This window comes from Cupriavidus sp. 96C5-1 (assembly GCF_057798855.1).
Map to the genome: position 1 here is coordinate 1 of NZ_JBYOJU010000025.1, position 57671 is coordinate 57671.

Consider the following 57671-nt stretch of genomic DNA (forward strand, 5'->3'; position numbering starts at 1 on the left):
GAGCAGTACTTCGCCGACTACGCGGAACACTGGCAGCGCTTCATGAACAGCCTGCAGTGGGAAGCCGCCCCCACCTTGCCGGCGGCGATCGGGCAGCTCAAGCTGCTGGCCGATGCGCGCCAGTCGCCGGTGATCGCGCTGATGCGGTCGCTCGAGTACCAGGGCGGCGCCGGCGCGCGCAAGGACACGCTGTCCGACACGCTGGTGGCCAAGGCGCAGGACCTGCTCGGCAAGCAGGCGCCCGGACCCGAGGCGCCCAAGGCCGACCCGGCCGGGCCGCTTGGGGCCGCGTTCGGTCCGGTGCTGCGGCTGGTGGGACAGGGCCAGGGTGGCCAGGGCGGGCAGGGCGCCGGCGGCGACCTGAGCCTGCAACGGTTCCTCGACCGCGCCACGGCCTTGCGCCTGCGCCTGCAGCAGATCAGCAACAGCGCCGATGCCGATGCGCAGGCCCGGCAGATGGCGCAGGCGCTGTTCCAGGGCAAGGGCTCGGAGCTGGCCGATACGCAGGCCTATGCGCAGTTGATGGCCGCCAGCCTGGGCACCCAATGGGCCGGCATGGGCGAGACGCTGTTCGTGCGGCCGATCGCGCAGGCCACCCAGACCGTGCTGCAACCGGCGCAGGCGAGCCTGAACGACGCCTGGCGGCACGGCATCGCGATGGCGTGGGGCCGGTCGTTCGCCGGCCGCTACCCGTTCGCGGACACCGCCAATGACGCCTCGCTGGCGGAGCTGGCGCGCTTCCTGCGCCCGCAGGGCGGCCTGATCGCCAGCTTCCTCGGCACCCAGCTGGCCGGCGTGCTCGAGCTGCAGGGCGACCAATGGGTGCCCGCCGCCACCGGCGGGCAGGCGCAGGCCTTCGACCCGGCCTTCCTCAAGGCCATCAATACCCTGCAGCGGATTGCCGCCCACCTGCTGGCGCAAGGCGAGCCGCGGTACCGCTTTGAAATCATGCCGATTCCGACCCCGGGCCTGACCGACACGGTGCTGACCCTGGACGGCCAGAAGCTGCACTACTACAACCAGCGCGAGACGTGGCAGGCCATGGCCTGGCCGGCCAGCCACCCGCAGGATCCGGGCACCCGGCTGCAATGGCAGACGGAGAAGGCCGGCACCAACAAGAACTACGAGTTCGGCGGGCGCTGGGGGCTGGTGCGGATGCTGGAGCGGGCGCGCATCGTACCGATCGACAGCGCCACCTTCCAGCTGACCTGGCAGGGCGTGCCCGACGGCACGGGGCCGAAGCCCGGCACGGGCGAGCGCCAGCCGGAAGGGCAGGCGCCATCCCACCCCGCCGACCCGGACAGCCTGACCGAGCGCGACGCACGGCTGCCGGCGCCGGCGGGGATGGTCTACCCGATCCGCTACCAGTTGCGCACCGAGGTCGGCCATGGCCCGCTGGAGATGCTGGCGCTGCGCGGCTTTGTGCTGCCGTCGCGGATCTTTGTGGGCAGGGAGCCGCCGGTTGCGTCGCGTGCCAATCCCGGCCCGCTTCGCTAGGGCAAGAGGAGGAGAGACGATGTTCAGCAATCTGCTTAACGCGCTGTTCGGCGCGCGCGCGCCATCGGACCTGGCCCGCTCCACGCAGGCCCGCTGGGAGCCGTGGCTGCAGCCGATCCGTCAGGATGCGCCGGCCGGGGACGATCCCGGCTACGACGATGACTTCCTTGCCATCAAGGATGAGGTGGCCAAGCTGTCCGACGTCAACGATACGATGATCGTGGAATCCGCCGAGCGGCTGCTCAAGGCGAACGCGAAGGATGTGCGCCTGGCGGTCTACTACGTCTACGGACGCATGCGGCGCGATGGCGCCGAGGGTATCGCCGCCGGCCTCGAACTGTTGTCGGCGCTGATCGACCGCTTTGGCGCCCAGTTGCTGCCGGCCCGTGCGGAAAGCCGCAAGGCGGCGCTCGAATGGCTGGCCGGCGCGACCTTCACGAACCGGCTCGAGCGGGTACAAGGCCTCGCCGGCGCGCACCTGGAGCGAACCCTGTCCGCGCTGGCCTTGATCGTGGAGCGCACCGCGCAATGGCCGGAACCGGCGCGCCCGGCACTGGACGCCCTGTTTCGCAGATTCGAGGGCCGGGTCGAGTCCGCGCCAGCCACCGATCATGCCGGGCGGGACGACACATCCAGGCCACGTGCCATTGCGGGCCCGCCCGCGGCGGGCGAGGTGGCTTCCACGCGCGACCTGCTGGACCGGGCGCGCCAGATGGCGCTGTTCCTGCGCGAGCAGCCCGAGGGCTATCTCGCCGCCTACCGGCTGTTGCGCTGCGTGCGCTGGGATACGCTCACCGAGGTCCCGCCGCACGAGGCCAGCGGCAGGACGCGCCTGGTGGCGCCCCGCGCGGAACTGCGCGCCCAACTCAAGCGCCTGCTGCTGCAAAGGCAGTGGCCGGAACTGCTCGACCGCGTGGAGCAGGCCTTTGCCGAGGGGGCGAATCACTTCTGGCTGGACTTGCAGTGCTACGCCTTCGCCGCCCAGGACCAGGCCGGCGGCGAGTATCCCGCCGGGGCTGCCCGCGGTCGCGCGTGGGTGCGAGACCTGCTGGCCACCGACTGCGCATTGATGCTGGAGCGCCTGCCCGGCCTGGATCAACTGGCCTTTGCCGACGGCACGCCGTTCGCGGATGACACCACGCTGGAATGGATAGCGCGCCACGCCACCGTGCGTGACGTAGAGCGCGGAGAACCGGTGGCGCCCGTGGCGGTGGTGTGCGCCAGCACCGACTGGGCGGAAACGGAGGCCCAGGCGGCCGATCTCGCCGCGCAGCAGAGCCTCGATGCCGCCTTCGCCTGGCTGCAGGGCCTGCCGGCGCCGCACGGCGAGCGGGACCGCTTTGTGCGGCAACTGGTGATGGCACGCGTGGCCGAGCGTGCCGACCGGGCGGACACGGCCCTGCATTTGCTGAATGCCCTGGAACAGCATACCCAGCGCTTCCAGGTGGCCGCCTGGGAGCCAGCGCTGGCGTTCGAGGCCAAGCAGCAACTGCTGCGGCTGCTGAAGGTGCGCATGATGCGCAAGGATGCGGACAAGGTTGCCCTGGCCCATCGCATCGAAGCGCTGGTGGGAGACCTGACCGCCATCGACCCGGCCCGCGCCGTGGCCCTCGCCTAGATAGCCGGCACGCTCAGCGATCACCATCAGCGACCACCATCAGCGACCACTCTCCCTTATGAATCATCCCACCCAAGACAACGAGATCCTGCGCTACTACGAAGCGGAGATGCGCTACCTGCGCGAAGCCGGCAAGGAATTCGCGCAGGCGTTTCCCGACCGCGCGCGCATGCTCAACATCGACCGCATCGGCGAGCGCGATCCCCACGTCGAACGGCTGTTCGAGGGCTTCGCCTTCCTGATGGGGCGCCTGCGCCATAAGCTCGACGACGAGTTGCCGGAGCTGACCGAAGGGCTGGTCAGCATGCTGTGGCCGCACTACCTGCGCATGATTCCGTCGCTGTCGATCCTGGAGCTGACGCCGGCCGGCGGTGCGCTGCAGCGCCACGAGACCCTGCCAGCCGGACTCGAGGTCGTGTCCGATCCCGTGGCGCTCGACACCCAGGCGGGCAGTGGCCGCGATGGGGTCGAGTGCATCTACCGGACCACGCAGGCGGTCGAACTGTACCCGCTGCGCCTGACCGAGGCCAGCGCCCATGCACGCGAGGATGGCCGTTCCGTCATTCGCCTGCGGCTCGCCTTGCAGGCACAGGCACAGCGTGAGCAATTGGCGGTGCCCCGTCTTCGGCTCTACCTGCACGCTGACCGGCCGCTGGCGCTGGCGCTCTACGCGGCGCTCACCGCGGATCCCGTGTCCATGCATGTGCGGGTGCCCGGCTACCCGGCCGACCGTCCGGGCTTGCCGCAGCCCATGGCGGGCTTGCGTCTGGAGCCTGCCGGCTTTGGCACGCAGGAGCGCCTGTGGCCAAAGCCGGACAACGCCTTTGGCGGCTACCAGTTGCTGCTGGAATATTTCACGTTTCCAGAGAAGTTCATGTTCGTCGATCTGGTCGGGCTGGACATGGACGCCATCCCGCCGCAGGCCGGGCACTTCGATGTGGAGGTGGTGCTGGCCAAGCCGTTTCCGGAAGACATGCGTTTCTCGGCCGAGAACGTGCGGCTCTTCTGCGCTCCCATCATCAACCTGTTCGAACTGGAGGCCGATCCGATCACGGTCACGCAGTTCGAGACCGAGTACCGGGTGCGGGCGCTGGAGCATCACGGGCAACACGTCGAGGCGTACTCGGTCGACACCGTGCGCGGCTTCGAGGCCGCCTCCGGCGAGCGCTTCGAGTATGCCCCGTTCGCGGCCTTCCGCCACCGCGGCGGCATGCTGCGGCACGAAATGCCGGAGCGCTACTTCCACACCCGCATGCGCCGTGGCCCCTCGGGCCGCTTCGATACCTGGGTGGTGCTCGGCGGCCATGCCTGGGAGCAGCAACAGGTATTGCCGCAGGAGACCCTGTCGCTGTCGGTGACCGGCACCAACGGCATGTTGCCGCGCAAGGGGCTGCGCGAGGCGGGCATTGCCCGGATGCGTGGCGGCTTCAACCATGTCGGCGCGGTGCGCAACCTGACGGCGCCGACCTTGCCGGTCTATCCGCCGACCGCCGACCGTTTCCACTGGCGCGTGCTGTCTCACCTGGCGCCAAATTATCTGTCGCTGCTCGATGCCGAGGTCCTCCGGGGCAGCCTTGCCCTCTACGACTGGACCGACGGGGAACTGAACCGCCGCCGCATCGATGCCATTACCGATGTGCGTCACCGACCCCTGCAGAAGCTCGTCAAGGGCGGCCTGCTGCGCGGGGTGGAAATCGAGGTCACGCTCGATGGCACCCGCTTTGCCGGCGCGGGCGATGTGGAACTGTTCGGCGAGATGCTCGATCGATTCCTGGCGCTGTACGCCACCCTGAACCTCTACACCCGGCTGGTGATCGTCGCGCAGCCAGGCGGGGAGCGTATCGTGTGGCCGGACAGCAAGGGCGAGGGGGCACCGTTTTGAACCGGACAGATCGGGTTACGGCGGCACCTGCTGCGTTATTGCCGGCCCTGTTGGCCAACGCGCCGGCAATGAACTTCTTCCGGCTGTGCGAGCTGATCGAACTCTCGGCGCCGCAGCGGCCACCGCTGGGCACAACCGATTCACCGGCCGGCGAGCCAGTGCGTTTCCGCTCGCGCGGGCGGCTCGGGTTTCCTGGCCGGGAGATCGATGCGGTAGAGCACGACAGCGACCATCCCGATTTGCCGCCGGTGGTCCGCACGACCTTCCTCGGCCTCTATGGCGTCGACGCGCGCATGCCGTCCTATTTCGTGGACGAGATTGCGCAGCATCGCGATGGCGCGGAGCCACTGGCGGCGTTTCTCGACCTGTTTCATCACCGGATCGTTACGCAGTTCTACCGCGTCGCGCGTAAATACCGCTATCCCGTGGGCTTCCGGCAGGGCGGGCAGGATGCGGTGTCGCGCTATCTGCTGAGCCTGCTGGGGCTGGGCTTCGGCCAGTCGGAGCCGGGGCAGTGCGTTCCCACGCAGAAGCTGCTGTCGATGCTGGGGCTGGCCAGCCAGCGCACGCGCACCGCGGAAGGCCTGGCCGGCGTGCTGCAGCACGCCGTGCCGGATGCGCAGGTCACGGTAGCGGAATTCCACCCGGTGTGGGTTCGCCTCGATTCGGCCGAACGGATGCCGCTCGGGGAGAATTGCGTGCTGGGACGTGGCTTCCACGATCGCACGAATGCCGTGCGCGTCGTGATCCAGCCAACGGCGCGCGAATCGGTGCTCGGGTTGATGCCGGGGCGGGAGATGCACCGGGAGGTCATGGCGCTGCTGCGCTTCTACCTGGGCTACGCAGCGCACGCGCATCTGGAAATGCACGTGCGGCGCTCGCTGATGCCGGCGCCGGCGCTGAATTCGGATCAGGCCAGTCTCGGCTACACCACGCAGCTCAGGCGGTCCGCCGCCATGGAAGACGCGGATCCCGGCGACGCCATCACGCGCGTGCAACTGGGAATCTGGCAGGGGGGCGGCGCCGGGTCGCCCGCGCAGCAGGAAGACGGCCAGGCCAATGGCCGGCAGCAACATACTACAGAAAGAGGTTCAACACGATGAAGCAACAGCTTCGAAGCGGTGGCATAGCCCTGCTCACTACCCTTGCCGTCGCCGGTTGCGGGATCGGGCAAGCCATGAAAGACAGCACCGTGGAGGCGGCGAAATGGGCCTTCACGACGCAGGTCAAGACCATGAACCTCGATCTCGCCAGCCGGACGTCGCTGAATGCGACTAGCGCCGGACAATCGTTGTCGACGGTGGTGCGGATCTACCAGCTGAAGTCCCCCCAGGCCTTCGAGCAACTGAGCTATGCACAGATGCAGATGAATGACCTGGAATCGCTGAAACCGGATCTGCTCCGCACCATGGACGTGGTACTGCGCCCGGAAGCGAGCGTGAGTCTCTCCGAGCCGATGCATGCCGACGCCGAATACGTCGGCGTCGTGGCACTTTTCCGCGATGCGGACAAGGACGCGGTCTGGAAGCTGGTGGTGCCGAAGAAGCAATGGAAGAAGACCGATCCGGTCAGGATCGAGGTGCGGGGCAGCACGTTGCAGCTGGCGGGCGCCGGCATTGGCGGCGCGGCCGGGCTCGGTTACCCGCTAGCCCTGTCATCTCCGGCCGGCAACCCCCGTGCGTAGCGGGCCTTGCTTTCCATGCTTGCGGCTTGAGCGAGGACAAGCGGCATCTCTCCCTGGCGCGGATTGCCAAGGGCATACGGCTGCGCCAGCAGCTAAAAAGAGCCCGGATGGAATGATGCGATGGCGCACGCTGTCAGCATATGACGCGCCTTCGGCGCAACCTCGCAGCACGACGTTGCCTGGACGGCATAATCGACGAATCGCCAGTCACCGGGAGCCTTGATGTTCTGTCTGTCCAGCGCGATTCTGCGCCGCTATCCCATCCGTCTCCTGCATGGCTTCTGCCTGTCCGCCCTGTGCCTGGTTGGCGCGGTGCCCGGCACCGCCGCGCCGGTCGGGACCGATCCAGCGCAAAGCTGCAACTACTTCGACAGGAAAGGCGATTGGCGCATCTACCGCGACTGCGTACGCCCCGACGCCACAGGCCTGCACCTCGCAAAAGGGCATCTGCGCCGCCTGGATTTCGATAAACGGGGCGTCGCTTCGCTGCTGGCCAACGGCCAGTACTACTACGTCGACCGCAGCGGCGCATCATTGGCGGTGATCAGCCACGACAATTGGGCCGACGATTTTGCGGAGGGCCTGGTGCGTGCGCGGGTGGACGGAAAGATCGGCTACTTCGGCCCCGATTTTCGTCAGGCCATCGCCACCACTTACGACTGGGGATGGCCATTCCGCAACGGCATCGCCAGGGTCTGCAATGGCTGCTATCGCGGTGTAACGGATAGCCACGGGCATACCCCGATGACCGGCGGGCGCTGGTTCCACATCGACCGCAAGGGCAACGAAGTGGCTGAGCCCGAGTAAGCGGACTGCCGCGCGGCTGCGCAGGCTGCGTTCCACATGGACGCCCGGCATATCCGCCAGCCCGCCGCCCGGCCCACCCATGGCGCCGGGCGGGCCGGTCAGCGGGAACGGGTCCCTGCCGGGCCGGCTGTCGACGTGACAGCGCTGCCGTTACTCGTAAGAGAAGAAACTGCCGAGCTTGTCCATGCGTTCGAGCGCCATGCCGGCGCCCCGCACCACGCAGGTCAACGGGTCTTCGGCCACCAGCACCGGCAGGCCGGTTTCCTCGGCCAGCAGGCGATCCAGGTCGCGTAGCAGCGCGCCGCCGCCGGTGAGCATCATGCCGCGCTCGGCAATGTCGGCGCCGAGTTCCGGCGGGGTCTGTTCCAGCGCGATCTTGACCGCCGAGACGATCTGGTTGAGCGGATCGGTCAGGGCTTCCAGGATTTCATTGGACGACACCGTGAAGCCGCGCGGGATGCCTTCGGACAGGTTGCGGCCCTTGACTTCCATCTCGCGGATTTCCGCGCCCGGGAAGGCCGAGCCGATTTCCTTCTTGATGGCCTCGGCGGTCTGCTCGCCGATCAGCATGCCGTAATTGCGGCGGATGTAGTTGACGATGGCATCGTCGAACCGGTCGCCACCGACGCGTATCGAGCCCTTGTAGACCATGCCGCCCAGCGAGATGACGCCCACCTCGGTCGTACCGCCGCCGACATCCACCACCATCGAGCCGGACGGCTCCGCCACCGGCAGGCCGGAGCCGAGCGCGGCGGCCATCGGCTCTTCGATCAGGTAGACCTGGCTGGCGCCGGCGGCCAGCGCCGATTCGCGGATGGCGCGGCGCTCGACCTGGGTCGAGCCGCAGGGCACGCAGATGATGATGCGCGGCGAGGGGCGCAGCAGTTTGGTGTCGTGCACCATCTTGATGAACTGCTTGAGCATCTGCTCGGTGACGGTGAAGTCGGCGATCACGCCGTCTTTCATCGGGCGGATGGCCTCGATATTGCCCGGTACCTTGCCCAGCATCTGCTTGGCTTCCTTGCCGACCGCCAGGATGCTCTTCTTGGGATTGGCGCCGCCCTGCTGGCGAATCGCGACTACGGAGGGCTCATCCAGGACGATGCCCTTGTCGCGGATGTAGATCAGGGTGTTGGCGGTGCCGAGGTCGATCGCGAGATCGTTGGAGAAGTAGCTGCGGAGAAATCCGAACATCGGGAGTCTTTGGTCTGGTGGTTCGCAAGCATGCGAAACGGCTGACGCCACTTTTGGCGTCAGCCAGGATAGGAATAGCGACGCATGGCTTGGAGGCTTCACGCGCCGGGCAGAGCGGGCTTCGGCGTCGTGGCCGGCTCCCCCGAGTGCAGTGCACGAGGCTTGCGTCGCTCGGGGCGGCGGACCGGAATGGCCAGCGGCAGCGAATGATACCTTATGTCGGTGACGGCCAGGCTGGCACGAGGCCGCCCCGCCTGCGCGGGGCGAGGGCCTTCAGGTTCCCGGCCCGCCATCGGTACGGCATCGCAAGGCGTCCGGTGCGCCGCACGGTCCACGGCGAGCCGTATGCCTGCCGCAGCGCTCCCGATCACGCCAATGGCAGCCTCAGGCCGCCTCCGCCACCCGTATCTCCGCCAGCAGCTTCTTCAACTCCGGCACGCAGGATCCGCAGTTGCCGCCCGCCTTGACGCAGGCGGTGACTTCGGCCGGGGTCTTGAGGTCGTGCTTGCGCACGGCGTCGCAGATGGTGTTGCGGCCCACGCCGAAGCAGGAGCACACGGTGGGACCGGCGTCCACGCCTTTCTCCATCGGCTGCCCGAGCAGCAGGCCGATGCGGTCGGCGTCTTCCAGGCGCGCCTTGGCGAACAGCGTGGACAGCCAGGCGCGCGAGGGTAGCTCGGGCCGGGTGGAGAGATAGATGCAGGCCTGGAGGCGGTCGTCGACCACATGGCCGGCGTGGTAGATGCCGGCGGTGCGGTCTTCGTATTCGATCCAGTCGGCGTCGGGATCGTCGATGCCCAGCAGCTGGCGTGCCCAGGCGGCGCGGTCGCTGACGTTCTCGCGCCCGGCGAACTCGTAGCGCTGGAACTGGCGGCCCTGGACGCGCGTCCAGTAGGTGAGGGCGTCGGCCTGGAGTGCGTGGCGGCTCAGCACGAAGCCGTGCCAGGATACGCGGAACTCTTCCACGCGCACCGGCGTGTGCTTGAACTCGGGCTCGCCCGAGACCGGATCCACCACCGGGTTCACCAGCGCGCCCACGCGCGCATCGGAGCTGAACTGGCCGTTCCAGTGGATCGGCACGAACACGCTGCCGCGCGCAATGCCGCCGCTGTGCTGCACGCGCGCCACCATGGCGCCCCAGCGCGTACTGACGCGCGCCAGCTTGCCTTCGCCCACGCCGCAGAGCAGCGCGTCCTGCGGGTGCATGTCGACAAAGGGTTCGGCAATGTGGTCGGCCAGCTTCGGCGATTTGCCGGTGCGGGTCATGGTGTGCCACTGGTCGCGCACGCGGCCGGTGTTGAGCACCAGCGGGAATTCGTCATCGGTGGCGTGGACCGGCGCACGCGGGGCGGTGGCGACAAAACGGGCGCGGCCGTCCGGGTGGGCGAAGCGGCCGTCGGCGAACAGGCGGGCGGTGCCGCCGGACGCGCCGGCGAGGCTGCCTGCCGCGGGCCGCGTTGCCGCCACCGGCCATTGCACCGGTGCCAGCGTGTCGAATTGCTGCCGGCTCATGCCGCTCAGGCCGGCCAGGTTGAACATCCGGGGCGCATGGCCGGCCGCGCCGGCTGCCGCGTTGCGGTAGGCGCTGAGGCGCGCGTGTTCGTCGAAGATCTCATGCGGTCCGGTATAGCCGAAGCCGTCGAAGCCCATGCGCGTGGCGACGTCGCACAGGATCTTCCAGTCGGCGCGGGCCTCGCCGGGCGCGGACAGGAACGCCCGCTGGCGCGAGATGCGGCGCTCGGAACTGGTGACCGTGCCGTCTTTCTCGCCCCAGCCCAGCGCCGGCAGCAGGATATGCGCGGCGTCGTTGGTGTCGGTGCGCAGCATGACATCGGAGCTGACCACCAGTGCGCATCTGGCCAGCGCGCGGCGGGCCTGGTCGGCGTCGGGCAGGCTCACCACCGGGTTGGTGGCGATCACCCACACGGCCTTGACGCGGCCTTGCTCGATGGCTTCGAACAGTTCCACCGCCTTCAGGCCCGGCTTGTCCGCGATGACGGGCGAGCCCCAGAACGATTGCACGATCTCCCGGTGCAGCGGGTCGGCCAGTTCCATGTGGGCGGCCAGCATATTGGCCAGGCCGCCAACCTCGCGCCCGCCCATGGCATTGGGCTGGCCGGTCAGCGAGAACGGCCCCATGCCGGGCCGGCCCACGCGGCCGGTGATCAGGTGGCAGTTGATGATGCTGTTGACCTTGTCGGTGCCCGCCGAGGACTGGTTCACGCCTTGCGAGAAGGCGGTGACCACCTTGGGCGTGGCTGCGAACAGCGCGTAGAAGCCGCGCAGGGCATCGGCATCGAGCTTGCAGGCCTTGGCGACCTTGGCGACATCGGTGCAGTCCGGGCCAGCCGCCGCCAGCGCGGCGTCCAGGCCGCTGGTATGGGCGTCGATGAAAGCCTGGTCGGCGGCACCGTGTTGCGCCAGGTAGTGCAGCAGGCCGTTGAACAGCCACACGTCGGTGCCGGGCTTGACCGGCAGGTGCAGGTCGGCCAGTTCGCACGTTGCCGTGCGGCGCGGGTCGATCACCACCACCTTCATGCCGGGCCGGGCTTCCTTCGCCCGGGACAGGCGCTGGAACAAAATGGGGTGGCACCAGGCGGTATTGGACCCGACCAGCACCACCAGGTCGGCCTGCTCCAGGTCCTCATAGTTGCCGGGCACCAGGTCTTCGCCAAACGCGCGCTTGTGGCCGGCCACCGCCGACGACATGCACAGGCGCGAGTTGGTGTCGATATTGGCGCTGCCGATAAAGCCCTTCATCAGCTTGTTGGCAACGTAGTAATCCTCGGTCAGCAACTGGCCGGAGACATAGAGCGCCACGGCATCCGGGCCGTGCTCGGCGATGATGTCCTTGAAACCCTGGGCGACCGCATCCAGCGCGCGGTCCCACGACACCGGCTGCAAGGCGCCATCGGCGCCGCGCATTTGCGGGTGCAGCAGGCGGCCCTCCAGGCCGACCGTCTCGGCCAGCGCCGAGCCCTTCACGCACAGGCGGCCCTGGTTGGAGCCGTGGCTGGCGTCGCCCGCCACTTCCACGCTGCCGTCGGCATGGCGCGTGGCGCGCACGCCGCAGCCCACGCCGCAATAGGGGCAGGTGGTGTCGGTGACGGTGACCGCGGCGTCGGCGGACAGCACGGTGGGCGAACCGGTGGAGAGGATGACTGGGATATCGGACAGGTTCACGTTATCGCTCGTTGCTGGCGGTCAATCGGATACAAGGTCATTCAGCCATCAAGCAGCAGGCATCGCGTATCAGGCATCGCCCGTCAGGCCGCCATCGCCTCGCACTGCGCGCGGCCGAACAGCAGGCGCTGGCGCATGGCGCCAACCGGGGCGCCGCTCTGGATCAGGTCGAAGTACCAGGGGCCGTCCTGCACGTCGCCGTACAGCACCGCCCCGACCAGCCGCCCGTCCTGCAGCACCAGCCGCTTGTACATGCCGCGGCGCGGATCGCGCATGACGAGGTCCTCGCTGCCTTCGCTGCCGATGATGTCGCCGGCGGAATAGAGATCCACACCCGTCACCTTGAGCTTGGTCGCGGTGGCTTGCTGCACATAGCGGCGATGGCCGGCACCGGCGAGGTGCGCGGCGGCCACGCGCGCCTGATCCCAGATCGGCGCGACCAGCCCGAAGGTGGCCTGGCGGTGCTGCACGCATTCGCCCACGGCGTACACACGCGGGTCGTAGGTCTGCAAGGTGTCGTCCACCACGATGGCGCGCTCGCAGCGCAGGCCGGCCTGCTGGGCCAGTTCGATATTGGGGCGCACGCCGGCGGTCATCACCACGAGGTCGGCCGGAATCTGGCTACCGTCCTTGAAGCATACGCCGGTCACACGGTCCTCACCAAGGATGGCGCTGGTGTTGGCGCTGAGCAGGAAGCGCAGGCCCTTGCGCTCCAGCGCCTGCTTGAGCAGCGCGCCGGCGGGCTTGTCGAGCTGGCGCTCCATCAGGCTGTCGGCGACGTGCACCACGGTGACGTCCATGCCCTGGCGCATCAGGCCGTTGGCGGCCTCCAGGCCGAGCAGGCCGCCGCCGATCACCACCGCGTGGCGGTGGTTGCGGGCCGCCGCCAGCATGGTCTCCACGTCCTGGATGTCGCGAAAGGCGATCACGCCTTCAAGCTGGTGGCCGGGTACGGGAATGATGAACGGCTTGGAACCGGTGGCCAGCAGCAGGCGGTCGTAGCCCACCTCGCGGCCGGATTGCGAGCGCACCAGCCGGCGGCGGCGGTCGATCGATACCACCGGGTCGCCGGCCAGCAACTCGATGCCGTTCTGCTCGTACCAATCGCGGGTGTTGAGCATGATGTCGGCGACGGTCTTCTCGCCCGCCAGCACCGGCGACAGCAGGATGCGGTTGTAGTTGCCGTGCGGCTCGGCGCCGAACACGGTGATGTCATAGAGGTCGGGCGCGAGCTTCAGCAGTTCCTCGACCGTGCGCATGCCGGCCATGCCATTGCCGACCACCACCAGGCGGGGTTTGTGGGGGGAGGAGGTCATGCGGCCACCCAGACTTTGCCGTCATAGACCTGGGCCGGGTACGCCGCGACCGAATGCTCGGGGGCTTCCAGGCATTCGCCGGTCTGGAGATCGAAATGATGCTTGTAGATCGGCGACGCCACCACGATGCGCTCCCTCAGGTTGCCCACCAGGCCGCGCGACAGCACCGCTGCGTTGGCGTTGGGGTCGTAGTTGGCAATGGCGAACACCTGGTCGCCGTTGCCGCCCTGATCGTCGCTCTGGCCGGGGCCGACCCGGAACACCGCGATCTGCGCCATGTCCACCAGGGCGCACACGCCGGTATTGGGCACGATGTCGCGCAGGGTGCAAACGGCGGTCCAGGTTTCGGAATGGTGGACGTGGCTCATGATGTTTTCCTTGGCGTTGGTGCGTTGGTGCGATGCTTGCGGATCAGGTCGGGTCGTGGTGGTTCAGGCTGCCTTGACGATCACGGGGATCTGCTCGAGCCTGGAGCGACGCAAGTTCCGTTCCTCCGGCGTGGCCGGACGGATCTGGCCGCGCTCCTCCATAAAGACCAGGTTGTCGTCGCGCAGGTCGCTGTTGACGAAATGGCGGAAGCGCTTGCGGGTTTCCGGGTTGGTCACGGCGGCCTTCCATTCGTCTTCGTAGGTGTCCACCACATGCTGCATCTGCGCTTCCAGCTCGGCGCCGATGCCCAGGCTGTCTTCCAGGATGACCGCCTTGAGGTAGTCCAGCCCGCCTTCCATGTTGTCGCGCCAGACGCTGGTGCGCTGCAGGCGGTCGGCGGTGCGCACGTAGAACATCAGGAAGCGGTCCACATAGCGCAGCAGCGTTGCACGGTCCAGGTCGCTGACCAGCAGTTCGGCGTGGCGGGGCTTCATGCCGCCATTGCCGCACACGTACAGGTTCCAGCCCCGCTCGGTAGCGATGATGCCCACGTCCTTGCCCTGGGCCTCGGCGCATTCGCGGGTGCAGCCGGAGACGCCGAACTTGATCTTGTGCGGGGCGCGCAGGCCCTTGTAGCGGTTCTCGATCTCGACGGCCAGGCCGACCGAGTCGTCCACGCCGTAGCGGCACCACGTGGAGCCCACGCAGGACTTCACCGTGCGCAGCGACTTGCCGTAGGCATGGCCCGACTCGAAGCCGGCGGCGATCAGTTCTTCCCAGATCATCGGCAGCTCTTCCACGCGCGCGCCGAACATGTCGACCCGCGCGCCGCCGGTGATCTTGGTGTACAGGCCGTACTTCTTGGCCACCTGGCCCACCGCGATCAGGCCGTCGGGCGTGACTTCGCCGCCCGGCATGCGGGGCACCACGGAGTAGGTGCCGTCCTTCTGGATATTGCCCAGGAAGTAATCGTTCGAATCCTGCAGGCTGGCGTGCTCTTCCTTGAGCACGAACTCATTCCAGCACGAGGCCAGGATGCTCGCCACGGTGGGCTTGCAGACATCGCAGCCCAGGCCCTTGCCGTGCGCCGCCAGCAGCTCGCCGAAGGTCTTGAAGCCGCCCACGCGCACCAGGTGGTAAAGCTCCTGGCGTGAATAGGCGAAGTGCTCGCACAGGTGATTGTTGACCGCCAGGCCCTGCTTCTTCATCTCGGCTTTCATCACCTGCGTGACCAGCGGCACGCAGCCGCCGCAGGTGCTGCCGGCCTTGGTGCAGCTCTTCAGGGCGCCGATGCTGGTGGCGCCGTTGCACACGGCCGCGCAGATGTCGCCCTTGGAGACGTTGTTGCAGGAGCAGATCTGCGCGCTATCAGGCAGGGCATCGGCGCCCAGCCCCGGCTTGGCCTGGCCGTCGGAGGAGGGCAGGATCAGGAATTCCGGCGACTCGGGCAGCTCGATCTTGTTGAGCATCATCTGCAGCAGGGTGCCGTACTCCTCCGCGTCGCCCACCAGCACGCCGCCCAGCAGGTACTTGCCGCACTCCGACACCACCAGCTTCTTGTAGACCTGCTTGCGCTCGTCGGTGAACTGGTAGGCGCGGCTGCCGGGAGCGTTGCCGTGCGGGTCGCCCAGGCTGGCCACGTCCACGCCCATCAGCTTGAGCTTGGTGCTCATGTCGGCGCCGGCGAACTCGGCCTGGTGGCCGAGCAGGTGCTTCGCGGCCACGCGGGCCATTTCATAGCCGGGCGCGACCAGGCCGTAGATCTTGCCTTGCCACAGCGCGCATTCGCCGATGGCGTACACGTCGGGGTCGGAGGTCAGGCACTGGTTGTCCACCGTGACGCCGCCGCGCTCGCCGGTGGCCAGGCCGCTGGCGCGGGCCAGTTCGTCGCGCGGGCGGATGCCGGCCGAGAACACGATCATGTCGGTGTCGAGGTGGCTGCCATCGGCGAAGTTCATGCGATGGGTGCCTGCTTCGCCATCGACGATCTCAACCGTGTTCTTGCGGGTATGCGCGGTGACGCCGAGTTCCTCGATCTTCCTGCGCAGCATTGTGCCGCCGCCTTCGTCCACCTGCACCGCCATCAGGCGCGGGGCGAATTCCACCACATGGGTCTGCAGGCCCATGTCGCGCAGGGCCTTGGCGCATTCCAGCCCGAGCAGGCCGCCGCCGATCACCACACCCGTCTTCGACCGCGCGCCGCACTCCTGCATGGCTTCCAGGTCTTCGATGGTGCGGTAGACGAAGCAATCCTTGCGGTCCTTGCCCGGCAGCGGCGGCACGAAGGGGTAGGAGCCGGTGGCGATGATCAGCTTGTCGTAGGGTAGCGTCTCGCCGGTGGAAACCGATACCGTCCTGGCAGCACGGTCGATGCCGGTGGCGCGCGCATTCAGGCGCAGCAGCATATTGCTGCGCTCGAAGAAACCGGCCTCCACCAGCGACAGGTCCTCGGCGGACTTGCCGGCGAAGAATTCGGAGAGGTGCACGCGGTCGTAGGCCGGGCGCGGCTCCTCGCACAGCACGGTCACTTCGATATCTTGCGAGCCGGCCTCGGCCAGGCATTCCAGGAATTTGTGGCCGACCATGCCGTGGCCGATGATGATCAGTTTCATGATGGTTTCCTTGTTCTGTGGGGCCGCGGGTGCTGGTGCTGGTGTTTGTCTGGAAGGCTGGCTCAGGAGCCGGCCAGCGCGTTGTCGAACAACGCCTGCTCGCTGGCCTTGTGCTCGGCCGAGAAGCGCACGGCGATGGCGCACAGGGCCGACACCATGGCCACTGCGCCGAGCACCGTCAGGGTTTGCTGCAGGTTGCCCCCCAGGCCCTTCATCAGGAAGCCCGCCGCCACCGCGCCCACATTGCCGCCGGCGCCGATGATGCCGGCCACGCCGCCCAACGCCTTGCGGTCGATAAAGGGCACCAGCGCGTAAGTGGCGCCGCAGGCCATATGGGTGAACAGGCCGAAGCCCAGCATGGCGACGATGGCTGCTGCCACGCTATGCGCCTGGGCGAACCACAGCAGGCCCAGGCCCTCGCCCAGGATCAGCACGAACAGCAGGCCGGAGCGGGCATCCAGGCCGCGGCGCAGCGCAGCCTTGTCCGACAGCCAGCCGCCCAGTGCGCGGGCGAACAGGGCAAGCAGGCCGAAGCTGGCGGCGGCCAGGCCGGCGTGGCCGAGCGACAGGCCGAAGTGGTCCACGTAATACGTGGCAGCCACGTTGTGGATGAAGATCTCCACGCCGAAGCAGGCGCCGTAGGTGACGAACAGCATCCACACGCGATAGTTGGCGGCGGCGGCGGCGAAGCTGGCCCAGCCGCCTTTCTTGCCGCTATCCACGGCGATGCCGCGTGCGCGCAGTTCGGCGAAGTCGCCTTGCGGGCAATCCTGGGTAAAGCACCAGTAAAGGACGGCCATGATCAGCATCAGCACGCCCGGCACCAGCAGCGCCAGGCGCCAGCCCATCGTGTGGCTCACGCCCAGCATCAGGATCCCGCCCAGCAGCAGCGGCATCAGCGCCTGCGCGGCGCCGCCGCCGGCATTGCCCCAGCCGGCCGCCGCGGCGTTGGCGGTGCCCACCACATTGGGGGCGAACATCACCGAGGTGTGGTACTGCGTGATCACGAAGCTCGCGCCCACCGCGCCGATCAGCAGGCGGAAGAACAGGAAGGCCTCGTAGCTTTGCGCCATCGCCACGCCCAGCACGGGAATCGCGCCGAGCGCCAGCAGGCCGGTGTAGGCGCGGCGGGGGCCGAAGCGGTCGCACAGCGGGCCGATGGCCAGGCGCACCAGGATGGTCACGGCCACGGCGGCGATATTGATATTGGCGACCTGGTCGGCGCTCAGGCCGAACTCGCCCTTGAGCACCGGCATCAGCGGCGCGCAGGCAAACCACGCGAAGAAGCACACGAAGAAGGCCATCCACGTCAGGTGGAAGGCGCGCATCTGCGGGGTGCGCAGGCTTAGCAGTTCGATGCGGGTGGCTTTGCCGGTCATCATGGCTCCGTAAAACAAATGGCGTCCCGCAATCCGGTCGAAAGACCGGACCAGGGGACGCCGTTGTCCTGGTGGCAGCGGTAAAGACCGCTGCCACCCTGTGTGGGGTGAGCGGGCCGCCGTTGGTCCGCTCGGATGGGATTACGCAAGCGGCGTGCCAGGGCGTTTTGTGATGGATGGCCGGTTTTTTGCGCTGCGCAGGGGCGTCAGGCGGGGCGCGGATGCGCCGAGGTGGGGCGGCGGGGCACGGTCATGGTGCAGTGCAATGGGCGGGGGCGTGCCTGGGGCTGGTGCAGGGGTGGCCGGCATGAATATGGGCCGACCGGCGTCAAACGCTATCTCTGATGCGAAAGAAGATATTCTCCAGTCGTTCTAAAGCTATCAAAAAATAATCAAAGATAGAGAATTGCTACTGGCCCTCTTCAACTAGCCATCATGCCGCATGACAGCCTAGAATATGATCTCGGCTCCACTATCTTGTTGCTGGGGCCGATCGCCAAAAAATCGCGGCAGAGCCTTGACCATGACAGGGATCGCGTTCTCCTTGACGGGCATTGTTGTTTTCGTTGCTGTTTTCCGCCGGAGCGCTTTGCAACGCTCTTCATCCTCGCGGGGCTGGCGGCCTTGGCCATCGCGACGATTGGCGTGCCGACTACTGGCGTGGCGGGCAGCGGGAATTGAGGGATACCAAAGGAAAGGTACTCTCGCGGTGCGGCGCGGGACTCTGGTTGACGACTAGAAATTAGTGTCGCTTCTGAACGATAGGATTCGGTTCGATGCTCTCTCATGTTCTGCCCGAGCGGCATCGTCATGCCGCTCGGGAATGTGCCTTGGAGGGGACGATGGTAAGGCTGGTAATGCTTCTGTTGGGTGTCGACTACCTGCGCAAGCGTGCGCGCGCGATTTTCTGGATAGGCGTGTTCTGGATGGTCGCAGGCTTGGTGGTCTTCATCGACGCGCTGGACAATGCCGCATACTTTCCGATCATTTTCTTTGCCTGGCTGTTCCTGGCTGAAGGCCTTGTGACCCTCGCAGTTGCGTGGACGGGCGTCGGCGGCCAGCGCTTGCTGCGGTACGTGAAGGGTTTCGCCGTCGTGGGCGCATCGATCCTGATCTTCGCCGGGCATCATCACGGCAACTTGATCCTGTCGATGATCTTCGGCACGCTGTTCCTTGCCGACGGACTGCTGCAGTGCGTGTCCGCATGGATGGTGCGCTACCAGCGCTGGAAGGTTGCCTTTGCGTGGGGCGTCTCCGAGATTCTCATCGCCGTCTTCTTTTATCAGCCGTATCCGACCCACTACGCCGGCACGCTGCCGTACTGCCTCGGCCTGTTCCTGATCTTCAGCGGCATGAACATGCTCTCGCTTTCCGCGCGCGCGCGGCGCCTTGCGCGCAACCCGGCGCTGCGCAACTCGCCGAAATCAGCGCTGCTGCCGGACGAGGACGCGCCCGGCGACGCGCAGGTGTTCGAGCAGGCCGAGTGGGACGGCCCGCCTGCCGACGACGAACACGCGCTGACGGTGCACGTGTGGACGCCTACCGGATCGTCGAAAGCGCCCGCGCAGCCTCGTCCGATCGTCGACCGGTACATCGCGGCCGTGGACGTCAACGGCGTGATCTCCACCGGGCATGCGGCGCTCGAGTCGCCCGAGGGCATCTACATCAGCCTGTATCCGAGCGTCGAGATCGATCGCTCGCCGGACGATTTCGGCCGCATCCTGCGCGCCACGCGCGAGAACGACGTGCCGGGCGTGTTCCAGCCGGACTACGCTACCGAATCAAAGGCATGGTGCCCGTCGACCGTGCGCGTGCGGATCCGGAACTACGATCCCGCGAAACTGCAGCAGTTCTGGGATCGCTACCGCCAGAACACCACCTACAACCTGACGCACCGGAACTGCTCGAGCTCGGTATCGAACGCGCTCGAGGCGGCAATCGACGGCGCGGCCAGTCGCCTGCACGGTGATCGCGTAGGCTGGGGCAGCCTCCTGCGCGTCCTTGTCACGCCCGAGCTGTGGGTCGCGGCGCAAATCCGAAAGCGCGCTGTCACGATGGCGTGGACGCCGGGCTTGACGCTCGACTATGCGCGCGCGCTCAGCATGCTCGCCGATCCGCGGCCGTTCGCGTGGAGCAAAGTCGCGCGCACCGCCATCGATACACTCTTCCGGCAGCGCAAGGAATGGCGCGAACAGGATGCTCAGGCAACAGGTTCCCGGAGGTGATGTTTCAAATCATCGCAAACTGGTCGACGCGCGCGGGATGGGAAAAGTTATTGAAGTCACAGGCAATACACTGAGCGGGCATGCGTTGTGACGATCCAGTCTTCACCGGATTGAGGATGCCAGTGTTGAAGCCAGCATATGTGCCCAGGTAGATAAGCCCGGTCCCGATCTCTTTTAGCAGTTTCATCGATACCGCAAGCAGTAGCCCAAGCGGGACGAACGCCACGACCGGGTTCGTCACCACGCCGATTGCGCCGGGCAGCGAAAAGGTCGGGATGCCGCGCCGGCGCAAGCCAATGCCGCCTCCGCCCGCGACGGCATCAGTACCTCCAGAAGAGGAAGTGTCGTTGCCGTCGCGGATGGACCGTGCGAGCCGGCTGGGTCTCGGGGCCGAACTGGGCGCGCGGATCGATGGCGCGCGCGCGCAGCGCCATGTCGTAGAACGCGCCCACCATCGGCAGGGCGCTGTGCGCGCCTTCGCCCCAATAGTTGCCGAGCGTCACACGTCCATCGTCGAAGCCCACCCACGCGCCCGCGACCAGTTGCGGATGCATCAGGATGAACCAGCTATCCGTGTTGTCCTGCGACGTGCCCGTCTTGCCGGCCACGTCGGCGCGAATCCCAAAGCGCGTCCGGATGCCCGCGCCGGTGCCCCGGTTCACGACGTCGCGCATCGCGTCGGCGAGCGTTCGCGCGGCGCCGGCGGGCAGTGCCTGTTGCGGCGATGCGCTCGCGAATTCGGCGAGCGTCTTGCCGTCATGATCCTCGATGCGCGTGACCATGCGCGGTTCCAGGTAGGCGCCGCGGTTCGCGATCGTGCTGTACGCCGAGACCATTTCCTTGAGCGTGACCGGGCTCGTGCCGAGCGCGAGCGACGGCACGGCTTCGAGCGGACTCTCGCGCACGCCCATCGCGCGCGCGAGCCGTGCCACCTTCTCGGGACCTTCCTTTTGCATGAGCTGCGCGGTGACGCGGTTGCGCGAATACGCAAGCGCGTCGCGCAGCGTCATCGGCCGGCCGGTGGGCGGTTCCGCATCGGTCGGCCGCCAGATCGCATGCCCGCTCAGCGGAATGGCGACGTTCCGGTCGACGATCGTATCGCTCGGCCGCGCGCCGTCCGCAAAGGCCGCGCCGTAGACGAAGGGCTTGAACGTCGAACCCGGCTGACGCCGCGCCTGCTGCACGTGATCGAACGGCTCGTCGCTGAAATCGCGGCTGCCGACCCATGCCTTGATATCTCCGTTGCGCGGATCGATGGCGACAAAACCCGCCTGGATCTGCGTTTTGCTCCGGCAAAGCGCGCGGACGAACGTGGGGTTCGTGCCAAGCTTCCTGAGCGCGGCCTGGTCCGATTGGCCGGCATCGCGCGCGGCGCGGTAGTCGGGCGTCTGCCGGATGAACGTCTGGAACAGGTCGTTGCCCGGCCAGCAGCCCGTGCGTTCGTTCCATGCATCGTCCGCGATCCATTGCAACTGGTTCGTCTGCCAGTTCAGCGCCTGCGTTGCCATCGCCTGCAGACGGGAATCGATGGTGGTGCGCACCACCAGCCCGTCGGCATAGATGTTGTAGCCGTTGCGATCGGCCCATGCGATCAGCCACTTGCGCAACTGCGCGGCGAAATGCGGCGCGGCGCCCGGTGCCGTGGTCTGCAGCTCGAAATCCACGTTCAGCGGTTGCCGCGTCAACCAGTTGTACGCGGCGGGCTTGAGCTTCCCGTACTTGTTCATCTGCCCAAGCACCGTATTTCGCCGCTGCAGTGCGCGCTCGGGATTGAGCACCGGGTTGTAGGCGCTGTTGGCCTTCAGCATGCCGACGAGCGTCGCGCTTTCGAGGATGTCGAGCTGATCGGCCGATTTTCGGAAGTAGGTGCGTGCGGCCATTTCCACGCCGTAGGCGTTGTACAGGAACGGCACCGTGTTCAGGTAGGTCTCGAGGATTTGATCCTTGCTGTACACGGCTTCGATCTTGAACGCCGTGATCGCTTCCTTGAGCTTGCGCGTGAGCGTCGGCGCGCGGCCGATTTCGTCGGGATACAGGTTGCGCGCGAGCTGCTGCGTGATCGTCGAGCCGCCTTGCCGGTCGCCGGAGAACGTGTGCAGCGCGGCCGAAGCGGTGCGCTTCCAGTCGATGCCGTGATGCGCGTAGAAGCGGCGGTCTTCGGTCGCGATCAAGGCATCCACCATGTACGGCGAGATCTGCTTGAGCGACACCCACTCGCGATTGACCGGCTTGAATGCCGCGAGCAGTTTGCCGTCGGCCGACAGGATCAGCGCTGGCCGGTCGGCGCGGGCTCTGCGGATGTCGCCGATGCCCGGCGTAAACGGTACGAGCGCGAGCACGTACAGCAGGAACAGCACCGGCACTGCGGCGAGCGTCAGCGCGACGCCGCGTCGCGTCGGATGGCGAAGGCGGCGCAGCGCGCTGCGGAAAACGAGTCTGGCTTTCGTGCTGCCGGTGGCGGCCAGCGGCCGGACGCGGGTGAGCCACCGTGCGCAATGCTCACGAAGCAACGATACATAGCGACGATTCACTGTGGCGGGGCGCTGGCGGAAAAGGCGGGATCGTACCAAAACGGAAGGGCGCTTCTGCCGTCAAAACGGGGCCGCGGCACGTGGCACTTACAGACGATTACATTTGTTTCATGTGGACAACGTTCGCTGCCTGTGAACCCGGTTTGCGGTGGCCGTTTGCGCGAGATGCGCGAGACAGAATGCCCCTGCCGTATGGCGCCTGGCGACGGGCGGGTAAGATGCCATCCCGCCGCTTGCCAGCATAAGGCGGGCGCAACGGGTGGCACGCTGTTATCCGTCACGCTGGGTGATGCAAAGTACACTTTTCAACAACAACAAAACAAGGGAAATCTGTCAATGAGGTTCAGGGAATGGGGAAGTCGGGCTGTAGCGGCCGCCACGATGGCAGTAGCCTGCGCCGCCAGCGCCGGTGAAGTCGTGCAGGATAGATTTGCTTCGGCGGCACTTGGTCATGAGGTCAATATCGCGGTCTATCTGCCGGACGGCTATAACGCAGCCCAAGGGCACTTCCCGGTCACATACTTGCTGCACGGGGCCGATGAGGACGAAAACACATGGAACAACAGGGGCGGCGCGGCTGTCACCCTCGACGGGCTGATCAAACGCGGGCTGATGCGCCCGACAGTGGCCGTCATGCCCAGCTTCGGACCCGCGTCCTGGTGGACCGACGGGGCCAGCGAGAAGGCAGAGACCGCATTCATGCGTGAGCTGATTCCCTATGTGGAGAGCAAGTACAAGGTTGCGACCGAGCGAAGCGCGCGTTCGGTCGCCGGCCTGTCCATGGGCGGCTACGGCTCGCTGAATCTCGCGCTCAGGTATCCCGACCGATTCTGTGCTGCGGCGATCATCAGTCCGGCGATCTATGACCCGCTTCCGCCCGAGACTTCGGCTTCGCGCCGCGCCCCCCAGTTCGTTCGCGACGGAAGGTTCGACGCCGAGACATGGAAAGCGCACAACTATCCGGCAAACCTCGACGCCTATGCGCACGCCGGAACCAAGGTGCCGATGTGGATCGTCTCCGGCGACCACGACCGCCTCGGCATTGCATTGATGTCCGCGCAGCTATATTGGCGGCTCTTCCAGATGCAGCCAAAGCAAGTTGAGCTTCGCATAGTCGATGGCGACCACGAGTGGCTTACATTCCGCGAGACGCTGCCGAGGGCTCTGGAATACATTGACACACAGTGCCGGCGTAACAAGTAACAAGTAACAGGTAAAAAGCAAGGCGGGTACGCCAACCCGGTGGCCGGGCGCGAGATCTGTCGCGGCGGCAGCGGGGAGGTGTTTAACGCAACCCCAGCGTGAACGCCAGAAGCAGCGCATTCACGATGAGCAAGCCATAGATGAGCGCCATGGCCGCGGAGATGGCCCGGCGCCGTTCATGTCCTGGCGTGGCACGCCGGTCGCGCTTGCGTTTCCACAGGCAGGCCGTGCCAATGCCCAAGGCTGCGAAGCCTGTCAGCAGGCCTGGCAACACCACCGCGCCCGAGGCTGGTTTGGGCTGGGTTTGCCCGGTTGCGACCGAGGTCGGCGAGGTCTGCAAAGAAGCGGATGCCGGCGGTGTTGGCCCGGCCGGTTGCGGGCTCTCTTGCATGGCGATCGGCTGAGCCGGTGTCGCCTGATCCTGCGCGGAAGGTGTTGGCGCCTGCTTTGGCGAGACGGGCGCCGCGCCGGTTGTCACGGTTGTACCTGGCGGGAGAGTGGGCCGTGCCGGCTTGATGCGGGCTGCCTCCCGCCACCGCCACCATTGGTGGAACAGGCTATCAAGACAGCGCACCGAGCCGCAAGCATCCCGTTGGATGCGCCAGGCGCTGACCTCGGCATCGGTCGTGGCGCCGGTCCGCAGCAGCCGCTGCTGTTCGGCGTAGATGCGCTCGTAGCGCATCGAGAGTTGCGGATCATCGCAGACCAGGTGCTTGTTGCGCGGGCGGTGGTCGGTCACCAGCGCACATCTCATCCCGTCGCCATGTGGATCTTCGCAGCGAACAGAACCAGCACTCCGCGCTGACTTGCAGTCGATGTCGGATGCCTGCGCCACATTGAAGGCAGACAGAACCAGGACAACGAGCACGGCCAGGTGTCCTATGACCCTGTTCATCATCGCTCCTCACGGAAGCGGCCACGTCGGCCTTGAGGTTCAACATAGTCGATGATCGCATGGGGCTGCAAGCGCGCGGTTGGCAGCGCATGCGGTAGTGCACTTTCTTCGGTGAAGCCAAGCTGAAGTGCGCGCCTTCCTGCTCCTGCGGGGTTCGATATGCGCACCGCCGGATGTGCGCTTGCGGCCACGGATGATCTTGCCCGTGAATGGGGTCATGCCGGTCTCGCCGGCCCGTGGGGGAGGGAGTGGCGTTTTTTGCCGAGAAGCCGCCGTTGACCGCCACGGTAGCGCAGGGCTCTTCCCGACCTCTTGCGGTCGTTCGAAGCTGCGCCCCGTCAACGGCAGCTCACAAAGACAATCGGATATCCAGCCGCCCTCACCAGGCGCCGGCTAAGCGGAGCGCCAGGCCAGGCTCGACGCGCCCCGCGAAATCCATCAGTTGCCGGATGGCTCCCGGCGCCGGCTCTTCCTGCTCCTGACGGAGCCAAACGAGCAGCCCAGATCGACCCTGAGGGACACGCCGTCAGTGTCAGGCAGGTGCTGAGCAGTGCAAGCCAAAGTTAGCACGCTGACAGGGAATAAACGCGAAGCCAGGGCAGTTTTGCAGTTGCATGGCGCATCGATTTCCGGGTTCACGGCAAGCCGGCGCGGCGCGCATGCTTTGAGGCTCTACCCTTGCCGCAATGTGTTTTGGAGTCTCTCACTATTCAACATTGGAGAATGCCATGAAAATCCTGACCCCATTGGGTTTAGCTGCACTAGCCGCATTTGCAACCTTGGCCCAGGCATCCAACCGTGTCGCCGACATGGCTACTGTCGATGCCACGGCCCATGTTTCCGGGCCGCGCGATCCGTACACCGACGGCGCGAGAGCAGGCAGGTTTGATGTCTATTCGGAGGGCGCGAAAATCACGGACAAGCGCGATCCGTACACCGATGGTGCGCGCATCGGTTCATCTGAGCGCTTCACGGACGGCGCGTGAGCAACCCAAGGAGTGATGAAATGAAAACGAGATCGTTGAAATGGCTTGTGTTCGCCATTGCGTCACCCATGTCCTTTGCTGCCGGCTTTGCCCAAGCACAACCGGCGGCGTCGCGCGACATGCCTCAAGTCACACGCGCCGGCATCCTGAGAGAACTCCAGGAACTGGAGTCCGTTGGCTACAATCCTTCCACCCCCGGTGACACTCGGTATCCGGATGATCTGCAGCAGGCATTGCAAAAGCTGGATGCGAAACATCGGGCGGAAGCTGGCGCCGCAGCCGAGACCGCCAGGCCGGCACAGACCACCGCCACCCAATGAAAGATGCCTGCGGGCTTCGTGGCCGGCAACGGCCATTGCCCCGATCCGCCCGAGCGGTGCGATAGCGACGCAAACCGCTTCTATCAGCGTCACGGCTTCGTGACAACGGAAGACGCGGGATGGGACATCCATTGCTTTCGTGCACCCCAGGCAAGGTAGCCTGATATCCGGCCAGGGGTCGCCATCCGGCGCATCGGCATGAATGCCCGTTTCTCCGCCACCGGGTGCCGGCTGCGTGGCGCCCTTGGAAGGCGCCGGTTCTCGATGCGGTGCTGTCTGCTGCATATTCTGTGGTATCGACTCAACTACCGGAAATATTCGCCGATATCAAACGGGACGGGATGGCTGTGCTGCGCGCTGTTTTCGGTGGCGCAATCAGGCGGATATGGGCCATCCGGGCGAAGCGTAGCCTCTGGCCAGAGACTCTGGCCCTGTGCCGGAGTGCGCAGCACCAGGCGAGGGTGCTTGCGCGGCAGTGCGTTGCGCATGCGCGGAGGCCTCGCATTGGGGGAGCGCTTTCCGGCTCGCATTCAATATTGCTCCGTCGCAATTGCGCAATAGGGCGATTGTCAGCTTCCGGGAATGACCCGCAATAATCTCGCCAATGTCCACACGGCTAAAGTTCGGACCGGCTGCTGCCGTTATCAAAGCGGAACCGCTGCGTTTCAGGCAAGCAAGCAAGGATTGCGAGCTGAAGGCCGCCGGAAGAGGGGTGTCCTTGGGGCAGAACCTGAAGGAAGAGTACTTCGTGCGCTGGACTTTGAAAACTCGCGCGGCACTGGCGACGGCGCTGGTGGTGTCGCTCTTCAGTATTGCGCTGGCCGCAATCGCGCAGTACTACGCCTATATCAGCCTGAAAGAGCTCCTGCAAGCGCAGCAGGACACCCAGGTCAAGCTGGTCGCGAAGCAACTTGACGAAAAGTTCGAAGCGCGCGCCATCCTGCTGCGCACCCTCGCGCGGCAGCTGGCGCCAATGCTGGAGCGCTCGCCGGAGACATTGAAGGCATTCGCCAGCCAGGCCGTCGCCGTACCCGAGGCATTCAACTCGGTTTCGCTGATCTGGCCGGATGGCCGCCTCGCCTTCAATACGGCCATGCCGATCAGTCAGCAGTTTCAGTTGGCGGACAGGGACTACGTGCAACGCATCGTGCAAGGTGCATCCACGGCGATCTCCGAGCCATTGTTCGGCCGCAACAATGGCGCGCCGGGATTCGTGCTTGCCGTTGCGCTTCGCTCGCCCGAGGGGCGCTTGCGCGCCATCGTGGTTGGCAGCCTGAACCTGCTGCGCAACAATTTCCTGCTGGATCTTGCGCACAACCGGGTGGGCGCCACCGGTATGTACTGCCTCACGTCGTCCGGGCAGAATCCCCGCTACGTGATGCATGCCGACGGGGCGAAGTTGATGAAAGCGGCCAAGGCCGTCGGCGAGTCCTGCGGTACGGAGAAAACGTCTTCCGCCTTCGAGATCCTCGAGCCGACCCAGCCAGTCGTTGCAAGGTACCTGCTCGAATCCAATGGCTGGGAGCTCGTTGCCACGCTTCCCGCCATGGAGGCGTATGGGCCCCTGGCGCAAGTCCGTCGCAAGGTCGTGCTGGCGGGAGGTATCGGCTTGCTGGTCGCGGTTGGTCTGATGTGGATCGTGGTCCAGCACCTGCTGGTGCCGCTGGAGCGGCTGCATCGCGCCATCCAGCGGGATCCCGGCAACCTTGAGGCGCATCTGCCGGAAACCGATACGCCGCGCGATGAAGTCAGCGAGCTGGCAAGCACTTTTTCGCGGGTGATCAGGCAGTTGGTGGAGCGTGAATCAGCATTGCAGAAGGCGAAGGAGCAGGCGCACGCTTCAGAAAGACGGATCCAGACCATCGCCAACCAGGTGCCGGACCTCATCTCCTACATCGATGCGCACGAGCGCCATGTTTTCGTCAACACCGCTTATGAGCGCCGCTTCGGGCTGCCGGCGGCCAGCATCGTCGGGCTTTCCGTGAAAGAACTGTGGGGTGCGCCCGCCTATGCGGAAATGAAACCCTACCTGGACCGCGCCTATGCCGGGGAGAGCCTTACCTTTGAACGGGTGCCCCGTGACCTGCGCGAATACCAATGCATCGAGATCACCTATCAGCCTGCCCTGGCTGAAGGCTGCGATGTCGTGCAGGGCCTCCATGTCTTCGTGAGGGATGTCACAGTGGCGCGGGCTCAGGTCAACCGCCTGGAACAACAGACCCTGGCGGATTATCTGACCGGACTGTTCAACCGCAAAGGCTTTGATCGCTACCTGTCCACGGCCATCAAGCGAGCCGATGAAAACCAGGGCGCGATGGCACTGCTCTTGGTGGACCTGGACGGGTTCAAGCACGTCAATGACTGCTACGGACATGCAATCGGGGACAAGCTGCTGGTTGCTTTCGCCGAACGGCTCGCCTTGAGTGTCTCGGACGCGGGCGCTGCCGCCCGCATTGGCGGTGACGAATTTGCCGTCGTGCTGGACGATGTCGGATCCTCGGCGGACGCGCAACGCATTGCGCAAGCCGTCGTGGAACTCTCGGCCGACCCCTACATCTTCCCCGGATATCAGGTGATGGCAAACGCCAGCGTTGGCGTAGCGGTGCGCCGCCGCGACAGTGACCAGACTGCCGCCGAATTGTTCTCGCGCGCCGATGCCGCGCTATATGGGGCAAAGCACGACGGGAAAGGCAGGTTCTCCGCCTGCGAGGCCGGTCTGGACTGAAGCTCGGCGAGCCGGCCAGGCTTCGTTGCCGGTTGCCGCGCCGGCGGCTCTTTTTGACGGATTCCTGGCGGCCATTGGAGCGAGGCCGTTCGAATTTGCGCCGGCATGTGAAGGCCGGCATTGCGTGGCGACGCAGTTGCTATGCGATGTGCGCAGCGAAGCCGGTCGTGCCAGGAGAGATATCGGCTCGCAATGTGAGCGCCGGTATGTCATACGCGCCGCCATTCTGCGGGCGAAACGGGATGGGCGCGGTCTGGAAGATGTCATCGAGACGTTGTCCGAGCGCATCGCAGATACCGGAATATCGCGCTTCGTCGGTTCGGCTGGTCCGATAGAGCACGAACGGCGGCAAGACGCTGAAGCCGGGGTAATACAGAATCCCGTGCTGGATGGGGAACAGAATGTCATCCATGGGGCCATTGACGCCCCGCGGGCTGTAATGCGACTCCCATCCGCCCGCAGTGACGATCAGCATCGCCCGCTTTCCTGCCATCGTGCCTTCCCCGAAGCGGTCGCCCCAGCGCGCATCGGAGTGTTCCCCTACGCCATGCGCGAAGCCGGACGCATAGACACGATCCACCCAGCCTTTCAGGATCGCCGGCATCGAGTACCACCACAGGGGAAACTGAAGGATGACAGCATCCGCCCAGCGTAACTTGTCCTGTTCGAGTGCGATGTCCTGGCTTTGTCGACCGCTTTCGAACGCACGCCTGGAGTCAAGGTTCGGATCAAAGCGCATATCGGACGGCCGGGTCTGCAGGTCCAGGCTGTCGTCCGCGTCAAGCGACGCCTTCCACTTCATTGCATACAGGTCCGAGACCTGGACGACGTGTCCGGCTTTCTCGAGGCGTTTGACCGAGAAGCGCTTAAGCGAGCCGTTCAGGGACTTTGGTTCGGGATGGGCATAGACCAGAAGAATATTCATGACGGGGCTTTCAACGCTTTCAAAGGTAAGGAGAGAGCAGGGTAGGTCTTTGTCAGGTATATTGGAAATGAATTTCCAATATTCCAGGTATTGCAATGAGTAATCTCAGAAGGCTGGACCTGAACCTGCTGGTCACACTCGATGTCTTGCTGTCTGAACACAACGTAACGCGTGCGGCGCAGCGCCTGAACTTCTCTCAACCCTCGGTGAGCGTGCATCTCGCCAAGCTGAGGGATGTCTTTGGGGATCCGCTTCTGCTGCCCGGGCCGCGAGGAATGCAGCCCACCGCAAGGGCCGACGCATTGCGCGAGCCGTTGCACCGGGCGCTTGAAGCGCTTGAGCGCGCGGTCTCTCCCGCCAGCCCTTTCGATCCTGCCGAGGCTAGCCATACCTGGCGCGTAGCCGCTACCGACTACAGCGAATCGGCGATCCTGCTGCCAGCTTTGGCCGGCTTGCGCTCGGCGGCGCCCGGTGCCCGGCTGGCAGTCCTGGAAGCGGTTCCGCCGCGCATAGCCAAGCAAGCGGAGCAGGGCGAGATCGATCTCGCTTTTCATCTCAGCGAGGAGGCGCCGCCCGGCTTGCATTGCCGGGCGCTTTTTTCGGAGCGGTATGTCCTGGCAGGCCGCGCGGGTCATCCGCGCCTGAAGAGACGGCCAACGCTTGCGCAATTCTGCGAACTCGATCACGTGATCGTGTCGCCGGATGGCGGGGGATTTCGCGGCGTCACGGACCAGGCACTATCGCAGGCAGGCCTGGCGCGTCGGGTTGTGCTTTCCGTTCCGCACTTCCTGTTTGTCAGGTCGGTCCTTGAGAGCACCGACCTCGTGGCGATGCTGCCTTCGCGCCTGGTCAGCGACACCAGCACGCTGCAGGTTGTCGAGCCGCCCGTCGAGGTGCCGGGCTTCGAGATGGCCATGCTCTGGCATGAGCGCTCCCATCGCGACCCCGCGCATCAATGGCTGCGTGACTTCATCGCGGATTCGGTATGATCCGGTCCCTCGAGGCTGAAGAAGACTGGCCGTTCTTCGAGCCGGACTGCGCGCTATCGCAATCCCGGAGATCCCTGATCCGGCCCCTTTCACAACAAGGCGCAAGTGCTTTTTGGGAAGCCCATATATCGTCAGATCGCCTGGCGCGCCACCCCATGCTCTTGCCGCGGCATCATTGGCTTGCGTCAGGGATTCAGGAGCCGGACCGGCTGCGCGACATCAGCCGGAACGCGCCCGCTGCCCCGATGCATGCAAGCGTGACCGCGCTTCTGGTTGAGGAATTTGGGCTGAACAACGAGGAGGAGGTCTTCTTTGTCCTTATGAAGGAGCGCATCTACGCGACCGAGTTTGGGCTGTTTTCCGCATACTGGGAACAGTTCCTGATGCTCGGCGATGAAGGCCCCTTTCTGTTCCACCCGCCTACAGGCCGCTATGCGCAATTCAGCCCGCACGGCCGTCTTTCGTTTGGAACGCGGGCTGGCTGATCGCCGGGCGCGGGTCTGGCCGAGGCGCTTTTCAGGGGCCCGGGGCCTGCCTCACGCCCGCGCGGCTGGCGCCGTCGTGGATTCGCTTTCGGCCACAGCCTCCGCCTGTCGGCGCGCGCGCGACATCTCGATATCGTTGGGCTGCACCAGTTGGCCCTGGTCATCGACCAGCGCGGCCCGCACAGGGCGCCGCTCCGAGCGGGTGAGCAGATCCACCGGCCCCTTGCCGTCGGCCGTCAGGTGACGGTCGCCCCATTGCATCAGGCCAATGATGACCGGCAGCAACTCCACGGCGGCGCGCGTCGGCCGGTACTCGAAACGCTCCCGCTCGCCCGGCTCCCGATAGCCCACGCGGCGCAGGATGCCAGCCTCGGTCAAGGTCTTGAGCCGTGCCGACAGCACAGCGGGGGAGCATTGCAGCCGTTCCAGGAAGTCGTCGAAGCGCCTGATACCTTGAAAAACGTCGCGCAGGATCAGGATCGTCCACTTCTCTCCGATCAGGGAGAGGGTCGCGGCGATCGAGCAGTGGAGAAGGTCGTCAGGACGGGGTTGCATGAATCCAGCATAGCAGGCTGACTTCATTTGAAAAAGTCAGGGTATTGCCTATACTGCTGACTATGAAATTTGAAGTCAGGAGCCGGACATGCAGACCATAGAGCACTTCAGCCTGGCCGGCCAATCGCATCCGCCTGCGGCCGGCTCGCACGCGGCCTGCCCGGAATGCGCGCAAAGCTGGCTGCTGGCTGGCGGAAAGCGAGTGGTGGTGCGGGCCGTAAGCCCCGGCGACGTGGAGCAGGAGCGCGCCTTTGTGCAGGCCTTGTCGCGCGAAAGCCGGTATTACCGCTTCCTGACCGGCGGGCACGTGTCGGATGAAGTGATCAGCCTGTTTGTCGCGAGCCATGCCGGCCTGGCCCTGGTAGTCACGGCGGAAGTCGACGGCCAGCCGGTCATCGTCGCCAACGGCAACTATGTGGTGACGGACGAAGGGATTGCCGAATTCGCTGTGGCCGTGGCCGACGACTGGCAGGGCAAGGGCATCGGCCGCCGGCTGATCCTGCGTCTGCGCGATGCGGCGCAGGCAGCCGGCCTGCACCTGCTGCGCGGCGACGTATTGAGCGAAAACCGGCGCATGCTGGCGCTGATGCGGGAATTCGGTTTTTCCAGCCGGCGCAACCCGGAAGACAACCTGCTGTATCAGGTAAGCCTCGCTCTGCGCGGGCAGGCAGCCAGCGAGGCGCGGCTTGCCCAGGGGCAGGCGACGGCCTGAAGCGGGCCGTCGCCGCGGGGCTGGCGCGCTATGCCTCGGCGGGTGCTGTCGCCGGTTTGCGCTTGCCGGCCGTCACCGTGCACCCGACCGAGGCCGCGATGATGCTGGCAATCGCCAGCCACTGCCGCGCGTTCAGCGTTTCGTGCAGGAATACCAGCCCGGCCAGCGCGCCCATGGCGGGCTCCATGCTGAGCAGGATGCCGAAAGTGCGGCGCGGCAGCCGCTTGAGCGCCACCATTTCCAGCGAATAGGGGATGGCGCTGGAAAGCAGGCCGACCGCCAGCCCGGCCAGCAGCAGCGAAGGGCTGAACATGGCCGTACCGGCATGGGCCAGCCCGAAGGGAAACACCACCAGCGCCGCCATGGTCAGCCCCAGCGAGGTGGCCTGCCCGCCGTGCGCGTTGCCTGCCATCTGCCCGAAGACGATGTACAGCGCCCAGCCCACGCTGGCGGCCAGGGCGTAGCCGATGCCGGCCGGGTCCAGCGTGGCGACGTTCTGGCCAAGCGGCAACAGCAGCAGCAAGCCCGCCACCGCAAATCCGATCCACAGAAAATCGATGGCCCTGCGCGAGGACGAGATCGCCACCGCCAGCGGCCCCGTGAACTCGATGGCGATCGCCAGCCCCAGCGGGACGGTGCGCAGCGACATATAGAACAACAGGTTGGTGGCCCCCAGCGCGGCGCCGTACAGCGCGATCACGCGGGCGTTGGCCAGGCTCAGCGGCATCCGCCAGGGCCGCCACACGCACAGCAGGATCAGCGCGGAGAAGCCCACGCGCAGCGCGGTGGTGCCCTGGGCGCCCACCGCGGCGAACAGGCTCTTGGCAAACGAGGTACCGATACAAAGCGAGGCCATCGACCCGATCAGCGCCAGCACGGCGACCAGGGTGGTGCTTTGTCTAAGACGATGCAGCGGCAATTGCGACTCTCAGGTGTTCAAGGGTTCAGGTATCAGGCATCAGGCATTCCGACGAACCGGCCTGCCGGGTGGCGACTCCGCATCTTGAACGATCCTGGGCCGGCTGGCTAGGTGGCATCGCCGGCCGCCGCCCGCGCTTTCCCGCACGCGTGCCGGCGGCGCAACTCAGTAGTTCAGCGCGACGTTCAGCATCACGGTGCGCGGATTGCCCACCGGCAACACGTTGTTGTTCAGGCCGCCCGCGTAGTACGCCTTGTCGAACACATTCTTGACGTTGAGCGCGGCCTTCCAGTGCGCTGCCGCATAGCCCACGGCCAGGTCCGCCGCTGCGTAGCCGGGCACGGTGTAGTTGAAGCTGTAGCCGCGCTTGGCGCTCTCGGCGCGCATGCCGGCGCCCACATACCAGCCGGCCAGGGGGCCGCGCAAATGCTTGGTTCCCCACAGCGAGACACTATGCCGCGGCACGTTGTTGAGCGGCTTGCCGACGTTGGCGGCAACCGTGTCCTCGGTCACTTCGCTGGCGATATAGGCATAGGCCCCGGCCAGGCTCCAGCCACCGCCGAGATCGGCAGTGAGCTCGGCCTCCAGGCCGCGCGTGCGCTGCTCGCCGGTGGCGATGCTGAAACCGGTGTTGAGCGGGTCCGAGCTCAGCACGTTGCGCCGGGTCAGGTCGAAGGCGGACAGCGTCAGCAGGCCGCGCTTGCCGGGCAGGTCGAACTTGACGCCGATCTCGGCCTGCCGTCCCGTCTCGGGTTTGAAGGTGGCGCCGCCGATGTCGGTGCCGGAGTTCGGCAGGAACGAGGTCGCATAGCTGATGTAGGGGCGTGCCCAGGCGGTCAGGTCGAACATCAGCCCGGCGCTGCCGGTGACGGCCCGCGCGGTGTCGCCGGTGCGCGCGGCAAGCAGGCGGTCGGTGGTGCCGGTGCGGGCCGTGTCGTGGCGCAGGCCCGCGGTGAGCAGCCAGCGCTCGGCAAGGCGCACCTGGTCGCGGACATAGAAGCCCAGCGCGCTGACGCTGTCCTCCTGGTTCAGGCTGTAGGCGCTGGGGCAGTTGATGGCCGCGCCGTAGACCGGCCGGTAGACATTGAGCGCGGCCACCTTGCAGGCGCGCTGCAGGCGCGTTTCGGTGCTGCGGTTGTAGTCCACGCCCAGCGTGATCTCGTGCTGCTGGCCGGCCACCTCGAAGCGCCGCTGCAGGTTGGTATCGATGCCGATGGTGGTGCCGGAGATGTCCTGCTGCGTGGCGCTGCGGTTCAGCAACTGGCTGTTGGCGGCCATGGTCCCGGCCGAGACCAGCGTGCCGGTCAGCGACAGCGTCTGCCAGCGGAAATTCTGGTTCAGCGTCCAGCCGGAATCGAAGCGGTGGGTCAGCGCGTAGCCCAGCCGGTTCTGCTCGCCGTCGTAGGGGGCCAGGCCCGGCTCGCCGATAAAGCGGCTGGCGGGCAGGGTGCCGTTGCGGTTGCCGGCCAGGGTGCCGTTGACCGGCAGACCCTGCTGGCGCACATACTGCCGCTCGTTGTGGCTGGCCAGCAGGGTCAGGTCGGTACGCGCCCCGAGATCCAGCGACAGCGACGGCGCGATATAGCGGTTGCGGTAGTACACATAGTCGGTCGGGTCGTCGCTGTTCATCGCCAGGGCGTTGACGCGCAGCGCGGCCTTGCCGTTTTCCGACAGCGGCGTGCCTGCGTCCGCCGAGACCTGGCGCAAACCGTAACTGCCCACCGTGAGGCCGAGTTCGCCAAACAGCTCCGGTTTCGGCCGCTTGCTGACGATATTGACCATGCCGCCCGGCTGCACCTTGCCGAACAGCACGGAGGCCGGGCCTTTGAGCACTTCCACGCGTTCGGCGCCGAACAGCTCCTGCGCCACGCGGTTATTGCTCTCGACCAGCAGGCCGTCGACAAAGACCGATTCCGACGCGCGCTGGCCCCGGATGATGAAATCGTCCCAGCCGCGCCGGCCATACACATTGGTGACCACGCCGGCCGAGTTGGCCAGCGCGTCGCCAAGGGTTTGCGCCTGCTGGCTGTCCATCAGGTCGCGCGTGATGACGGTGATCGACTGCGCGCTTTGCGCCGCCGAGCTGCTGGATTTGGTCACGCCGGCGGCCCTGCGGGTAGCAAAACCCGTGTCGGCGCGGGGGTCTTCCGCCGCACTGACCGTCACCGCCGGCAGGGTGGTTTCGGTGTCCGTGGCGGCCTGGGCCATGGCCGGCGAGAGCAGGCAGCCGAGGGTGACGGGGGCAATCAATTGGCGGGTGAGCATGGTGCGGCGCGGGAGACGAATGGCAAAGGCGTCGCATTGTAAATGAGAATGGTTATTATTTGTGGAAATTGAATGACGGCACGGTGGCACAGCCGCACAGCGGTACAGGCAGGTTCCCTTGCCTGCATTCGCCGTCTATTGTGGCTATGGGGCCGCCGGCCCTCACGCCGGAGCCGTTGCGGCATACCGGCAACCCGATTCAGGAGAACACCATGGATGCATCCTCCTCTCCGCGCCGCGTAGTGATCACCGGTGCCGGCGGCGCGCTAGGCCGGGCGGTGGCAGAGGCCTTTGCGGACGAGGGCGCCCGCCTTGCCCTGATCGACCGGGACGTGGAGGCCATGCGCGCCCATGCCCCGGTGGCGGAGGCGGCGGGGTGGCATCTGCCGCTGGCGGCCGACGTGACCTCCGTGGACAGCATGGCGGGCGCGGCGAGTACCATCCTCGACGCGTTCGCCGGCGTCGACGTACTGGTCCACGTAGCCGGCGGCTTCGAGATGGGCGAGCCCGCCCATGCGCTGAGCCGGGAATCCTGGATGCGCATGATGGACCTGAACGCCTGGTCGCTGGTGGCTGTCACGCAGCACTTCATCCCGGCCATGCTCGCGCAGCATGCCGGCAAGGTGATCGCGGTCACGGCGCGCAGCGCCAGCAACGGGGCGGCCGCGATGGGGGCCTACTGCGCCTCGAAGAGCGCCTTGCAACGCCTGGTGGAAAGCCTGTCGCACGAAGTCAGGCAGGCGGGCATCAACGTCAACAGCATCGCGCCGGGCGTCCTGGATACCGTCGCCAATCGCCGGTCGATGCCGCACGCGGATGCGCAGGCCTGGGTGTCGACGGCCTCGGCGGCGCACGCTATCGCCTTTCTGGCTTCGGACGCGGCAAAGGCCATCCATGGGCAGCACCTGGTGCTGGATGGGTTGAGTTAGCGTGGCTGGCGCTGGGCTCAGGTTCGCCCGCGCCGCGCCAGCGGCAGCGTTGCCAGCCGTTCCAGCACGACCGCGCGCATGCCTTCCGGTGCGGGCAGGCTTTCCAGCAGGGCCGGCCAGCGCTCGTGCGCCAGGGCCACGGTGTCCTTCACAGCGGCGGTGGCGATACGCTCGGCGATCCTGGCCTCGCGCGCGAACTCGCGGTAGGTCTGCAGGGTTTGCCCGCGCTGCTGGCGGTCGATGGCCACGTTCTGGCCGAAGCCGGCAAAGCCGGGCAGCGCGGCCACGCTGACGATGTCGTAGGCGGGCGAGAGCTCCGGCGCGATGCCGTTGCGGTACAGGAAGGAGAAGTTCTTCAGGTGGGCGTCGCTGTTGCCCAGCAGGGTATTGACGGCCTGGCGGATAAAGAACTGCCGCACGTCTTCGATGCCGCGCACGCTGAGCCGCTCCAGCAATTGCACCAGCACGGCGTAGGCTTCGCTGCCGGCGTATTTGCGGCTGGGCATGCGCGTCAGCAACTGGCAGCCGTCTTCGGCATGCACGCGTCCGCCCGGCTCGCGGTCAAAGCGGTCCACCGCCAGGAAGTGCAGCCCGGCGCCAAGCGTATCGGCCAGGCCTTCCACCTCGATGGCGGCGAGCGGCGCGGGACGGCACGGCGCCACTGCCACGCCAGCGGCCTGCGCCAGCTGCATCGATACGTATTCGTTGAAGACCTGGCTGTCGTCATTGCGCGCGGGGAGCTTGGCGATCAGGTCGGACAGGTGCCCGTGGGTGGGCATGGTGTAGCGCTTGCCGGCATGCGCGGTGGACAGCGCGAGCTTGTTCTGCACGCCCGAGACCGAGGCCGCGCCTTCGGTGGCGCCTTCGATCACGGCGATTTCCAGGTTGTCCGCGCCGCCCGTCACGCCGACGGTACGTACGTGCGCGGGCAGGGTATCGATGGGCGCGGGGCGCACCACCACCGCGCCGGGCAGGTCGTCGCCGGCGGCGGCCAGGATGCCGAAATCGTCCCGGTCTTCGGGGCTGTGGCGGGTGGCCTCCAGCCGCTTGCGCAGCTCGCTTTCGGGCAGCAGGCCGGCAAAGTAGGGCGGCAGCGCGGCGTTGGTGTTGTAGAGCGCGGGATGGAAGGGGTTGGAGAGCACTGCGGCGGTCAGCCCCTCGTTGCCGGGAAAGGTCAGCGACAGGCTGAGCGTGGGCCGCAGCGGGTCGCCGCGGAAGGCCTCGGCGGGGACGAAGCGGCAGGTCCGCTCGACCTCGCACAGGTGCCCGCACAGCACGCCGTGCAGGTGCACTTCCAGGTAGCGGGGCCGCAGGCCGGGGCTCACGATGCCTGCTCCAGGAACATTTCGACCGAGGTCTTGGCTTCCCGGTCGGGCCCGCTGTCCTTGCCTTCGATCAGGCGCCGCACCGCGAGCAGGTGCTCGCGGGGCACCAGCACCCATTCCGCGTCCAGCGCCGCGCCGATCGCCTCGAGTGTGGAGGCGCGCACATCGTGCTTGCCGCTCAGGGCAGTGGTCAGGTTGGATGGCGCCATGCCGATCAGCCGGGCAACTTCCCCCAGCGTGGATTTGCGGGCGGCGCGGCGGGTCTGCAGCTGATCATAGAAGGATGGCATGACATAGTTTCATATCAAAAGATATGAAATAGCATAGCACATCGGTGCTTGAATGCTATGTCAAGACATATCTATCTATGTGTAATTATGATATTTAATAATGACTGCCTCCGCAGCCATCAGACCACTGCGCTAAGCACGCCCGCCTGCCTGGTATTTCCGCCCCCGCCTGGCACGCCAATGCGGAACACCCCTAGCTCATCCGCCGCGCACTGTGCGATCAGCCCGGTTTCCCAGGCCAGGTAGGCGCGCGCCGCGGCCTGGTTGCCTTCGTGGCGGTCATGCACGAAGAACAGGTAGTCGATGCGTGCCTCGGGCGGCAGCGCGGCCGCTGCGGTGGCTTCCGGCAGGCCGGCGGCCTGCCAGGTACGGTAGCCCTCGGCCAGCCGGTACACATGCCGGTAGCCTGCGGCCAGCAGATCCTGGCCCGCCAGGTTGGCGATGTGCGGCTCGCTGGCGATCAGGACCACCGGACGGTCATGGGCGACGCCGAGGCCGTCGAGCGCGGCCGGCAGGCGCGGGCGGATCGACCATGCCGCGCCTTCGGCATGGCCGCGGGCGTAGGCGGCGCTTTCGCGCAGATCGATGCGGATGACATCGGACGCTTCGGCGTACAGCGCGCGCAGCAGGCTGGCGTCGAGCACCGGCAGGGCGTGGGCGGGCAGGGTGCGCGGCGGCGCGGGCGCTTTGACCGCGGCCTTGATGCCATCCGCCAGCACGGCGCTCTCGTAGCCCAGCTGATACAGCCAGCTTGCCACCACCGGCGCGCGCACGCCGTCGTCGTCGAACACGATCACCCGGCTGCCGCGCACGCCGATGTACTGGTCGGTGGCCTGCACCAACTGGCCGCCAGGCGCGTGCCGCGCGCCTTCGATCGAACCTTGCGCGAACTCCTCGGCGGTGCGGATGTCGAGCAGGAACGTGGTGCGGCTACCGTCATCGAGCCATTGCTGCGCCTGCGATGCCGACAGCCTCGGCAGGTTGAAGCGTTGCAGCAGTTGCGCCGAGCGCGCGCGCGCCTCGGCCAGGTCGTGCCCGGCCGGGGCGGGCGGGTAGCGGCGCTGGCTGCCGTGCTCGAGCGCGTGGCCGGCCAGGTACCAGCCCTGCGTGCCGTTCTCCAGCGCCAGCACGGGGTTGGGCAAGCCAAGGTTGCGCAGCGTCTGGGCGCCGATGATGCTGCGCGTGCGGCCGGCGCAGTGCACCACCACGGTAGTCTGCGCATCCGGCAGCAGGGCGGCCAGGCGCAGGGCCAGCTCGCCGTTGGGCAGGCTTTGCGCGCCGGGAATGGTCATCTTCCGGTGTTCTTCGAAAGTACGGCCATCGACCAGCACCAGCGGCTCGCCGGCGGCCTGGCGCGCCACCAGTTCCGCGGCGCTCAGGCGCGGCGTGCGCTGCCGCTGCTCGACCAGTTCGCCAAAAGTCTTGGACGGCACGTTGACGCCCTTGAACAAGGTGTAGCCAGCCGCCGCCCAGGCGGGGGCGCCGCCGGACAACACGCTGGCGTTGCGGTAGCCCAGCGCCGCCAGCCGCTGCGCGGCGCGCTCCGCCACGCCGTCGCCGTCGTCGAGCAGCACGATGCGCTCGGCCAGGCGCGGCACCAGGCGGCCTATATCAAGCTCGAGCCGGCTGTAGGGCAGCGGCACGGCGAAGAAGGGATGGCCCTCGCCGTACTGGCCGTGCTCGCGCACGTCGAGCAAGGCAATGGGTTCGCCGTCGTTAAGCCAGCCGCGCAGCGTGACGGCGTCGATGGATCGGGTCATGGCATGCTCCGCCTGCAGAAGATCGATGGCGATTGCAGAAGATGGCAGAAGGTGAAAGGCTGCCGCCGTCTCAGGCGGCAACCTGCTCGCTGCGGTTCATCTGGGTGGTGTTGTAGTTGACGATGCGCCCGCTAGCCGGCTCGATGCCGATGCGGCCGGTCAGGGTTTCGAGCGGACGGCCGTAGAGGTGGAAGTGCAAGGTGGGCGCTTCGCCCACCACATGGATGCTGTGGATGTCCTGCGGCAGGAAGCTGATCGGCGTGCCCGGCCGCACCACCAGCTCGCGTTCCAGCGCGAGGGTGGCCTGCCCGGGGTTGCTGCCGTCGTCGGTGCGGCGGTAGACGCGGTTCAGTTCGTCGCCCTGCACCGCCACGATCACCGCCCAGGTGTCGTGGTTGTGCGGGATGGTCTTCTTGCCCGGCACGATCGCGTTGAGGTAGAGCGCCGGCAACTGGCCTTCCTCGCTCAGGCGGTAGCGGGCGGAGGTGGTGGTGCCGTCGCTGGGCGGCGGGAAGTCGGCGAAGCTGAACAGGTCCTTGCGGCCGGCCAGGTTCTGCAGGACCACGGCCACTTTGGCCAGCGTGGCGCGGTCGATCTCGCGCTGCGCCGTCAGCGCGCGGACTTCGGCAAGGGTGGTGGCAATGGCGGCATTGCGCTGGCTCTGGGTCGTCATGGGGGCGTCCTTTATCGATGCATCGATGCGATGCCGCGGCGGATGGCGGCAGGTCTCCACTCTAAGGAATGCGGGCTCGCGCCAGAACGAACAATATCGCTGATGCATATGCGCTTTTGCCCTGGCCCGGCGGCCACGGCATAACGATGTGCGATCTGATTCGTTAGCGGCTGGCGCAACTTCTCTTAGGCTTGGGTTTTGGCTTGCGCGTATGACGCCAGGCGTCGCAGCGATGCCTGCGGCGCGCCGCCTGTACAAGCCTTGCACTCTCCCCGCACTCGATGCCTTCCCCGCCATGACCATTACCGACCTGACCCAGACCCTTGCCGACGAGGCATCGTCCGCCGGCGTGAGCCGTGCCCGCACCTTTGCCGCGCCGGCGCTGATCCGCCATCCACTGGTGAGCCCGGCCGAGCTCAAGCGTGCCATCGCCGACGGCGGGGAACTGGCGGTGCTGGATGCGCGCGAAGAGGGCGCTTTCTCGCGCGGGCATCTGTTGTTCGCGGTGCCGGCGCCGCTGGGCCGGCTGGAGACCGCGATCGACCGCCTGGTGCCGCGCCGTGGCACGCGCATCGTGGTGACCGATCTCGCGGAAGACATCGCCCATGCCGCGGCGGCCAAGCTGCTGCGCTTCGGCTATACCGATGTGTCGGTGCTGGAGGGCGGCACGCGCGCCTGGCAGGCCGCGGGCTACGAGGTGTTCAGCGGCACCAACGTGCCCGGCAAGGCGTTTGGCGAAGTGATCGAGCACGAGCTGGAAACGCCCTGGATCACCGCCGAAGCGCTCAGGCTGCACCAGCAGCAGGGCGACAACGTGGTGGTGGTGGATAGCCGGCCCTTCGCGGAATTCCAGAACATGAGCATCCCCGGCGCGGTCGACTGCCCGGGTGCCGAGCTGGTGTATCGCATCGGCGAGATCGCGCCCGATCCCGAGACCCTGGTGGTGGTCAACTGCGCCGGCCGCACGCGCAGCATCGTGGGCGCGCAGACGCTGATCAACGCCGGCATTCCCAATCGCGTGGTCTCGCTCAAGGACGGCACCATGGCCTGGCTGCTGGCGGGCTACCCGCTCGAGCACGGCCAGACGCGTTTCGCGCCCCAGCCCGGCGAGCCTGCCCAGGCGGCAGCGCGCGAGCGCGCCGCGCGCGTGGCCGAAGGCGCCGGCGTACGGCATATCGATGCAGCGCAGCTGGCAGCCTTCGAGCAGGAGGCCGGCGAACGCACGCTGTATCGCTTCGACGTGCGTTCGCCGGAGGAATACGCGGCCGGCCACCTGCCTGGCTGGCGCAGCGCGCCCGGCGGGCAGCTGGTGCAAGCCACCGATGCCTACGCCGGCACCCGCCGCGCCCGTATCGTGCTGGCCGACTGGGATGGCGTGCGCGCGCAGATCACGGCCGCGTGGCTGGCCCAGTTCAGCGGGCACGAGGTTTTCCTGTTCCGCCCCGCGCCGCTGGCGCCGCGCGAGGCCGGCGCGGAGCCGGTGCGGGTGCTGCGCGCATCCGAAGCCGAGGCGCCCTGGATCGAGGCCGCTTCGCTCGCCGCGCTGCAGGCGCAGGGCGGGGTGACCGTGGCGGACGTGGACAGCAGCCTGGCGTTCCGCCGCGGCCATGTGCCCGGCGCGTGGTTCGCCACGCCGGAGAAGGCGGCGCTGGTGCTCGGTCATGCCGGGGCGGGCGACGTCATCGTCGTCACCTCGTCCGACGGCGTGCTGGCGCAGGCCGTGGCGGCAGAGCTGCGCCGCGCCAGCGGGCGCGACGTGCGGGCGCTGCTGGGCGGCAATGCGCGCTGGCAGGCGCTGGGCCTGCCCACCGAAGCGGCCGGGGCCGGCAGCGCTGCCGCGGCGCGCGTGCTGACCGGGGACGAAGACGCCTGGTACAGCGCCTACGCCTATGAGGACGAAGGCCGCCGCAAGGCCGAGATGCATGCCTACCTGAACTGGGAGATCGGCCTGGTGGACCAGCTTGCGCGCGATGGCGGCCTGCCGGTGCGTCTGGCGGACTATCGATCCGCCCCGGCGTAAGCGCCGCCGGGCGGCGCTGGCGGGTGATGAGTGGCCGTACAATATGGCGCTTCGATTGCCCGAGGTGCCGCCGATGCCAGACCTGTACGCAAGACTGGAACTGAAATGCCCCCCGCTTCTGCTGTTGCTGGCTGCCATGGGCCTGTCGTGGCTGATTGGGCGCATGGGGGACTTCGGCACGCTGCTTTCGGACCGGGCCGCGGTGGCGCTTGCCCTGGTCCTTGCGCTGGCAGGCGTGGCGGTCAGCGTTGCCGGCGTGCTGGCCTTCCGCCGCAGCGGCACCAGCGTCGATCCCACCCGGCCTGGCCGGGCGTCGGCGCTGGTCCGGCACGGTATCTATCGCTACACCCGCAATCCGATGTATCTCGGCTTCGCGCTGCTGCTGGCGGGGTGGGGCATCTTCCTCGGCAGCGTGCTGGCGTGCGTGCCGGTGCCGCTGTTCGTGGCCTACCTGACGCGCTTCCAGATCATGCCGGAGGAGCGCGTCCTGCTGGCGCGCTTCGGCGGCGAGTTTGCTGCCTACCGGGCGCAGGTGCATCGCTGGCTGTAGCGTCGGTGGCCGATGTCATCGACGTAGTCGATGTATTCGACGTAATCGACGTATTCGACGCAGAGATGGAAGTACCCCGATCCAGCACGTCGCATCCGGTGCGCTTCATCTGATTCGGTGGAGCAGGACTGCGAAAGCACAGCCAGGCGTGCAAGGCGCCGGCATGCGCGAAGGAGAACAGGCCGAAGACAACGGCCAGCGCGATGCTTCCCGGCGTCGCCATGGACACGTTGTGCGCACCGGATATCGCCCCGGTGATATCCGGCAGGAAGCCCGAGGTCCAGCCCGCGAGCAGGAACAGCGTGCCGCCGGCAGTCAGCGCGGTGCCGAGGTGATGGCGCGCCAGCACTGATGAGCTGGTGAAGGCGTGGCAGTGATGCCGCCGGTTGGTGCGCAGGATCGCGGCGGCGTTGCCGATTGCCACGATCGCCGGCAGCGACCACCAGAAGAAGGGATGGTCGCAGTGCGCATCGATCGACAGCAAGGCGCCGATCATCCAGAACGTGGGTGCCGAGACGGTGGCCACGCCCCAGGACAGGCACTGCCATGCCCACCATGGGGCGCGCCATTGCAGCGGTTCTCTCTGTGTCAATGCAGGTCCTCCGGACAATGCGTGCCCCTGTAGCCAAGACGTTTGGCGAGGCGCCAAACCGCAGGTTTTTCGCGGTACGGGGTGTGTGGGGGCAGAAAGGATCCGGGTGCATGGATTCGCGGCAAGCCTGAACGGCGCTTGCTCCCGCGATGACCCTGCGCGTGCCTCGGACAGGCTCAGGCCTTGAGCGGCACCGGGCGCTGGGGAGACTCGGGCGTGGCTGGTGGCATGTCACGAACCTGTCACTTTATCTGCGTATTCTCCAACTTATTTCGACGGTTTGTGCTGTAAAAATCACCTGAAATTCAGACGATCGCACGATAGAAGATGACAGGCAACCCGGCATCGGTCAGTGTGCTTGCGCTGGCGGCATGCCTGGTGTGTTTGGGCTTTCTGACTGCGACGGGATCTGCGCGTGCGCAGTCGACGGGCTTTCCGGGTACGCAGTCTGCGGTGCCTGCCGCAGGGGAGAGCGCACGGCTTCTCGACTTCGATATTCCGGCGCAGCCGCTCAATGCGGCGCTGAACCGGTATGCCGACGCCACCGGGAAGCCGGCGCTCTTTCCCAGCGATATCGTCGAGGGCCGCATGTCGTCGGCTGTCCGGGGCCGCTATTCCGCCGAAGCGGCGTTGCTCCTTCTGCTGGGTGGCACGGGGCTGGTTGCCGACAAGCGCAGCTCAGGCCTGGGCCAGACCTTCGTGCTCAAGGAGGCCGGCACGAAGGCCGGCGCGCCACGGGGCGGCATGGCTGCGCTGTTCAGCGCGCAGGGCTACGCAGGACTGGCGCAGGCGCGCATCTGGCAGGCCCTGTGCGCCAATGCGCGAACCGCGCCGGGCAGCTACAGCGTCCTGATGCGTTTCCACCTGGACGCGGACGGCCGCATCCAGGGGGCGCGCCTGCTTGGCTCCAGCGGCGATGCGCGCCGCGATGCCGCGCTGCTGGAGGCCCTGCGAGGCGTGCATATCGAGCGGCCTGCGCCGCCGGCGATCGTGCAGCAGCCCCTGACCATGGTGATTCAGCCGAACGATCCGGTGACCGGGCCGCGCTGCGGCCAGGATAATAGCGAGTTCTGACCATGTCCGAAGACTCACGACTCATCCTGCTGGACTATCTGGGCAAAAGCTATGGCAATCTCAAGACGCGCCTGACCAGGTTGCTTGGCAATGACGATGCGGCGGGCGATGCGCTGCACGACACCTGGCTGCGCCTCAAGGGCAAGGACGACTACGGTCCGATCCAGAATCCGGGCGCCTACCTGCTGCGCATGGCGGTCAACGCGGCGGTGGACGTCCAGCGCAGGCAGAGCCGTTCGTTGTCGGGCGACGAGGTCGATGGGCTGCTGGAAGAGATGGCCGACCCGGCCCCCAACCCCGCGCAGGTGGCCGAGGCCCGCTCCGACCTGGATGCGCTGATGCGGCTGCTGGACCGCATGCCGGAGCGCCGCCGGGCGCTGGCGCTGCTGGTGCATTCGGAGGGCGTCACCCAGAAGGAAGCTGCCCGGCGCCTGGGCGTCTCGCTACGAACGGTGGAATATGAACTGAAGCGCGTTCACGAATCCCTGGACGCATACATGACCGCCGGGAAAAAATAGTGCGGGTTTCATGTGCCGCCATTCGTCATCAATTATGAGAACAGAAGAAACAGGGAACCCTGCCCGCAGACTGCGCTCCGGGTGCCGCTAAAGTCTGGACGTCGGATATGACATGATGAAGACATCGACGCACAAGGAAGGCCACGCTGTGTCGCCCGCCGAACTTGAAGCGCAGGCGTGGCACTGGCTGCGCCTGCTTACCTCGGGCGACGCGAAGGCCTTGGACGCCCGGAGATTCCGTCGCTGGGTGCAGGCCAGCCCGGCGCACCAGGCGGCCTATGGTGCGGTCAAGCTACGCTGGGACGCGATCCAGGCGCCGGCCCGCGAGCTGCAACGGCGCAAGCCGGAAGCGGCCATGCCGCGCAAACGCGCGCCGGGCATTCCCCCACGGGGCCGCCGCGCCTTCCTGGGTGCGGCCGTGACCGCGGCGGCGGCGGCCGGCGTCGCCGTGGTGTACCCGCCCCTCGGCCTGTGGCCCGCACTGGCGGATTGGGATGCCGACGACCACACCCGCGCGGGGGAGCAGCGTACGCTCGTGCTGGCCGCCAGCGTCAGCGTCACGCTCAATACGCGGACCAGCGTGCGCCGGCAGATGGCGGGTGGCGAAACGGTTGGGCTGGACCTGATCAGCGGCGAGGCTGCCATCGACCTGAATGGCGCGGGGCGCGCCTTTACGGTGGCCGCCGGTGCCGGGAACAGCCTGGCCGAGTCGGGGCAGTTCGAGGTGCGGAATCTGGACGGCCGGGTTTGCGTGACGTGCATCGATGGCACGGTGCGCGTGGAGCACCCCGCCGGCAGCCGGACGTTGAAGTCCGGGCAGCAGGCCATCTATGACGCCAAGGCGCTCAGTGGGGTGGGCAACGTCAACCCGGCGGATGCGTCGGCGTGGCGCAAGGGCTTGCTGGTGTTCAACCAGACCAGGCTGTCCGACGCGCTCGACGAAATCAATCGCTACCGCCCGGGCCGGGTGGTGCTGATGAACGACAGCGTGCGCAACAAGCCGGTGAGCGGGCGTTTCGTCATTGCCTCGCTGGACGTGGCGCTGTGGCAGCTGCAGGAGGCGTTCGGGCTCGATGCCCGCGCCCTGCCGGGCGGGCTGCTGGTATTGAGCTGAGGCCGGTTTCACGGCACAGGGAGGTTCCGCCCGATTGCGCAGTATGCACAGGCAACGTGCCATGCACGTTGCCTGCGTTGTCGTGCGCGCCCGAAGCCGGGTACGGGTGCCGCATCCCGAAAGCATCCGATCCGAAAAAAGTCCCGAAAATAGTTTGCGGTATTTGCGCGAGGCTGTTCGTCCCTTAGACAGGGGGGACGCTTCTGTCGCCGGCGCGAGCCGCCGGCCATGTGACGGCCCTGATGGACGTGAGCTGCCCGGCGCGGGGCGGGCAGCCGATTGGCATCGACTCAACTTTCGGGCAGGAATTCCACATGAGCACACGCGGACAAAAACGCGCGACGGCGACACCAACGCAGGGGATGCAAGAGGGACGGGCGTTCCACATGGCACCGATCGCGCGGGCGATCGCCGTGGCGCTGGCAGCCAGCGGGGTCGCCGCCGATGTGCATGCGCAGCAGGCCTTCAGCGGCGCCTGGTTCGCGGCCAAGGGCGCCGCGCAAAGCATGGCGGCGCAGACCGGCAGGCTACCCAACGGGGCGCTGGCTTCGTCGTTGACCAGCCCGCAGGGACAGCAGCAACAGGCCAACGCGCAATTGCAGCGCTCCATCGCCAACCTCGGCGCGGCGGCGCAGGCCATCGCCGCGCAGCAGTCGGCGCAAGCCGCTGCCCGGCTGGCTGCCCTCAATGAGGCTTCGGTGCCCGATGGCCTCGCCGACGGCGGCCTCAAGGTCGACACCAACAGCCTGAGCGCAAGCTGGCTCAATGCCAAGGCACCGGTGCAGACGGTGGCGGATGGCAGGACCACGGTGGCCATCCAGCAGACGGCCGACAAGGCGATCCTGAGCTGGGAGACCTTCAACGTCGGCAAGAGCACCACGGTGGCCTTCGCGCAGCAAAAGGACTGGGCGGTGCTCAACCGGGTCAACGATCCGCAGGCGCGGCCCAGCCAGATCCAGGGGCAGATCCAGGGCGACGGCACGGTGATGGTCGTCAACCGCAACGGCATCATCTTCAACGGCAGCAGCCAGGTCGACACGCGCAACCTGGTGGCCGCCGCCGCCAACATCGGCAACGACCAGTTCCAGAAGAACGGCATCTATGGGCCCAACGCCACCACGCCGAGCTTTACCGACGCGCTGGGCAAGGTGCAAGTGCAAGCCGGTGCGCGGATCACGACGCACGAGCCGTCGCGCGTCACCGATGGCGGCGGCTACGTCATGCTGCTGGGCAGCGAGGTGAACAACGCCGGCGCGATCACCACGCACCGGGGCCAGACCCAGCTGGCCGCCGGCGACAGTTTCATCATCCGCAAGGGCGCCGGGACCGAGGGCAACACCGCCTCGACCACGCGCGGCAACGAAATCGCACCGCAGTTCGTCGCCGATAGCGCCGCCGGCAAGGTGGGCAACACCGGCCTGCTCCTGGCCCGCGAAGGCGACATCACGCTGGCCGGGCGCGACGTGCGGCAAAACGGCGTGGCCGTGTCCAGCACCACCGTGAACGCGCGCGGCACGATCCACCTGCTGAATTCGGCCAGCGATACGCAGGGCAAGGTCACGCTGGGCCAGGGTGCCACCACCGCGATCCTGATCGAGGACGATGGCACGGCCCGCGCCCTGGACAGCCAGCGCGATGCGCTGATCAAGGATTCGGCGGATCAGGACAAGATACGTGCCCAGACGGCCGCCGGCGCCTTCGACAATCTCGCGCGCCTGCCGGACCGGCGCGACCAGTCGCGCATCGAGATCGTCTCGGGCGGCGACGTGTTGCTCGACAGCCATTCGCTGACGCTCGCCACCGGCGGCCAGATCGCGGTCAGCGCGGCCAGGCGCAGCTTCGTGGCGGAACGGGCCCAGCTCGACGTCTCCGGCGCGGTGGGCGTGAGCCTGGCGATGGAAGCGAACAACGTCAAGATCAACGTGCAGGGCAACGAGCAGCGCGATGCGCCGGGCAACCGCGACAGCGGCAACCTGCTCAACGCCAACGTCTGGATCGACCGGCGCAAGCTGACCTACGTGCCTGCCGGCACGGGCGGGTACGCGGGCGAGCGCTGGTACACGGCGGGCGGCCTGCTGGAGGTGGGCGGGTACCTGAACAACCAGGGCCACGGCATCGGGGAGTGGGCCGCGCAGGGCGGCACCATCGTGCTGGGCGGCAAGGAGGTCGTCACCCAGGCCGGCTCCAGCGTGAACCTGTCGGGCGGGAGCCTGAACGTGCAGACCGGGTACCTGAACCAGACCTGGCTCAAGGGCAGCGACGGGCGGCTGTACAACGTCAACAGCGCACCGGCGGACATGGTGTTCGCGGGCGTGTACAAGGGCTTCGAGAGCGAGCATGCGCGCTGGGGCAAGACTACGACGGAGTACTACTACGCACCGCTGATCGCGCCGCAGCGGCTGCTGGAGAACGGCTATACGGTGGGCCGGGATGCGGGCCAGCTGATCGTCAGCGCGCCGACGGCGGTGCTCGAAGGCGACATCGTCGCCACCGTCTTCAATGGCGCGCAGCAGACGCGCGCCGCTTCCGCCAGCGTGACGGACCCTTACAGGCAGAGCCAGAACGCGGTGGCCAGGGCAGGGAGCCTGGCGCTGGGGCAATATGGCGCGCTGGGGCGCGTCAATGCCTTCAACAGCGACGTGAAGATCGGCGATATCGACAGCATCACGCCGAACATGGCGGCGGCCGATGCGCTGGAGGCGAAACGGCTGAGCACCGTATGGCTGGACGCGGCCCGCCTGAACGGGCAACAGCTCGGCGGGCTGGATATCGCGACCCGCGGCCAGGTCGCGGTCGATGCGCCGCTCGTCCTCGCCAATGGCGGAAGGCTCTCTATCACCTCTCCCGTCACCAGCATCCATGCGGATATCACCGCGCGCGGCGGCCAGGTGAGCGCCGGCAACCTGTTCCAGGCCGGCAGCCCCGAAGTGCTGCTGACGCCGGACGGCCACGCGAGCGTGACGCTGGCGGCCGGAAAAACCATCGATGCGCGGGGACTCTGGACCAACGCGCAACTAGGCCCGTCCGACCTGTCCCGCCTGGCTTACCTGGACGGCGGCAGCGTTACGCTCGGCTCGACGCAGGATGTGACGCTGGGCGTCGGCAGCCTGATCGATGTATCGTCGGGCGCCGCGATTCTGGCCAACGGCAAGATCAGGGGCGGCAGGGGCGGCAATGTGAAGCTGAGCGCCGATGACGGGGGCAACGGGGCGGGCAGGCTGACGCTGGATGGGGACATCCGAGGCTATGGCGTCAATGGCGGCGGCACGCTCACCATCGGCGCCGGGCCGGCCATCGCCATTGGCGGCAAGGTGCTCGAGAACAACGGCACGCTCGGGGCGGGCGAGGCGGCCGTGGTGGATCTGGTTACCACGGAGGCGTTCACTATCAAGGCTGGCGATGTCCTGCCATTCGACTATACGTCGACCTACACAAGAAATGTCGCGTTAGGCGGGGAGAAGCTCGGCGGCGCTCCCGCGTTCTCCGCCGACAACCCTGTCAAGCTTGCGGCGGATTGGCAGCCACCTCTTGCTGTATCCGGCGTCTACGCCTTGGGTACGAGCGCCGGGACCATCCTTGTCAGGAGTTCCGGAGTGTCGCCCGTTATCCCTGCCGGGACCATGATCACCAGTGTATTGGGCTTGGGCTTTCCCACGGACTATGTCGTTCCGTCGAGCGCTTTTCCAAGCGGTATTCCCATTCAGCCGACGCTGACTACGATTCATATCAAAGCCGGAGATCCGGCCCCTGCCGAAATCTCCTATGCGGCCGGTACAACCATTCCGGCTGGTCTGAAATTGCCGCAGGCGCTCAAGGTCCAGCCTGTTCAGTATCTGGACACGTCTCTCTTTCAGAAAGGTTTTTCCAGCTATGTGGTCGACGGTCATCAAAGCCTTGCCGTCACGGCCGGCACGAAGATCGATGCAGCGATGCCAGTCTATCGCCTGTCCGCGGCGGCATCCGGTATGGCGACGGGAGCCGATCTGTCCGCCGTTCTCGAACTCTGGACGCCGCCGCTGTATCAGGAAAACCCCGTTGCCGGCAAGCTGACGCAGCGCGCGGGCGCCGATGTCGCGCTCAAGTCGAACGCCGCCATGCTCGGCGGCGCAGGCAGCATCGGCATCGGCACGGGTGCGTCGATCACCGTCGACCCCGGCCGTCGCATCGTGGTCGAAAGCCCGGGGCAGATCACGATCGACGGCAGACTGCAAGCGGCTGGCGGCGCGATCGATGTCATCCAGGAAAATACCGCCGCGGAGGAAGGTGCTACGGCCGATCCGGCGCCGGGACAGCGCTCGATACTGATCGGCGATCATGCGGTGCTGGATGCGGCCGCTCGCGCCGTGACGGCAGTGGACAGCAACGGGCGGCGCTACGGCGTGGTGCCGAACGGCGGCAGCATCACGCTCGGCGCACGGACCAAGCGCGACAACGATGGGAGCATCGCCCAGGCTGCCGATTCATTTATCGTGATTCGGCCGGGGGCCTCGCTCGACGCATCGGGTGCCAGTGCAGTAGTCGATCAACCGGGTGGCGCTGGGCCATTCATGCTGGCCGGAAATGGGGGCAGCATCGCCCTCAATTCGTTCAATGGCCTCTATCTCGACGGCAGCATGAAGGCCGCCGCCGGCGGTGCCGGCGCGCTGGGCGGCACACTAGTCCTGACCTTGGAAACAGCGCGCTATCGGGCTTCGGCCGCAAAGCCGACGGTCCAGGACGATGTGCGCTTCCTGCGTGAACTCGTGATCGGGCAGGATTACGTGGCGAGCGGCTCGGATGCGCCGCTGCGGATCGGCACCGCGCGTATCAGCGCGGAACAGATCAAGGCCGGTGGTTTCGACAGTCTCTCGGCCTATGCCGACATCGTGCGCTTCGATGGCAATGTCGATCTGGCGCTCGGCCGCGATATCGAGCTCTACCATTCGGCGCTGGTCACGGACGGCTCCGCGGTGTCTGTTCGGCTTGCCGCGCCGCATGTCGCATTTCGGGAAGCGCCGGGCAAACCGATCACTGGCAGCTCGGTCTATCCGAAGGCACAGGGCAATCTGCCCGCCATCACGCCCTCCGCTCGGGTGGGCAGCGCAAAGCTGCTGGTCGATGCCGACCTGATCGACATCCATGCGCTGCAACTCGGCGGCGCCATGGGATCCGTTCCATTGCTGGGCGGGTCGCGCGCCTTCGACTATGCGGGCTTCGACGGGGCGACGTTGAACAGCCGGGGCGATATCCGGATGATCGGCAATCTCGTCGGCAGCCGCACGCTGGATCTCAACGCCGCGCAGATCTATCCGGTCAGCAGCGCCAACGGCACGATTTCCTATCAGGGGGCCACCATCATGGCCTGGGATTCCGTGCATATCGGCCGTAGCGGTGACGCGCTGCCGGCCCTCCCCGGGTCGCTATTCGGCAGTCTTGCCATCTATGCGAAGGAAATCGAGCAGGGTGGCGTACTGCGAGCGCCGCTGGGTTCGATCACTCTCGGCACGACGGCAAGCAGCGGTACGCTCCAACCGCCGGTCACCGAGAAGGTCGACCTGCTCCCCGGCAGTGTCACCTCGGTCAGCGCCAACGGCTTGGCGCTGCCGTATGGCGGTACCGTGGACGGCATCACTTATATCCACGGCGGCAACCAAGTGAAAGGGTCGTTGACGTCGATCCCCAGCGTTACGCTGGCCGGCAAGTCGTTCGACGTGCATGAGGGGGCGACCCTTGACCTGTCGGGCGGCGGTGACCTGCTGGGTGCCGGTTTCGTCAGCGGCCGCGGTGGCTCTGTCGACGTGTTGACCACGGCGCTGGCCAACGCAGGAGCCGGTTATGCCTACAGTTCGGCGGCCAATCGCGTCTATGCCATCGTGCCGGGCGTGCAGCCCGGCTATGCGCCGATCGATGCCGATGCCGGTGCGGCTCCCGGGGTTGGGCGGCAGATTACCGTGCCGGCTGGCGTACCGGGCCTGCCTGCCGGCACCTACACGCTGATGCCGGCACGCTACGCGCTGCTGCCGGGCGCTTATCGGGTCGAGCTCGGCAGGCAAGGGGCATCGCCGGCAGCGACGGCGGCGGCGACCGCGACCGGCACTGGGTCGTGGATCGTGCAGGGCTATCAGGGTCTTGCCAATACCAGCTACCGTGACGCGCTGCCGACGCAACTGGTAGTGACGTCGGGCCAGACGGTGCGAGCCCATTCGCAATACAACGAGACCAGCTATGCCAGCTTCCTGGTCGCCGATGCGGTTCGATCAGGCGCGCTGCGTCCGCTACTGCCGGTGGACGCCAAGTCGTTGAGCCTGGCCTATGCCAACGAGCCGGGCTCCGGGCCTGCACTCAGTTTCAAGGGCCAAGCCCTGTTTACTCCGGGCCGGGGTGGCTACGGCGGTGTGTTACAGGCTAGCGGTACCGATGGCTCGACGGCGGGGAGCATTCTTGAAGTGACGGCCTCGGGAGCCACGCCCACTGCCGGTTTCATTTCGCTCGCGGCCGACGACCTCAATGCCATCGGTGCAGATCGCATGATAATAGGCGGCAAGACCGGCTTCATTGGGTCTGAAAACACCTTCATTATCTCCAGCGGTACCAAAGGCGTCGTCATCCGCAACGGCGCAGTGCTGCAGGCTCCCGAGATATTCCTGGTTGGCAGCTTCGCCGGCGTGAGCGTGGAAGACGACGCGCGGATCAGTACCCTTGGGCAGGGGAGCGCGACGCCCTTTCCTACGGCGGACGGCTACCGCTATACCGCAGACAACTCTGCCGGTTTCACGACCAGCGCCCTGATCCTGTCGAATGGCTTGCTCGACCTGGTGTCGAGGCCAGGCAGCGGTACCTCGTCGGGCATCGCGGTGGGCAAGGCCGGGTTGTATACGGAAGGCACGCTGGGTTTTGTGGTCAGTGCGGACGGCAAGCTGGTGCTCGATCCGGAAGCGCGCTACGGCGCCAGGTATTTGTCCGTGGCGGCCCCCAGCATCAATATCGGACAGCAGGCGGCAATCGATGCGGCCGCCGCCGCCCATGTGCTGCCCGACGGCCTGACCCTCAACCAGCAGGTGTTCGACGGCCTGCTCAGAGGCAATGCCGGGGCCGGCATCCCGAAACTCGAAACCCTGATCCTGTCGGCGGGCGGATCGGTCAACTTCCTGGGGCCGGTCTCCTTCAACACCATCGATCCGGCCACCGGCAGGTCGAGCCTTGCCGAGCTGGTGCTCAGCACGCCGGCCATCTACGGCCTGGGCGCCGCCGGCGACAAGGCGACGCTGACCACGGGAACGCTGTTCTGGAACGGCGCCAGCGACGGCAAGGCGCGGGACTCCGGGTCTCAACCCGGCAGCCTGCCGGCGCCCACGGTGATAGCCGGCGGTCCTGGTACCGGCGCCGGCACGCTCGACCTCGTGGCCGACGAAATCGTCTTCGGCTATCCCAGGTTCGCGCAGCCCGATACGCAGCTCACGCTGGACCGGCTGGCGCTGGGCTTCGCCACGGTCAACCTGAATGCCAGCCGGCGCATTACCGCCAACAACCGCAACACCCTGGCGGTGTACCAGAGCGGTACCGATGCGGCCTCCTACGCGGGCGGCAACCTCAATCTGGTCACGCCGCTGCTGAGCGGCGCCGCCGCGTCGATCAACCGCTACACGGCGGGCGGTGCCCTGACGGTGTCTGCGCCCGCCGGCGCTCCGGCGGCGAGTACTGGCGTGCTGGGTGCGGAGATCGGCCTGAAGGGGCGGACGGTGACGCTCGACAGCGCGGTGTCGCTGCCCAGCGGCAAACTCACCGTCGAGGCCGACGGCGATATCCGGCTGGGGGACGCGGCGCGCATCGATCTGGCGGGCCGCGAGGTCAGTTTCTTCGACGTCCGCAAGTACAGCTGGGGCGGCGACCTGATCCTCTCCAGCGCGCACGGCAATATCGCCCAGGCATCCGGATCGGTGATCGACCTCTCGGCGAGGAACAATCGTGGCGGCTCGCTGTCCGCGGCCGCAACCGATGCGGCCGCGGGGGATGTGACGCTGGCCGGCGCCATCCTCGGCGCCGCCAGCGGCACCCATGACGCTGGCGGCACGCTGGTGCCGCATCCGGGTGCGACGATCGACGTGCGGGCCCAGGCCATCGGCGATTTCGCGGGGCTCAACCAGCGCCTCAACGGCAGCGGTGTACTCGGTGGCCGCAGCTTCCAGCTGAAGAGGGAGGGCCTCAACCTCGTCGTCGGCGATGAACTCAAGGCCAACAGCATCAATGTGTCGGTCGATGGCGGCAACCTGACGGTCAACGGCCGGGTCGATGCGAGCGGACCGCAGGTGGGCACGATCAGGCTGGCTGCGCGCGACGGCCTGACCCTGGCCTCCACCGCGGTGCTCGATGCGCATGGCACGCAGTTGCGCGTGGACAGCTACGGCCAGCCGATCGATGCGCCCAACCGCGCGATCGTCGAGCTGACGGCCGGCAAGAACCCTGTCACCGGCGTGCCGGGCTGGCTGCGCATCGCCCCCGGCGCGACGATCGACGTGCGCGCGGCGGATGGCGTCGCGCGCGGTACGGTCAGTCTGAATGCACCGCGCCTTGACGCGAGTGATGGCGATATCGCTATCGACGCGGCCGGACCTGTCGTCATCGACGGCGCGAAGAGCGTCGCGCTGAATGGCTTCCGGCGCTACATCGACGCCCCGCCGGGGACGCCTTCGGCCGACGGCCGTCCGGTCCAGGTGATCACGCAGGCCTACCTGGACGGCATCGATGCGGACAGCAAGGCTTTCATCGGCGCCGCCTGGAACAATGCCGGCCTGCAAGGGCGCCTGGCCGGACTCAGGGCCTACGGCGCGGCCTACCATCTGCGTCCCGGTGTGGAGATCGCCAGCGCCACGGCCAATGGCAGCCTGATGGTCGACGGCGATCTTGATTTCTCGGGCTACCGCTATGGTCCGGGTGCGGATCCGTTCATGCGCGGCTCGGGCGAGCCGGGCGTCCTGACGCTGCGCGCCGGCGGCGACCTCACCATCAAGGGCAGCATCAACGACGGTTTTGCCCCGCCGCCGGAAACCGCCGACGACAACGGCTGGCTGGTCACGACCACGACCCTGATTCGACTGGGTGAGCCCCTGCCATCGCCCATTAACTATTCGGACGCTTCTGCCGTTTTCGAATCTGATTACCATCTCCCGCAAACGTGTGGGAGTTGCTTTGTGGCTACCGCCGATTTCAGCGGCATTTTCACTTCAGGCGATACCGTTCCCAAGGGTACAGTCGCTGCCTATGTCATGCTGGACGCGGGACTGCCAAGTCCCTTCACCATTTCCACTTCATCGACGAACCCTCGTCCCGAACCAGGCAAATTGTGGGCGGTATCGCCAATGCTCGCAGCGGGTTCCCAATCCTGGTCGATGCGATTGGCCAGCGGTGCCGATGTCACGTCGGTAGATACTCGCGCGCTACAGACAGCGAAGACGGGCAATCTGGTTCTCGACGATGAGCATTTCAGCGGGCCGACGAAGACTGTGAAGGCCATCAGCGTGGTGCGCACCGGTACAGGCGATCTCGACCTGCTGGCCGGAGGCGATGTCTCGATGAAGTCGCTGTTCGGCGTTTATACGGCGGGTACCCAGTCGGCGCCGGTGCTCGCGGCCGACGGCTCCAATCCGTACAACCAGCCTCGCGGGCGGCAGCCAGACGGTAGCGGCACCAGCGTGCTGGGCCCCGATGGCAGTGCCTACGAAAGCCTTGTCGCAGGATCGTCCAGCCTTTATCAGGCGTGGTACCCGGAAAACGGGGGCAATCTGCTGTTGACGGCCCAGGGCAAGCTCACGGGCTTGACGGTGTTCAATTCTTCAGCCGCACCTCTGCCCTCCAACTCCACAGGCAACTGGCTATGGCGGCAGGGTGGCGACATATCCGGCCTGCCCGCCGCCTGGTGGGTGAACTTCGGCACCTACGTGCTGCCGCTATATGACAACGGCGCGCCGCGACCTTCCTTTGCTGGGGGCGAGCCCCGATTGGTCGGCTTCACCGGCTTCGGCGCCCTGGGCGGCGGCAATGTCGCCGTGCGGACCGGGGGCGATGCCGGCGTGATCGACGGCATGGGCGATGCCATCAAACCGGTCAGCCAGGGCTTGACGGTCGCCGCAGGCGGCTCGGGCCGCGTTACCGCCGATGGCCGGTTGATCCAGACCGGCGGCGGGGACGTGAGCATCCGGATCGGCGGTGCGCTCAACCCGCTCGATCCCAACGTCAATCCCAGCAGTTCCTATGTATTGACCTTCGTACGCGGTGCTACGCTGGCAGCTAACCTCAACGGCGTGCTGACCAATGTGCGCGGTGCCATCGATGTGAGCGCCGGTTCCATCGGCCGCATCGATCTCGGCTATGGCGTCAGCGCACCCTCGTACACGGCCGATCCACGCGCGCCCGATCCCAACGCGGCCAATGGCGGCCGCTCGAACGGCGGACCACTGGTGCTGGCGGGCGACACCGCCGTGTCCTTCACCTCGCGCGGCGATCTGGTGCTGTCGAGCGTCGAGGATCCCGGCCGCACGGCACAGCAGAACACCACGCCCTACGGCATCGCGTCCAACGGCGTGACGACACCCTACAAGGGCGGCGGCTACAGCTGGTTCACGCTGTGGACCGATCGCACGGCGGTCGATCTGTTTGCCGCTGGCGGCAACCTCACGCCCACCACCGTCGGCGTGAACAACATCAATGCCAACAGGAATGGGGGCGACTATCCCGCGATACTGCGAGCCGTGGCGGCCGAAGGGGGCATCTACTACGGTGCGCAGCTTTACGACGTCGGCAATTCTTACACGACCTCGCTGATGCTGGCGCCGTCACCGCGCGGGCAACTGGAAATCCTCGCGCGCAATTCGATCCAAACGCTTGGCATGCCGATCAACATGTCGGGTGCCGGCATGGGCGTACTGCCGACGCCGCTCAAGGCGGCCTTCATGGGATCTCCGACCGAGTCTGGCGGCGCGCTGTTCACGAACATCAGCGTGGATGGCGCAGGCCTTCACTATGGCTTGCCGCTGTACGCCTTCGGTCCCAATACGGTGACGGGAAATCTTCACGCCGGTGACTATGAGCCGCAGCGCTTCTATGCGGTCGATGGCGACATCATCGGGCTAAGAACCGGCGAGGTGCTGGATTTCACCAACAACGGAAATCACGTTTCGAACAAGCCGGTCAATCAGTGGAATGTCGCGGCCAAGCCGGTCTGGATCATGGCAGGGCGCGACATCGTGGGTGCCGGTGCACAACCTGGAAACGACAATAACGGCAAGCCCCTCTATCCCGCCGGCAACTATGGCGCGGCATCCTCGGGCAACCTCATCTACCACCCCGATGCCACCGATGTGTCAGTGGTACGCGCGGGACGCGACATCCTTCAAGCCAACTTCCAGGTGGCGGGGCCAGGCACGCTGGAGATCTCGGCAGGCCGCAATTTCTACCAGGGCGACAAGGGCTCGATCGCCAGCATCGGTCCGGTCGCCAGCGGGGACAGCCGTCCCGGCGCGTCCATCGTGGCCATGGCCGGTGTCGGGTCCAATGGTCCGGACTATGCGGCGCTCA

40 protein-coding genes (1 of these 40 running past the window's edge) are annotated in these 57671 nt (G+C 66.8%); 22 read left to right on the forward strand and 18 right to left on the reverse strand.

Annotated features, from left to right (window positions below):
• From AC3FOF_RS24485 to AC3FOF_RS24510, 6 genes are all read left to right on the forward strand, one after another.
• A partial coding sequence (locus tag AC3FOF_RS24485; protein ID WP_488728045.1) for a type VI secretion IcmF C-terminal domain-containing protein occupies nucleotides 1-1497 on the forward strand: 1497 nt, incomplete at its 5' end.
• A gap of 19 nt (nucleotides 1498-1516) precedes the next feature.
• Nucleotides 1517-3115 carry a type VI secretion system protein TssA gene (gene tssA, locus AC3FOF_RS24490; protein WP_488728046.1) on the forward strand — a complete coding sequence of 533 codons (1599 nt, stop codon included), beginning with the start codon at nucleotides 1517-1519 and terminating at the stop codon, nucleotides 3113-3115.
• 58 nt (nucleotides 3116-3173) lie between these two features.
• Nucleotides 3174-4997, forward strand: coding sequence for a type VI secretion system baseplate subunit TssF (gene tssF / locus AC3FOF_RS24495; protein ID WP_488728047.1), 1824 nt, complete (start codon nucleotides 3174-3176; stop codon nucleotides 4995-4997).
• A 68-nt stretch (nucleotides 4998-5065) separates the two neighbouring features.
• Nucleotides 5066-6100 (forward strand): type VI secretion system baseplate subunit TssG, encoded by a 1035-nt coding sequence (tssG, locus tag AC3FOF_RS24500; protein ID WP_488728048.1) that lies wholly within the window; start codon nucleotides 5066-5068, stop codon nucleotides 6098-6100.
• Nucleotides 6097-6681: a type VI secretion system lipoprotein TssJ gene (gene tssJ, locus AC3FOF_RS24505; protein WP_488728049.1), complete on the forward strand. Its 585-nt coding sequence runs from the start codon at nucleotides 6097-6099 to the stop codon at nucleotides 6679-6681. Before tssG ends, tssJ begins: the two co-directional genes overlap by 4 nt.
• Before the next feature lie 222 nt (nucleotides 6682-6903).
• On the forward strand, nucleotides 6904-7488 hold the full coding sequence (locus AC3FOF_RS24510; protein ID WP_488728050.1) for a WG repeat-containing protein: 585 nt from the start codon (nucleotides 6904-6906) through the stop codon (nucleotides 7486-7488).
• A gap of 150 nt (nucleotides 7489-7638) precedes the next feature.
• On the opposite strand, the gene AC3FOF_RS24515 is transcribed toward AC3FOF_RS24510, so the two are convergent.
• The 6 genes from AC3FOF_RS24515 to AC3FOF_RS24540 all read right to left on the reverse strand — a co-directional run bounded on the left by AC3FOF_RS24515 (nucleotide 7639) and on the right by AC3FOF_RS24540 (nucleotide 17541).
• Nucleotides 7639-8682, reverse strand: a complete 1044-nt coding sequence (locus AC3FOF_RS24515; RefSeq protein ID WP_276267286.1) for a rod shape-determining protein — start codon at nucleotides 8680-8682, stop codon at nucleotides 7639-7641.
• A 384-nt stretch (nucleotides 8683-9066) separates the two neighbouring features.
• The gene (locus AC3FOF_RS24520) at nucleotides 9067-11865 is read right to left on the reverse strand and encodes a molybdopterin-dependent oxidoreductase (protein ID WP_488728051.1); all 2799 of its coding nucleotides are present in this window, start codon (nucleotides 11863-11865) and stop codon (nucleotides 9067-9069) included.
• An 83-nt stretch (nucleotides 11866-11948) separates the two neighbouring features.
• Entirely contained in the window at nucleotides 11949-13181 is a 1233-nt protein-coding gene (locus AC3FOF_RS24525; RefSeq protein WP_488728052.1) for an NAD(P)/FAD-dependent oxidoreductase, read from the reverse strand.
• Complete coding sequence (nirD, locus tag AC3FOF_RS24530; protein ID WP_488728053.1) at nucleotides 13178-13549, reverse strand: nitrite reductase small subunit NirD; 372 nt, start codon at nucleotides 13547-13549, stop codon at nucleotides 13178-13180. The genes AC3FOF_RS24525 and nirD overlap by 4 nt, the downstream gene beginning before the upstream one ends.
• Nucleotides 13550-13612: 63 nt before the next feature.
• Complete coding sequence (gene nirB, locus AC3FOF_RS24535) at nucleotides 13613-16162, reverse strand: nitrite reductase large subunit NirB (protein WP_488728054.1); 2550 nt, start codon at nucleotides 16160-16162, stop codon at nucleotides 13613-13615.
• Between the two features lie 62 nt (nucleotides 16163-16224).
• Nucleotides 16225-17541, reverse strand: a complete 1317-nt coding sequence (locus AC3FOF_RS24540) for an MFS transporter (protein ID WP_276267287.1) — start codon at nucleotides 17539-17541, stop codon at nucleotides 16225-16227.
• Nucleotides 17542-17976: 435 nt separating this feature from the next.
• Between AC3FOF_RS24540 and AC3FOF_RS24545 the strand changes: the two genes are divergently transcribed.
• Together AC3FOF_RS24545 and AC3FOF_RS24550 are read left to right on the forward strand one after the other, a co-directional pair.
• Nucleotides 17977-18222 carry a hypothetical protein gene (locus tag AC3FOF_RS24545; RefSeq protein WP_488728055.1) on the forward strand — a complete coding sequence of 82 codons (246 nt, stop codon included), beginning with the start codon at nucleotides 17977-17979 and terminating at the stop codon, nucleotides 18220-18222.
• Nucleotides 18223-18383: 161 nt separating this feature from the next.
• Entirely contained in the window at nucleotides 18384-19766 is a 1383-nt protein-coding gene (locus AC3FOF_RS24550) for an HdeD family acid-resistance protein (RefSeq protein WP_035817247.1), read from the forward strand.
• A gap of 4 nt (nucleotides 19767-19770) precedes the next feature.
• Here AC3FOF_RS24550 and AC3FOF_RS24555 read toward each other — a convergent pair whose 3' ends face one another.
• Together AC3FOF_RS24555 and AC3FOF_RS24560 are read right to left on the reverse strand one after the other, a co-directional pair.
• Nucleotides 19771-20058: a hypothetical protein gene (locus AC3FOF_RS24555; RefSeq protein WP_488728056.1), complete on the reverse strand. Its 288-nt coding sequence runs from the start codon at nucleotides 20056-20058 to the stop codon at nucleotides 19771-19773.
• Nucleotides 20059-20086: 28 nt separating this feature from the next.
• The gene (locus AC3FOF_RS24560; protein WP_488728057.1) at nucleotides 20087-22276 is read right to left on the reverse strand and encodes a penicillin-binding protein 1A; all 2190 of its coding nucleotides are present in this window, start codon (nucleotides 22274-22276) and stop codon (nucleotides 20087-20089) included.
• A gap of 357 nt (nucleotides 22277-22633) precedes the next feature.
• Here AC3FOF_RS24560 and AC3FOF_RS24565 point away from each other — a divergent pair, with 357 nt between their 5' ends.
• On the forward strand, nucleotides 22634-23500 hold the full coding sequence (locus tag AC3FOF_RS24565) for an alpha/beta hydrolase (RefSeq protein WP_488728058.1): 867 nt from the start codon (nucleotides 22634-22636) through the stop codon (nucleotides 23498-23500).
• 82 nt (nucleotides 23501-23582) lie between these two features.
• Here AC3FOF_RS24565 and AC3FOF_RS24570 read toward each other — a convergent pair whose 3' ends face one another.
• Complete coding sequence (locus AC3FOF_RS24570; RefSeq protein ID WP_488728059.1) at nucleotides 23583-24368, reverse strand: GntR family transcriptional regulator; 786 nt, start codon at nucleotides 24366-24368, stop codon at nucleotides 23583-23585.
• Between the two features lie 755 nt (nucleotides 24369-25123).
• Between AC3FOF_RS24570 and AC3FOF_RS24575 the strand changes: the two genes are divergently transcribed.
• From AC3FOF_RS24575 to AC3FOF_RS24585, 3 genes are all read left to right on the forward strand, one after another.
• Nucleotides 25124-25381, forward strand: coding sequence for a hypothetical protein (locus AC3FOF_RS24575; protein WP_276265577.1), 258 nt, complete (start codon nucleotides 25124-25126; stop codon nucleotides 25379-25381).
• 20 nt (nucleotides 25382-25401) lie between these two features.
• On the forward strand, nucleotides 25402-25701 hold the full coding sequence (locus tag AC3FOF_RS24580; RefSeq protein ID WP_488728060.1) for a DUF4148 domain-containing protein: 300 nt from the start codon (nucleotides 25402-25404) through the stop codon (nucleotides 25699-25701).
• Nucleotides 25702-26413: 712 nt separating this feature from the next.
• Nucleotides 26414-28426: a sensor domain-containing diguanylate cyclase gene (locus tag AC3FOF_RS24585; protein WP_488728119.1), complete on the forward strand. Its 2013-nt coding sequence runs from the start codon at nucleotides 26414-26416 to the stop codon at nucleotides 28424-28426.
• Between the two features lie 139 nt (nucleotides 28427-28565).
• Here the strand turns inward: AC3FOF_RS24585 and AC3FOF_RS24590 are convergent, their stop codons facing one another.
• On the reverse strand, nucleotides 28566-29351 hold the full coding sequence (locus tag AC3FOF_RS24590; RefSeq protein ID WP_017230559.1) for an NAD(P)H-dependent oxidoreductase: 786 nt from the start codon (nucleotides 29349-29351) through the stop codon (nucleotides 28566-28568).
• 95 nt (nucleotides 29352-29446) lie between these two features.
• Between AC3FOF_RS24590 and AC3FOF_RS24595 the strand changes: the two genes are divergently transcribed.
• Nucleotides 29447-30340, forward strand: a complete 894-nt coding sequence (locus AC3FOF_RS24595; protein ID WP_488728061.1) for a LysR family transcriptional regulator — start codon at nucleotides 29447-29449, stop codon at nucleotides 30338-30340.
• Complete coding sequence (locus AC3FOF_RS24600; RefSeq protein ID WP_276265570.1) at nucleotides 30337-30825, forward strand: DUF2947 family protein; 489 nt, start codon at nucleotides 30337-30339, stop codon at nucleotides 30823-30825. The genes AC3FOF_RS24595 and AC3FOF_RS24600 overlap by 4 nt, the downstream gene beginning before the upstream one ends.
• A gap of 51 nt (nucleotides 30826-30876) precedes the next feature.
• On the opposite strand, the gene AC3FOF_RS24605 is transcribed toward AC3FOF_RS24600, so the two are convergent.
• Nucleotides 30877-31380: a winged helix-turn-helix transcriptional regulator gene (locus tag AC3FOF_RS24605; RefSeq protein ID WP_488728062.1), complete on the reverse strand. Its 504-nt coding sequence runs from the start codon at nucleotides 31378-31380 to the stop codon at nucleotides 30877-30879.
• 88 nt (nucleotides 31381-31468) lie between these two features.
• On the opposite strand from AC3FOF_RS24605, the gene AC3FOF_RS24610 reads away from it, so the two are divergent.
• A complete protein-coding gene (locus tag AC3FOF_RS24610; RefSeq protein ID WP_488728063.1) occupies nucleotides 31469-32092 on the forward strand; it encodes a GNAT family N-acetyltransferase in 624 nt (207 codons plus the stop codon).
• Nucleotides 32093-32120: 28 nt separating this feature from the next.
• On the opposite strand, the gene AC3FOF_RS24615 is transcribed toward AC3FOF_RS24610, so the two are convergent.
• On the reverse strand, nucleotides 32121-33011 hold the full coding sequence (locus AC3FOF_RS24615; RefSeq protein ID WP_488728064.1) for an EamA family transporter: 891 nt from the start codon (nucleotides 33009-33011) through the stop codon (nucleotides 32121-32123).
• Between the two features lie 165 nt (nucleotides 33012-33176).
• A complete protein-coding gene (locus AC3FOF_RS24620) occupies nucleotides 33177-35276 on the reverse strand; it encodes a TonB-dependent siderophore receptor (protein ID WP_488728065.1) in 2100 nt (699 codons plus the stop codon).
• A 212-nt stretch (nucleotides 35277-35488) separates the two neighbouring features.
• Here AC3FOF_RS24620 and AC3FOF_RS24625 point away from each other — a divergent pair, with 212 nt between their 5' ends.
• Complete coding sequence (locus tag AC3FOF_RS24625) at nucleotides 35489-36205, forward strand: SDR family oxidoreductase (protein ID WP_488728066.1); 717 nt, start codon at nucleotides 35489-35491, stop codon at nucleotides 36203-36205.
• A 17-nt stretch (nucleotides 36206-36222) separates the two neighbouring features.
• Here AC3FOF_RS24625 and AC3FOF_RS24630 read toward each other — a convergent pair whose 3' ends face one another.
• The 4 genes from AC3FOF_RS24630 to AC3FOF_RS24645 form a co-directional block, all read right to left on the reverse strand.
• Entirely contained in the window at nucleotides 36223-37530 is a 1308-nt protein-coding gene (locus tag AC3FOF_RS24630) for a type II toxin-antitoxin system HipA family toxin (protein ID WP_488728067.1), read from the reverse strand.
• The gene (locus AC3FOF_RS24635) at nucleotides 37527-37820 is read right to left on the reverse strand and encodes a helix-turn-helix domain-containing protein (RefSeq protein ID WP_017230567.1); all 294 of its coding nucleotides are present in this window, start codon (nucleotides 37818-37820) and stop codon (nucleotides 37527-37529) included. The genes AC3FOF_RS24630 and AC3FOF_RS24635 overlap by 4 nt, the downstream gene beginning before the upstream one ends.
• Nucleotides 37821-37939: 119 nt before the next feature.
• The gene (locus AC3FOF_RS24640; protein WP_488728068.1) at nucleotides 37940-39580 is read right to left on the reverse strand and encodes a rhodanese-like domain-containing protein; all 1641 of its coding nucleotides are present in this window, start codon (nucleotides 39578-39580) and stop codon (nucleotides 37940-37942) included.
• Nucleotides 39581-39650: 70 nt separating this feature from the next.
• On the reverse strand, nucleotides 39651-40253 hold the full coding sequence (locus AC3FOF_RS24645) for a cysteine dioxygenase (RefSeq protein ID WP_017225730.1): 603 nt from the start codon (nucleotides 40251-40253) through the stop codon (nucleotides 39651-39653).
• 211 nt (nucleotides 40254-40464) lie between these two features.
• Here AC3FOF_RS24645 and AC3FOF_RS24650 point away from each other — a divergent pair, with 211 nt between their 5' ends.
• Nucleotides 40465-42273 carry a rhodanese-like domain-containing protein gene (locus AC3FOF_RS24650; RefSeq protein ID WP_488728069.1) on the forward strand — a complete coding sequence of 603 codons (1809 nt, stop codon included), beginning with the start codon at nucleotides 40465-40467 and terminating at the stop codon, nucleotides 42271-42273.
• A 73-nt stretch (nucleotides 42274-42346) separates the two neighbouring features.
• Complete coding sequence (locus AC3FOF_RS24655; protein WP_276263724.1) at nucleotides 42347-42823, forward strand: methyltransferase family protein; 477 nt, start codon at nucleotides 42347-42349, stop codon at nucleotides 42821-42823.
• Here AC3FOF_RS24655 and AC3FOF_RS24660 read toward each other — a convergent pair.
• Nucleotides 42741-43349: a hypothetical protein gene (locus AC3FOF_RS24660; protein WP_488728070.1), complete on the reverse strand. Its 609-nt coding sequence runs from the start codon at nucleotides 43347-43349 to the stop codon at nucleotides 42741-42743. The two genes, AC3FOF_RS24655 and AC3FOF_RS24660, sit on opposite strands and share 83 nt — an antisense overlap.
• Before the next feature lie 519 nt (nucleotides 43350-43868).
• On the opposite strand from AC3FOF_RS24660, the gene AC3FOF_RS24665 reads away from it, so the two are divergent.
• From AC3FOF_RS24665 to AC3FOF_RS24680, 4 genes are all read left to right on the forward strand, one after another.
• Nucleotides 43869-44489 carry a TonB family protein gene (locus AC3FOF_RS24665; RefSeq protein ID WP_276263726.1) on the forward strand — a complete coding sequence of 207 codons (621 nt, stop codon included), beginning with the start codon at nucleotides 43869-43871 and terminating at the stop codon, nucleotides 44487-44489.
• A gap of 2 nt (nucleotides 44490-44491) precedes the next feature.
• Nucleotides 44492-45007, forward strand: coding sequence for an RNA polymerase sigma factor (locus tag AC3FOF_RS24670; protein WP_017224029.1), 516 nt, complete (start codon nucleotides 44492-44494; stop codon nucleotides 45005-45007).
• 112 nt (nucleotides 45008-45119) lie between these two features.
• A complete protein-coding gene (locus AC3FOF_RS24675) occupies nucleotides 45120-46121 on the forward strand; it encodes a FecR family protein (protein WP_488728071.1) in 1002 nt (333 codons plus the stop codon).
• A 314-nt stretch (nucleotides 46122-46435) separates the two neighbouring features.
• A protein-coding gene (locus tag AC3FOF_RS24680) for a filamentous hemagglutinin family protein (protein WP_488728072.1) crosses the window boundary here: on the forward strand, nucleotides 46436-57671 show its 5' portion. It continues 1217 nt past the right edge of the window; the window shows 11236 of its 12453 coding nt (coding positions 1-11236); it begins with the start codon at nucleotides 46436-46438; its stop codon lies off the right edge, out of view.

Coding starts and splice junctions, on each gene's coding strand:
- AC3FOF_RS24545 (WP_488728055.1), top strand. CDS start 17,977: ATGCCGCATGACAGCCTAGAATATGATCTCGGCTCCACTATCTTGTTG.
- AC3FOF_RS24575 (WP_276265577.1), top strand. CDS start 25,124: ATGAAAATCCTGACCCCATTGGGTTTAGCTGCACTAGCCGCATTTGCA.
- AC3FOF_RS24675 (WP_488728071.1), top strand. CDS start 45,120: ATGATGAAGACATCGACGCACAAGGAAGGCCACGCTGTGTCGCCCGCC.
- AC3FOF_RS24595 (WP_488728061.1), top strand. CDS start 29,447: ATGAGTAATCTCAGAAGGCTGGACCTGAACCTGCTGGTCACACTCGAT.
- AC3FOF_RS24540 (WP_276267287.1), bottom strand. CDS start 17,541: ATGACCGGCAAAGCCACCCGCATCGAACTGCTAAGCCTGCGCACCCCG.
- AC3FOF_RS24580 (WP_488728060.1), top strand. CDS start 25,402: ATGAAAACGAGATCGTTGAAATGGCTTGTGTTCGCCATTGCGTCACCC.
- nirD (WP_488728053.1), bottom strand. CDS start 13,549: ATGAGCCACGTCCACCATTCCGAAACCTGGACCGCCGTTTGCACCCTG.
- AC3FOF_RS24670 (WP_017224029.1), top strand. CDS start 44,492: ATGTCCGAAGACTCACGACTCATCCTGCTGGACTATCTGGGCAAAAGC.
- AC3FOF_RS24620 (WP_488728065.1), bottom strand. CDS start 35,276: ATGCTCACCCGCCAATTGATTGCCCCCGTCACCCTCGGCTGCCTGCTC.
- AC3FOF_RS24550 (WP_035817247.1), top strand. CDS start 18,384: ATGGTAAGGCTGGTAATGCTTCTGTTGGGTGTCGACTACCTGCGCAAG.
- nirB (WP_488728054.1), bottom strand. CDS start 16,162: ATGAAACTGATCATCATCGGCCACGGCATGGTCGGCCACAAATTCCTG.
- AC3FOF_RS24515 (WP_276267286.1), bottom strand. CDS start 8,682: ATGTTCGGATTTCTCCGCAGCTACTTCTCCAACGATCTCGCGATCGAC.
- AC3FOF_RS24605 (WP_488728062.1), bottom strand. CDS start 31,380: ATGCAACCCCGTCCTGACGACCTTCTCCACTGCTCGATCGCCGCGACC.
- tssA (WP_488728046.1), top strand. CDS start 1,517: ATGTTCAGCAATCTGCTTAACGCGCTGTTCGGCGCGCGCGCGCCATCG.
- tssG (WP_488728048.1), top strand. CDS start 5,066: ATGAACTTCTTCCGGCTGTGCGAGCTGATCGAACTCTCGGCGCCGCAG.
- AC3FOF_RS24625 (WP_488728066.1), top strand. CDS start 35,489: ATGGATGCATCCTCCTCTCCGCGCCGCGTAGTGATCACCGGTGCCGGC.
- AC3FOF_RS24565 (WP_488728058.1), top strand. CDS start 22,634: ATGAGGTTCAGGGAATGGGGAAGTCGGGCTGTAGCGGCCGCCACGATG.
- AC3FOF_RS24610 (WP_488728063.1), top strand. CDS start 31,469: ATGCAGACCATAGAGCACTTCAGCCTGGCCGGCCAATCGCATCCGCCT.
- tssJ (WP_488728049.1), top strand. CDS start 6,097: ATGAAGCAACAGCTTCGAAGCGGTGGCATAGCCCTGCTCACTACCCTT.
- AC3FOF_RS24650 (WP_488728069.1), top strand. CDS start 40,465: ATGACGCCAGGCGTCGCAGCGATGCCTGCGGCGCGCCGCCTGTACAAG.
- AC3FOF_RS24635 (WP_017230567.1), bottom strand. CDS start 37,820: ATGCCATCCTTCTATGATCAGCTGCAGACCCGCCGCGCCGCCCGCAAA.
- AC3FOF_RS24510 (WP_488728050.1), top strand. CDS start 6,904: ATGTTCTGTCTGTCCAGCGCGATTCTGCGCCGCTATCCCATCCGTCTC.
- AC3FOF_RS24645 (WP_017225730.1), bottom strand. CDS start 40,253: ATGACGACCCAGAGCCAGCGCAATGCCGCCATTGCCACCACCCTTGCC.
- AC3FOF_RS24590 (WP_017230559.1), bottom strand. CDS start 29,351: ATGAATATTCTTCTGGTCTATGCCCATCCCGAACCAAAGTCCCTGAAC.
- tssF (WP_488728047.1), top strand. CDS start 3,174: ATGAATCATCCCACCCAAGACAACGAGATCCTGCGCTACTACGAAGCG.
- AC3FOF_RS24640 (WP_488728068.1), bottom strand. CDS start 39,580: ATGACCCGATCCATCGACGCCGTCACGCTGCGCGGCTGGCTTAACGAC.
- AC3FOF_RS24525 (WP_488728052.1), bottom strand. CDS start 13,181: ATGACCTCCTCCCCCCACAAACCCCGCCTGGTGGTGGTCGGCAATGGC.
- AC3FOF_RS24655 (WP_276263724.1), top strand. CDS start 42,347: ATGCCAGACCTGTACGCAAGACTGGAACTGAAATGCCCCCCGCTTCTG.
- AC3FOF_RS24600 (WP_276265570.1), top strand. CDS start 30,337: ATGATCCGGTCCCTCGAGGCTGAAGAAGACTGGCCGTTCTTCGAGCCG.